The organism is Enterobacter sp. 198, from assembly GCF_009025585.1.
GTDB classification, from domain to species: domain Bacteria; phylum Pseudomonadota; class Gammaproteobacteria; order Enterobacterales; family Enterobacteriaceae; genus Enterobacter; species Enterobacter ludwigii.
On the sequence record NZ_WCIM01000022.1, the window covers coordinates 1 to 57,671 of the forward strand.

Here is a 57,671-nt window from a genome sequence, read left to right on the forward strand (position 1 = left end):
GGCTTCGTGAAGTGCGCGGACGGCAGCGGCGCGACGGCCGCCAGCTGACCATGTTTTTTACGCAGCTCGTCGATAGGACCGAAGTCCAGCGCACGCAGCGGACAGGACTCCACGCAGATCGGCTTTTTGCCGTCTGCCACACGAGTGTGGCAGCCGTCGCACTTGGTCATATGCCCTTTGGCGGCGTTGTACTGCGGGGCACCGTACGGACAGGCCATGTGGCAGTAGCGACAGCCGATGCAGACATCTTCATCCACCACCACAAACCCGTCGTCACGCTTGTGCATCGCCCCGCTCGGGCAGACCTTGGTGCAGGCCGGGTCTTCGCAGTGGTTGCAGGCAATCGACAGGTAGTAGGCAAACACGTTCTGATGCCAGACACCGTTGTCTTCCTGCCAGTCACCGCCTGCGTATTCGTAAATACGGCGGAAGCTGACGTCCGGGGTTAAATCTTTGTAATCCTTGCAGGCGAGCTCGCAGGTTTTGCACCCGGTGCAGCGGCTGGAATCAATAAAAAATCCATACTGGGTTGTCATCGGTTACTCCTTACACCTTTTCAACCTGAACAAGGTTCGTGTGGGACGGGTTGCCCTTCGCCAGTGGCGACGGACGCTGCGTGGTCAGTACGTTAATACTGCCTGCCTGGTCGATGCGATTCGCATCCGGGCTATACCAGGCCCCTTCCCCCAGCGCGACAACGCCAGGCATCATGCGCGGAGTCACCTTGGCTTCAATGTGTACCTCACCGCGACCGTTAAAGATGCGCACGCGGTCGCCATTGCTGATCCCACGGGCTTTGGCATCCATCGGGTTAATCCACATCTCCTGACGGCAGGCAGCTTTCAGTACGTCGACGTTGCCATAGGTAGAGTGAACACGCGCTTTGTAGTGGAAGCCGGTCAACTGCAGCGGGAATTTCGCGGTCAGCGGATCGTTGTAGTTTTCAAAGCCCGGCGTGTAGATCGGCAGCGGATCGATAACATCCCCTTCCGGCAACTCCCAGGTAGAGGCAATTTTTGCCAGCTCTTCTGAATAAATTTCAATTTTGCCCGATGGCGTGGTCAGCGGATTGGCCTGCGGATCGTCACGGAAAGCTTTGTACGCCACGTGGTGGCCTTCCGGATCACGCTGTTTGTACATCCCCTGCTCACGGAAGGTATCGAAATCCGGGAGGTCAGGGATCGCTTTGCGGGAGAGTTCATGCAGATGGCGCATCCACCCTTCCTGCGTGCGCCCCTCGGTAAATTGCTGCTCAACGCCAAGACGTTTCGCCAGCTCAGAGGTCATCTCATAGATGGTTTTGCACTCAAAGCGAGGTTTAATGGCCTGATCGGTAAAGATGACGTAGGACATGTTGCCGCAGGAGGCATCCAGCGCGAAATCCATCTGCTCAGAGGCCGTGCAGTCCGGGAGAATAATATCGGCATATTTTGCTGAAGAAGTCATGTGGCAGTCGATCACCACAATCATCTCGCACTTCTTGTCATCCTGCAGGATTTCATGGGTGCGGTTAATTTCAGAGTGCTGGTTGATGAGACAGTTTCCGGCGTAGTTCCAGATCATCTTGATCGGGACATCCAGTTTGTCCTTACCCCGCACGCCGTCACGCAGCGCAGTCATTTCCGGGCCGCGTTCAATGGCATCAGTCCACATAAACATGGAGATACTGGTCTGAACCGGGTTTTCCAGCGTCGGCATACGTTCAAACGGCACTTCATAGGAGCCTTCACGCGCACCGGTGTTACCGCCATGAATGCCCACGTTACCCGTCAGAATGGCGAGCATCGAAATGGCACGGGTGGCAATTTCACCGTTCGCATGACGCTGTGGACCCCAGCCCTGACTAATATAGGCCGGTTTAGCCGAGCCAATCTCGCGTGCCAGTTGAACAATACGGTCTACCGGAATTCCCGTGATGGTGGACGCCCATTCCGGCGTTTTGGCAATACCGTCGCTGCCCTGACCGAGAATATAGGCCTTATAGTGGCCATTAGCCGGCGCGCTGGCTGGCAATGTTTTCTCGTCATAACCGACGCAGTATTTATCGAGGAACGGCTGATCGACCAGATTTTCAGTGATCATCACCCATGCCAGCGCGGAGACCAGCGCAGCATCGGTGCCTGGACGAATCGGGATCCACTCATCTTCACGCCCTGCACCGGTGTCGGTATAGCGCGGGTCGATAATAATCATGCGGGCATTCGATTTGGCGCGCGCCTGTTCGAGGTAGTACGTTACCCCGCCACCGCTCATGCGCGTTTCACCCGGGTTGTTGCCGAACAGCACCACCAGCTTACTGTTTTCGATATCAGACGGGCTGTTACCGTCTGCCCAGCCACCGTAGGTGTAGTTCAGACCGGCGGCAATCTGCGCCGAAGAGTAGTCGCCATAATGGTTCAGATAACCGCCGCAGCAGTTCATCAGACGGGCCACCAGCGTTTTCCCCGGTGGCCAGGAGCGGGTCAGCGTGCCGCCGAGCGTCCCGGTGCCATAGTTCAGATAGATGGATTCGTTGCCGTAGTCTTTGATCAGACGCTGCATGTTCGTCGCGATGATGTCGTAGGCTTCATCCCAGCTAATGCGCTCGAACTTCCCTTCTCCACGCTTGCCAACGCGTTTCATCGGGTACTTCAGGCGGTCCGGGTTATAAACGCGACGACGCATTGAACGGCCGCGCAGGCAGGCGCGGACCTGATGTAACCCCTCGTAGTTATCGTCCCCGGTATTATCGGTTTCGACATATTTAATCTCACCATCCACCACATGCATACGCAGTGGACAACGGCTACCGCAGTTTACGGTACAGGCACTCCACACCACTTTTTCCGGGGTGGTCGGGGACAGTGCATCCGCCGCCGACGCCAGACGAGAAAAAGGGAGCGTAAAGGCGCTGCTGGCAACGGCCAGACCACCAATTGCCGTGGTTTTCATCAACCCACGGCGAGTGACCTCGGCAGCCATTAACGCTTCAGGCGCTTTGATTTTCATAGAGACTCACTTTGGTTGCTCACAAAGAAAAGAGAGGCGGCATATGCCGCTATATAGTTTTATATATAACGAATAACTTCGTTATTGGTTTTTTATGCTGACTTTCATTCGGAGGAGTATTACTACTTTGGAGGGAGGGGTTATTGCGTCGTATCAATTCTAAGGTATAAAAAAAGCGCCCTGAGGCGCTTTTTTGTTTCACGTCAAATCATTAACCGATGTACTGCTGGCCTTTCATGTACGGACGCAGCACTTCAGGGATCTCAATACGACCGTCCGCCTGCTGATAGTTTTCCAGCACGGCAACCAGTGTACGACCGACAGCCAGACCAGAACCGTTCAGGGTATGCACCAGACGGGTTTTCTTGTCAGACTTGCTGCGGCAACGTGCCTGCATACGACGCGCCTGGAAATCCCAGACGTTAGAGCAGGAGGAGATTTCACGGTAGGTATTCTGCGCAGGAACCCAGACTTCCAGGTCGAAGGTTTTGCAGGCACCAAAGCCCATATCACCGGTGCACAACGCCATACGACGGTACGGCAGACCCAGCAGCTCCAGCACTTTCTCAGCGTGGCCGGTCATCTCTTCCAGCGCGTCCATCGACTCTTCCGGGCGGACAATCTGCACCATCTCTACTTTGTCGAACTGGTGCATACGGATCAGACCACGCGTGTCACGGCCGTAAGAACCCGCTTCAGAACGGAAGCACGGAGAGTGTGCTGTCAGTTTGATTGGCAGATCGTCTTCGTCGATGATCTCATCACGCACGAGGTTAGTCAGCGGCACTTCCGCAGTTGGGATCAGCGCGTAGTTGCTGCTGTCAGCTTCCTCATCCAGCGGACGGGTGTGGAACAGATCGCCGGCAAATTTTGGCAGCTGGCCAGTACCGTACAGCGTATCGTGGTTAACCAGATACGGGACGTAGGTTTCACTGTAGCCATGCTGCTCGGTGTGCAGATCCAGCATAAACTGCGCGAGAGCGCGATGCAGATGAGCAATCTGGCCTTTCATCACAACGAAGCGAGAACCGGTCAGCTTAACTGCGGCCGCAAAGTCCAGGCCGGCATGCATTTCGCCCAGGGTCACATGATCGCGAACCTCGAAGTCGAACTCGCGAGGCGTGCCCCAGCGTTTCACTTCAACGTTGTCGTTTTCATCTTTACCGACAGGTACGCTATCGTCAGGAATGTTCGGGATCGCCAGCGCGATATCACGGATCTCGGCCTGAAGCACGTCCAGCTCCGCTTTCGCCTGATCCAGCTCTTCACCCAGTTTGTTCACTTCCAGGCGTAATGGCTCAATGTCTTCCCCGCGCGCTTTCGCCTGGCCGATGGATTTCGATCGAGAATTACGCTCTGCCTGCAGATTTTCAGTTTGTACCTGCAGAACTTTACGACGCTCTTCAAGAGCGCGCAGCTTATCTACATCCAGCTTAAAGCCCCGGCGTGCCAGTTTTTCAGCGACTGCGTCTGGCTCATTACGCAGCAGATTGGGATCGAGCATGCTTATCCTGTGCTTATCGAATTAAAATAGGAAAATGTGACCACAGCCTGCGGCCACAGGGATACATTGCCAACATTACCGCAACGATCGCACTAACGGTAGCGTTTTATAGGGCTATTTTGATCCTGTCCGGCGAGCCAGGCGAGCTTTTCGCCAATCTTGCCTTCAAGACCTCTGTTTGTGGGGTGATAATAGCGGGTTTGTGCCATCTCCTGCGGGAAATATTCCTCCCCGGCGGCGTAGGCATTGGGTTCGTCGTGGGCGTAGCGGTACTCCTGCCCATACCCCATCTCTTTCATCAGTTTGGTCGGCGCATTGCGCAAATGAACCGGCACGTCATAATCCGGGCGTTCACGAGCGTCGGACATGGCCGCTTTAAAGGCGGTATAGACAGCGTTACTTTTCGGTGCGCAGGCCAGATAAACAATCGCCTGAGCGATAGCACGCTCGCCTTCAGCAGGCCCGACGCGGGTAAAGCAGTCCCAGGCCGAAATAGCCACCTGCATGGCGCGCGGATCGGCATTCCCGACATCTTCAGAGGCAATCGCCAGGCAGCGACGGGCCACATACAGCGGATCGCCACCGGCGGTGATAATGCGGGCATACCAGTAAAGCGCCGCATCGGGCGCGCTGCCGCGCACGGACTTATGCAGTGCCGAAATCAGATCGTAAAACCGATCGCCTTTATTGTCGAAACGCGCGCTGCGCTCCCCGGCGATCTCGGTGAGCAACGCCGGTTTCAGTACCCGCTTGCCGGACGCATCCACTTCGGCCATATCGGCCATCATTTCCAGCGTATTGAGTGCCCGGCGGGCGTCGCCGTTAACCAGTTCAGCGATCGCCCGGCGCGTGTCGTCAGGCAGAACGATATCCTGCCCGCCGTAGCCGCGCGCGTTATCGTTCATCGCCTGCGTGAGAACCTGTTCAATATCCTCCACGGTCAGGGATTTGAGCAGGTAAACACGTGCACGGGAAAGCAGCGCGGAATTGAGTTCAAACGACGGATTTTCGGTGGTGGCACCGATGAAGAAAATGGTGCCGTCTTCAATGTGCGGCAGGAAAGCATCCTGCTGGCTTTTATTGAAACGGTGAACTTCGTCAACAAAGAGAATGGTACGTCGCCCGGCATTGCGGTTCTGCCGCGCACGTTCAATCGCCTCGCGGATCTCCTTCACGCCGGACGTGACCGCCGAGATGCGCTCGACATCCGCGTTAGCATAGCGGGCGATAACTTCCGCGAGCGTAGTTTTACCTGTACCGGGTGGGCCCCAGAGGATCATGGAGTGCAGATGCCCGGCCTCAATGGCACGCGGCAAGGGTTTCCCCGCAGCCAGCAGGTGTTGCTGGCCGATGTACTGCGCTAAATTTTCTGGCCGCATACGCGCGGCCAGAGGTTGAAACGCATTCTCAGAAAAATCGAGCGACAGATTGCTCACTCATGCCTCTTACTTGTTGCGCTGATCGTCCACCGTTACGCCCTGCGGCGGGGTAAAGGTGAATTTAGACGCGTCAACCGCGCCGTTTTGCTGGGTCTTGAGCTGGTAGCTGCTACGCTGGTCGTCCTGCTCAACTGCACCAAACTGATTGATGGTTCCGTTGGTGCTCACGTTGATGGTGAACTGTTTCAGGTTGCCATTGCTGCCTTTCGGCGTCAGAACAAACTCATCACCATTCTGTTTGATGTTGTACTGCTGCCAGTCGCTGGACTGGTTACGCGCAATCAGCATGAAAGGCGTATTGCTGGTCGCGTCTTTCAGCCAGGTCGCGGTAGCCTGCTCGACAAACGGGTTGTAGAACCACAGGGTCTTACCGTCAGAAACCAGGATGCTCTCATCCGGCTGAGTCATATGCCAGTTAAACAGATTCGGGCGTTTTACCCACAAATCCCCCTGACCTTCCTGCACCGCATTGCCACTGCCGTCAGTCACTTTTTGCGTAAAGCTGGCGTGGAAACTGCTCACTTTATCCAGTCGGCTTTTAAGGTCGCTGGCTGCATCAGCCCAGACGCTGCTGGCGACAAAACTGGTGAGTAATGCACAGGCGATTGCGATTTTTTTCATTGTTATTCCTTAAAATACGTCATCCCGATATGGGGCTCTGCCCTCTATTGTGTACCTGCCCGAAGGCAGGCGACAGAAGAAAATGCTTAATTTTGGCTGATTTACCCTTCTTTGCAATCACTGAAGGTTAATCAAACGGCGGCGGTGCCAGCACCTCACGGTTACCGTTGTGCCCCTGCTCGCTCACAATGCCCTGCGCTTCCATCTGCTCGATGATGCGCGCTGCGCGGTTGTAGCCGATGCGGAACTGACGCTGCACACCCGAGATAGAAGCTTTACGTTTTTCGGTGACGAAGTTAACCGCCTGGTCGAATAACGGATCCAGCTCCTCGCCGCCGTCCAGGCCACCACCGCCGCCTTCGCTTTCACTGTCGGAGGTAATGCCATCAACATATTGCGGACGACCGCGCGCTTTCCAGTCCTGCACCACGGCGTGAACTTCCTGGTCGCGAACAAATGCGCCGTGAACACGCACCGGAGAAGTAGAGTTCGGGCCAGAGTAAAGCATGTCCCCCATACCCAGCAGCGACTCCGCGCCACCCTGGTCGAGAATAGTACGCGAGTCAATTTTGCTCGATACGGTAAACGCGATACGGGTTGGAATGTTCGCTTTGATCAGACCCGTAATGACGTCCACAGACGGACGCTGCGTCGCCAGAACCAGGTGGATGCCGGCCGCACGCGCTTTTTGCGCCAGACGTGCAATCAGCTCTTCCACTTTTTTACCGACGGTCATCATCAGGTCAGCGAATTCATCCACCAGCACGACGATGTAAGGCAGTTTTTCCAGCACCGGATGTTGAGCATCCATGCTGTCGCCCGGTTTCCAGTAAGGGTCCGGAATCGGACGCCCCATCCGTGCCGCTTCGGCGATTTTCTCGTTATAACCGGCAAGGTTACGCACGCCCAGCGCAGACATCAGCTTGTAGCGACGCTCCATCTCATTAACGCTCCAGCGCAGGGCATTGGCCGCGTCTTTCATGTCGGTAACCACTTCTGTCAGCAGATGCGGGATACCTTCATAGACCGACAGTTCCAGCATTTTCGGGTCGATCATGATGAAACGGACATCTTCCGGCTGCGCTTTATAGAGCATGCTGAGGATCATGGCGTTCACACCGACGGATTTACCGGAGCCGGTGGTACCTGCCACCAGCAGGTGAGGCATTTTTGCCAGATCGGCCACCACCGGCTCGCCCGCAATATCTTTACCCAGAACCACGCTCAGCGGTGACGGGTTATCGCGGAACTTCGCGTTATCCAGGACTTCGCGCAGGTAAACGGTCTGACGTTTCTTATTCGGCAGTTCAAGACCGACGTAAGGTTTACCCGGAATAACCTCTACAACACGCACCGCCACGGTCGACAGAGAACGCGCCAGGTCACGGGAAAGGTTAGAAATACGCGCGGCTTTTACGCCTGGTGCCAGATTAAGTTCGAAGCGAGTGATCACCGGCCCTGGGGAGTAGTTGACCACATCAGCCTTGATACGGAAGTCCGCCAGACGCGCTTCCACCAGACGTGCCATCTGCTCAAGAGCAAAGGTATCGACCGGCTCGACTTCAGCCGGCGGTGGGGTTAACAGATCCAGCGACGGCAGAGGCGTGCTTGGACGCTGCAACGGACGGCTGTCGCCGTTACGCATCAGCAGCGGGTGAATGAGACTCTCCTGCGGCTGTGCCTGAGGCTGCTGGAACTGCGGCGGCTGTGGTGGCTGCTGCGGTTGCGCGTAAGCCTGCGGCGCCGGTTGTTGCGGCTGTGCATGCGCCTGCGGTGCCGGTTGTTGCGGCTGTGCATACGCTTGCGGCGCTGGCGCAGTCTGCGGACGCGTCGGTTCAGCGTCCGGCATCACGCTCGGCGTGAACAGCGGCTCGCTCGGGCCATCATCAACCAGATCTTTCATTGGCGAGAATTCAAAATCCGACAGCGAGAACGGATTCGCTCCGGCGGGCTGCTCACCGGCATAACGCTGCTGCTGCGTGGCCGCGAACTGGCGCGCTAATTCCGCCTCAGCCGCGTCATCTTCGTCTTGCGGATGATGCACTTCATGCTGGTATTCTTCGCCATAGCGCTGATGCTGCTGCGCGGCGAACTGGCGCGCCAGTTCATCCTGATGCATTTCATCAACGTCATCTTCATACTCATTCTCGCGCGCTTTTTCCTCAGCCATACGCTGAGAAGGGAGCTTGATACCGTAGGAGGCCAGCTCACGCCGCGTTGGCACGCGGACACGGTTTGGGCGAGGTAACTGTGGGCCAATGCCCTCTTTCACCTGTGGACGTGGCGCACCGCCTGTGGCGAGGCTAAAGACCGGGGCTGCCGCTGTAGCCTGCTTCACGCTTTCAGCAACAGGTGCAACGGCAGGCGTTGGATCAACCGGAGGAACCGAAACAGAAGGTGCTTTGGTTACAGGCTCCTGCACCGGTTCAAGCACAGGCTGATACCAGGCCGCCAGCTGTTCACGCTCGCGGGCACGCCGCTCTTCGACCTCTTCAAAATAGTACAATGGCGGACGAGACGGTTTCGCCTCTTCCACCACGTCAGGCTCAGGCTGAGGCGCTACGTATGGCTGTTCAGGTTCAACCGGCTCCGGCACGTACTCCTGATGAGGCTGTGCGGCAGGCTGCGCGTACTGCGGATATCCCTGAGGCTCATATGCCGGCTCCGGCTGATAAGGCTGCTGCCAGGCTTCCTGCTGGACAGGAATATAGCTCTCTGGCTCTGGCGCAATAACCGGCTCAGGCGTATGAACGCCAGGGGCGGTTTGCCACTCCACCTGAGGTTGCTGAATGGCGGATTCGGGTGGTGGAACCGGTGCTGAAGGCATCACCGCATCGGCTGGAGCGGCATACGCCTGTGAAGCCGTAGTGGCGGCGGCCGCTGCAGCGACCGGCTCGGTCACGGAGTGGCCATTTAACAGCGGGTCGTATTCATCAAACGCTCCCGGCGTGGCACGGTTGCCGGAGAAGAGCACATCGTTTGGATCGACAGCCGCACCGGCTGCACGATATTCAACCTGATCGTCTTCATCCATGCGTTTGCCGGAGAAGAGCGCCGCATCGGTTTTACGGCCTAGCGGGTTGGCAAATTTCTCAGCAACACGCTGACGACGCGCCAGCGCGCCGCGCATAATGCGGGCACGACGAGATTCGCGACGCTGAACGGGAGCATCGTCTTCCTCTTCGTACTCATCTTCATATTCATCTTCGTCAACCCACGTATCGTCGCGACGGGTACGGTTGCTGGCGAAGGTCAGGAGGGTGAGGATAAAGCTGCCGATCTTCTCAGCGATGCTCACCCACGACCAGCCGGTGAACAGCGTCAGTCCTGCCGCCCAGATGCAGAGCAACGCAAGCGTGCCACCGCTGCTGTGAAGCATGGGCTGTAGCGCAGAACTCAACAGGCTGCCGATCACCCCGCCAGAGGCGAAATACCAGATATCATCGGCGTTGATAGCCGCCAGCCCACACGAGGTGAGGATCAGCGCCAGTGCGCCAATCAGGCGCAGCGACACCGCGAAATAGTCGATATAGTCATCGTTTTGACGATGGCGCCAGGCAAACCAGCATCCGCCAATGATAATGACGGGAAGGGTGTAGGCCATCACCCCGAAAATGAAGAAGAGCGTATCTGCAAGCCAGGCGCCGGGAACACCGCCTAAGTTATGGATAGGCTCATGCCAGGCGGTTTGTGACCAGCTGGGATCTGAGGGGTTGAAACTGAGTAGGGCTGCCATCAGCCAGACGGCAAAAAGGGCAATAACAATCAGCAAAGCCTCGAGGAGACGACGTCCGCTGCTTAGCTTCGATAATGTGACTTCTTTGTCTTCAGTGTATTCCTGGCTCAAGAAAGGCTCTCCAGGTATCAGGCATATCCTGCCTGTTTGCTAAAACGGACAACAGCGCCGGGTATCCCCGGCACTGTTGCTGTATGGATTAACAGGAGTGTAATCAAACTACACTGATTTTGCACCTGTTCCGTGTTAGCGCGTCTTAATAACCAGACGATTGCTCTGTTTGACTTCTTCCATCACCACATAGGTACGGGTGTCATTCACGCCCGGCAGACGCAGCAGGGTTTCACCCAGCAGCTTACGGTAGGCGGACATATCAGGCACACGGGTTTTCAACAGGTAGTCGAAATCACCGGATACCAGATGACACTCTTGAATTTCTTCAAGTTTTTGTACAGCGGCGTTAAATTGCTCAAACACATCCGGCGCACCACGATTCAGAGTAATCTCAACAAATACCAGAAGTGAGGCATCCAGATAATGCGGGTTCAACAGAGCCGTATAGCCCTGAATGAAACCCTGTCTTTCCAGTCGGCGCACACGCTCAAGGCACGGCGTCGGGGAAAGTCCCACACGTTTTGAAAGCTCGACGTTGGAAATACGCCCATCCTTTTGCAATTCATTAAGAATGTTACGATCGATACGGTCGAGATCTTTGCCAGGGCGCTTCTTGCTATCTACCATTATTATTGTCTCTCTGTATTCCTTCCCTACTCCTGCCTGGACCCTGTGCACATCACTGTTCAGAGCCTGTACCCGTTAGTCATCACATCGCCTGGTTATGTATTAGACGCGATGCGGATTCGGGTTCTGTTGGTAAGAAGACCGTTGCCCGAAAGCAGTCACCGATATCACGTATGGCGTCTGTCCACGCCATGCGTAGATTTCACTGACCCGGTAAAAATGGCATTTACGTGCATGCCTATGCGGCATGCGGTTAACGCGGTTTTTTTTCTTCCTTCAATGTTTTCGCAAAAGCGCAGGGGATTGTCAAAGCAAAACATCGATTTTTAGTACAACATGCCGGATATTCATTACGGCAGGGTATTAATCCTCATTTTATTGCCGTACAAACGAGCGAATTTCGGCGCAAAGCGTGATGTTATAGCGCTTAATTCATCGTCGCTGGCTATTGCACATATCGATATCAAAATTGCTGCGCTCTTTTTTTACGACAACAAATTCCCTACAATCCAGCCAAATGTCTGCCAACAACAATGGGGATCTCATGGGCACGGCCAAACACAGTAAGCTGCTAATTCTTGGTTCTGGACCTGCGGGATATACCGCGGCGGTCTATGCTGCACGCGCTAACCTGCAACCGGTTCTGATTACCGGCATGGAAAAAGGCGGTCAGCTGACCACCACCACGGAAGTGGAAAACTGGCCAGGCGACCCGAACGACCTGACCGGGCCGCTGCTGATGGAGCGTATGCACGAGCATGCGACGAAATTCGAAACCGAAATTCTGTTCGATCATATCAATAAGGTTGACCTGCAGAACCGTCCGTTCCGTCTGACGGGCGACAGCGGCGAGTACACCTGTGATGCGCTGATCATCGCGACCGGCGCTTCTGCCCGTTACCTCGGTCTGCCGTCTGAAGAAGCATTCAAAGGCCGTGGCGTTTCCGCCTGCGCAACCTGCGATGGTTTCTTCTATCGCAACCAGAAAGTGGCGGTTATCGGTGGCGGCAACACTGCCGTGGAAGAAGCCCTTTATCTGGCGAACATCGCCTCTGAAGTGCACCTGATCCACCGTCGTGACACCTTCCGCGCAGAGAAGATCCTGATCAAACGTCTGATGGATAAAGTGGCGAGTGGCAATATCGTGCTGCACACCAACCGTACCCTGGAAGAAGTCACGGGCGATCAGATGGGCGTTGCCGGTCTGCGTATTCGTGATACCCAGAACACCGATAACGTCGAAACGCTGGAAGTGGCGGGTCTGTTTGTGGCGATCGGTCACAGCCCGAACACCGCGATTTTCGAGGGGCAACTGGAGCTGGAAAACGGCTACATCAAAGTGCAGTCCGGTATTCACGGCAACGCGACCCAGACCAGCATTCCTGGCGTATTCGCTGCTGGCGATGTGATGGACCATATATACCGTCAGGCGATCACCTCTGCTGGCACCGGCTGTATGGCCGCGCTGGACGCTGAACGCTACCTCGACGGGCTGGCGGAACAAGGTAAATAATCTTTACAAGTCAGTAACAAACGTAAATAAAGGCGGCGATAAGTCGCCTTTATTGTCTCTCCGTTGTAACATTGCGCTGCCCAACTTCTAATAACGTCACCTGCTAAGTACGCAATGGAAAAAACCCGTCAACAAGAGTTAACACGCTGGCTGAAACAGCAAAGCGTTCTTTCCCGCCGCTGGCTAACAATCTCCCGTTTTCTGGGGTTTGTCAGTGGTCTGTTGATTGTTGCCCAGGCATGGCTGCTGGCCCGCATTCTTAATCACATGATCATGGAGAACATTCCGCGCGAAGCGCTCCTGTTGCCCTTTATCGTCCTGATCCTGATTTTTGTTCTTCGTGCCTGGGTGGTCTGGCTGCGTGAGCGCGTGGGTTTTCACGCCGGACAGCATATCCGCTATGAGATCCGCCGTCAGGTGCTTGACCGCCTTCAGGAGGCCGGTCCGGCGTGGATCCAGGGTAAACCCGCGGGAAGCTGGGCGACGCTGATCCTTGAGCAGATTGACGATATGCATGACTACTATGCGCGCTATCTGCCACAGATGGCGCTAGCCGTCTTCGTTCCGTTGCTGATTGTCATCGCCATTTTCCCGGTCAACTGGATGGCAGCGCTGATCCTGCTGGGCACAGCCCCGCTGATCCCGCTGTTTATGGCGCTAGTGGGCATGGGCGCCGCGGACGCTAACCGACGTAACTTTCTGGCTCTGGGTCGCTTAAGCGGCCATTTCCTTGACCGTCTGCGCGGCATGGAAACGTTGCGCATTTTTGGCCGCGGTGAAGCGGAAACTGAAAATATCCGCCTCGCATCGCAGGATTTCCGTCAGCGCACCATGGAAGTGTTACGTCTGGCGTTCCTCTCCTCCGGCGTACTCGAATTCTTTACCTCGCTGTCGATTGCGCTCGTGGCGGTCTACTTTGGCTTCTCATATCTCGGCGCGCTGGATTTTGGCCACTACGGCACGGCGGTGACCCTTTCAGCCGGTTTCCTTGCGCTGATACTGGCCCCCGAATTTTTCCAGCCGCTTCGCGATCTGGGCACCTTCTATCATGCAAAAGCGCAGGCCGTGGGCGCGGCTGACAGCCTGAAGACGTTTATGGAAACGCCACTGGCGCATCCGGAACGCGGTGACGTGACGCTGAACACCAAAGAGCCGGTTACCCTTGAAGCGCGTGATTTCTCCATTCTGTCGCCTGAAGGCAACGTGCTGGCAGGCCCGCTTAACTTTACCCTTCCGGCCGGAAAACGTGTGGTGCTTGTAGGCATCAGTGGTTCAGGGAAAAGCTCTCTGCTCAATGTGCTATCGGGTTTTATGGCCTACACCGGATCGCTGCGGATCAACCAAACTGAACTGCGCGATCTCGATCCGCTTGCCTGGCGTAAACAGCTTAGCTGGGTGGGACAAAACCCTCAGCTTCCTGCCGCCACGCTGCGAGACAATGTGCTGCTGGCTCGCCCGGATGCGCGTGACGATGAACTGCAATCCGTGCTCGACCGCGCCTGGGTCAGCGAGTTTCTGCCGCAGCTTCCGCAGGGTGTCGATACCGTTGTCGGTGACCAGTCTGCCGGCCTGTCAGTCGGTCAGGCCCAGCGTGTGGCGGTTGCCCGCGCGCTGCTTAACCCATGCCAGCTCATGCTGCTCGACGAGCCAGCCGCGAGCCTTGACGCACACAGTGAGCAACGCGTCATGGATGCCCTGAATGCGGCCTCGCGGCAGCAAACCACCCTGATGGTCACCCATCAGCTGGAAGGTATTGCTGACTGGGATCAGATTTGGGTCATGGAAAATGGTCATATTGTTGAGCAAGGCGAGTACGCCTCTCTCGTTGCCGCGCAGGGCCCGTTTGCCACCCTGCTGGCAAACCGTCAGGAGGATATCTGATGCGTGCTCTGCTTCCCTATCTTGCGCTCTATAAACGCCATAAATGGATGCTGCTGCTGGGCATTGTGCTGGCGATTGTTACCCTGCTTGCCAGCATCGGTCTGCTTACGCTCTCCGGCTGGTTCTTATCCGCTTCGGCCGTCGCGGGGTTCGCGGGTTTATACAGCTTTAACTATATGCTTCCGGCGGCAGGCGTTCGCGGCACCGCAATCACGCGTACTGCTGGACGTTATTTTGAGCGTCTGGTCAGCCACGATGCCACTTTCCGCGTGCTACAGCACCTGCGCATTTACACCTTCAGCAAACTGCTACCCCTCTCCCCTGCCGGGCTGGTACGTTTTCGTCAGGGTGAGTTACTCAACCGTGTCGTAGCCGATGTCGACACGCTGGATCACCTTTACCTGCGCGTCATCTCACCCATCGTGGGGGCGTTTGTGGTGATTGTGGTGGTCACGCTGGGGTTGTCGGTTCTGGACGTTCCCGTTGCGCTCACGCTGGGTGGCATCATGCTGCTGACGCTGATTATCCTGCCACCGCTGTTTTATCGTGCAGGTAAATCTACTGGCGAGAACCTGACGCGACTGCGCGGCGACTACCGACAACAGCTGACATCCTGGCTGCAGGGACAGGCGGAACTGACCATTTTTGGTGCCAGCACGCGTTATCGCAGTCAAATGGAAAGCACTGAGCTGAACTGGCATGAAGCTCAGCGCCGCCAGTCGGAGCTGACGGCATTCTCCCAGGCGCTGATGATGTTGATCGGCGGCGTGGCGGTCATCGCCATGCTGTGGATGGCTTCAGGTGGTGTAGGTGGAAATACCCAGCCCGGCCCTCTGATTGCTCTCTTCGTTTTCTGCGCACTGGCCGCGTTTGAAGCGCTGGCCCCGGTGACGGGCGCCTTCCAGCATCTCGGGCAGGTCATCGCTTCTGCCCTGCGCATCACTCAGATTGCCGAGCAGGAGCCGGAGGTTACGTTCAGCGGCGCTCAGACCGCCGTGCCGACGCAGGTTGCGCTGACCCTGGATAACGTCACCTTTGCCTATGAAAAACAGGCGCAGAACGCGCTGGAAGGGATCACGCTGTCTGTTAAAGCAGGCCAGCGGATTGCGCTCCTCGGTCGTACCGGTTGCGGTAAATCCACCCTTCTTCAGCTACTGACCCGCGCCTGGGATCCGCAGCACGGTCAGATTCGGTTTAACGATACGCCGCTGACCGACTTCCGCGAACAGACGCTGCGCAAGACCGTGAGCGTGGTTCCGCAGCGCGTGCACCTCTTCAGCGCGACGCTGCGTGATAACCTGCTGCTCGCGGCACCTCAGGCCTCCGACGATGATCTGCGCGCCATGCTGGAGCAGGTTGGGCTGCAAAAACTGCTTGAGAACGACGGGCTGAACGGCTGGCTCGGGGAAGGCGGTCGTCAGCTCTCCGGCGGCGAGTTGCGCCGTCTGGCGATTGCACGCGCGTTGCTGCACGATGCGCCGCTGATGCTGCTTGATGAACCCACCGAAGGGCTGGACGCAACAACCGAGAGCCAAATCCTTGATTTACTGGCCCATGTTATGATCGGAAAAACCGTGCTGATGGTCACCCACCGCCTGCGCGGGCTGGCGAGTTTTGATCAGATAATTGTGATGGACAACGGACATATTATTGAGCAAGGTAGTCACACAGAACTGTTGGCGAAACAGGGTCGCTACTACCAGTTTAAACAGCGTCTGTAGACTATATTTGTACCGATCCTAACTCGCGTATTGGAGTTCTGCTGTCATGCGCCTGGTCCAGCTTTCTCGTCATAACATCGCGTTCCCTTCGCCGGAGGGAGCGCTGCGTGAACCTAACGGGCTGCTGGCCCTTGGCGGCGACCTTAGTCCTGCGCGGCTTTTGATGGCTTACCAGCGCGGCATTTTCCCGTGGTTTTCACCCGGCGACCCGATTTTATGGTGGTCGCCCGATCCCCGTGCCGTGCTGTGGCCGGCGCAGTTTCACCTGAGCCGCAGCATGAAGCGTTTCCATGCGAAATCACCCTACCGCGTCACCCTGAATCATGCCTTCGGTCAGGTCATTGAAGGCTGTGCCGAAGACCGTCATGAAGGAACCTGGATCACCCGCGATATCATTACCGCCTATCACCAGCTGCATGAGCTGGGTTTCGCGCACTCCATTGAAGTCTGGCAAGACGGTGAACTCGTCGGCGGGATGTATGGCGTTGCGCAGGGGACGCTGTTTTGCGGCGAATCGATGTTCTCCCGTGCCGTGAATGCCTCGAAAACCGCGCTGCTGATCTTCTGCCAGGAGTTTGCCCAGCGCGGTGGAAAACTGATGGATTGCCAGGTCCTCAATGAGCATACGGCCTCCCTCGGTGCGGTTGAAATCCCCCGCCGTTACTACATAGAACATCTGGACGTTTGCCGTCAGGAGAAGCTGCCGCGAGACTTCTGGGTACCAAGAACGCTCTTTATGCCCAATGCCTAAATGTTTTCCGCATATTTTTTGTGAGGGTGTTATAATTATGCCGCAGAGTAGGTTCTGCCTGTTGCCTCGCCGCCGTTTGGGTCCTCCGCTTCAGATAACGTCCTGACGTTTATCCTGTTGTATCCCCTTTACGAATGCGCTTTCCGTTCGGTTGTACCGTGACGCTTGGGCAATGCGCCGAAACTATTTTGCTGCGTTTTAAACGCGCAATTCTTTACTTAATTGATGAATTTCGGCATTATCTTGCCGGTTCAAAACTTGGTAGTGATACCCCAGAGGATTAGATGGCCAAAGAAGACAATATTGAAATGCAGGGTACCGTACTTGATACGTTGCCTAACACCATGTTTCGCGTAGAGCTGGAAAACGGTCACGTGGTAACTGCGCACATCTCCGGTAAAATGCGCAAAAACTATATCCGCATTTTAACGGGCGACAAAGTGACTGTTGAACTGACCCCGTACGACCTGAGCAAAGGCCGCATTGTCTTCCGTAGTCGCTAATTGTTTTCGCCTGTAATGGCAGATGAATATATAAAGGTCGGGTTAACCCCGGCCTTTTTTATTTAACGGCTTAATGCCGGGCAGGAAGATGTATTGTCATGCGGGGCTGCGCCGGCGTGATTAAATCCCCGGCCATGGAATGCGCCACCTCATGCAGCAATCCCGTCAGGTGCGGCAGCATATCCCGATCAAAATGGGACACCAGCAGCACGTGGTTTACTGCCCGGCAGTAGTCGCACTTTGTTTCGGTATCTTCCAGAAGCCACGCTTTTTGTCGCGGTGGTTCAGCGTCCTCCTCAAATTCCACTATCTGAAAATCACGCATTGATTCTGTGAGTCCGCTTTTGACTTCTTCCAGATACGCGCCTAAACAGCGGCACACGGGCTGCGTTTGCGGGTGGGCGTTGCAGTCCAGCAGAATTTCGGTGAGCAGCATGCAGCGCTCGGCCAGGGTCGGGAGATCGGGGTTGAGGGAGAGTTCGCTGTAGAGCTGGGAAAGAGACTGGTTTTCCATGATCATAATTTCCATATTAAAAGCTAACAATTACCACCAGAAACGCCAACTTCGGGTGGCAGACTGAACCGGTTTGGCGTACCGACCATATGGAAAATCGGCGCTTCAAAGAAGCCCCGGTTCAGCCCACCATATTTGAAGGTGCGGATTATACCGCAGCTAAAAAAAGAGTGAACGAAACCAGTGACATTGCTGTGAGCAATATCTTTCCCTATGTGTGTTATCAGGACGCCAATCCTGACACCTGATTTTGCAGGTGCGTCGCCATTCTAGGACTGTGAATTTATACAGCAATGAGTGAGATGAAAATATGGAAAGCGCCTCGCAAAGTTTCGGTGCGGGCAGGCATAAAAAAACCGGGCAGTTGCCCGGTTTTTAAGACTAATGCTGGAAATTAGTGAGCCGCTTCCGGCTTGTGCTTCTGCGCACTCTGGAAATCGTACGTCAGCTCATTCTTCTCCTGGTCCAGCGCGACCGTCACCTGACCGCCGTCCACCAGCAAGCCAAACAGCAGCTCGTTCGCCAGCGGTTTCTTCAGGTTGTCCTGAATCACACGCGCCATTGGACGGGCCCCCATCGCACGGTCGTAGCCTTTCTCAGCCAGCCAGTTGCGGGCCTCCTGGCTTACTTCCAGCGACACGCCTTTCTGATCCAGCTGAACCTGCAGTTCGACGATGAACTTATCCACTACCTGATGGATAACCTCGGTAGAGAGGTGATCGAACCAGATAATGTTGTCCAGACGGTTACGGAACTCCGGCGTAAAGATCTTCTTGATCTCTTCCATCGCATCGGTGCTGTTATCCTGATGGATAAGGCCGATAGATTTGCGCTCCGTTTCACGCACACCGGCGTTGGTGGTCATTACCAGCACTACGTTGCGGAAGTCCGCCTTGCGCCCGTTGTTATCGGTCAGCGTCCCGTTGTCCATCACCTGCAGCAGGATGTTGAACACGTCCGGGTGCGCTTTCTCGATTTCATCGAGCAGCAGTACCGCGTGCGGATGCTTGATCACCGCGTCGGTTAACAGACCGCCCTGGTCAAAGCCCACATAGCCCGGAGGCGCACCAATCAAACGGCTGACGGTGTGACGCTCCATGTACTCGGACATATCAAAACGCAGCAGCTCAATGCCCAGCGCTTTGGAGAGTTGAACCGTTACCTCGGTTTTCCCCACACCGGTCGGACCGGCGAACAGGAAGGAACCGACAGGCTTATGTTCATGCCCCAGTCCGGCACGGGCCATCTTGATGGCTTCGGTTAACGCCTCAATGGCTTTATCCTGCCCAAAGACCAGCATTTTCAGGCGATTGCCAAGGGTGCGCAGCGTGTCACGGTCGCTCTGAGAAACGCTCTTCTCAGGGATACGCGCGATACGGGCCACCACGGTCTCGATATCCGCCACGTTAACGGTTTTCTTACGCTTGCTGGCTGGCATCAGACGCGCACGCGCCCCTGCCTCATCAATCACGTCAATGGCCTTATCCGGCAGATGACGATCGTTGATGTATTTCACCGCCAGCTCCACCGCCGCACGCACCGCTTTGGCGGTATAACGCACATCGTGGTGCGCTTCGTACTTCGGTTTCAGACCGTTGATGATCTGCACGGTTTCTTCAACAGAGGGTTCAGTCACATCGATTTTCTGGAAGCGACGCGCCAGGGCACGATCTTTCTCAAAGATGTTGCTGAACTCCTGATACGTTGTGGAGCCAATCACGCGGATCTTACCGCTGGAGAGCAGCGGTTTGATCAGGTTAGCGGCATCCACCTGGCCACCCGAGGCCGCACCGGCACCGATGATGGTGTGGATCTCATCGATAAACAGAATGCTGTTGGTGTCCTGCTCGAGCTGTTTCAAAAGCGCCTTAAAGCGTTTTTCAAAATCGCCGCGGTATTTAGTGCCCGCCAGCAGCGAGCCAATATCCAGCGAGTAGATGGTGCAATCGGCAATCACTTCCGGTACGTCACCCTGCACAATACGCCAGGCGAGACCCTCGGCAATCGCGGTTTTACCGACGCCGGATTCACCCACCAGCAGCGGGTTGTTCTTGCGGCGACGGCACAATACCTGGATCGCGCGCTCCAGCTCTTTATCGCGACCAATCAGCGGGTCGATACCGCCAACGCGAGCAAGCTGGTTGAGATTGGTGGTGAAGTTTTCCATACGATCCTCCCCGCCTGCTTGCTCTTCATTATTATTGACCTGATTGCTGGAATCCGATGCCTGGTTCGGCTCGTCTTTACGCGTTCCGTGAGAGATAAAGTTAACCACGTCGAGTCGGCTGACTTCGTGTTTGCGCAGCAGGTAGGCAGCCTGTGACTCCTGCTCGCTGAAGATGGCGACCAGCACATTTGCGCCCGTCACTTCGCTACGTCCGGAAGACTGGACGTGGAATACCGCACGCTGCAACACGCGCTGGAAGCTGAGCGTCGGCTGCGTGTCGCGCTCTTCTTCACTGGCTGGCAGCACCGGTGTGGTTTGTTCGATGAAGGCTTCGAGTTCCTGACGTAGCGCCACCAGATCCACGGAGCAGGCTTCCAGCGCTTCGCGGGCAGATGGGTTGCTAAGCAGTGCGAGCAGTAAATGCTCGACGGTCATAAACTCATGTCGGTGCTCACGCGCTCTGGCGAAAGCCATATTTAAACTGAGTTCCAGTTCTTGATTGAGCATAGGCACCTCCCCCAAATTTTATGCCTTATCAGGCCTTTTCCAGCGTACACAGCAACGGATGCTCGTTCTCCCTCGCATAATCGTTCACCATCGCGACTTTGGTCTCCGCCACTTCGGCGGTAAAGATGCCGCAGATAGCTTTGCCACGATAATGAACGGTAAGCATCAGTTGCGTTGCACGTTCTACATCATAAGAAAAGAACTTTTGTAGCACGTCAATAACAAATTCCATCGGCGTGTAATCATCGTTCATTAACATAACTTTATACATAGATGGCGGTTTTAGCGCGTCACGCACTTTATCTTCCGCCAGCTGGTCAAAATCCAGCCAGTCGTTGGTCTTACCCATTTTGCATAACCACTTTGAATCTACCTCAGATGTTAGATAACAATCATCTATTACTGTCATCCGCGATGTCTGTCACAAACTGTTGCAATAGCGTTAACTGCTTCAAACTTTGGTTGATTATTGTCCCATCTCAAGCGCCAAACGCTTGACGACTTCTTTCGTTTCTCTAAATTGTACAAGCGTGAGATGGCGAGGTTTTGAACAGCCCCCACTCCACCACCGGTTCATTCCATCTTAACTTATAAGATTTACGAAGGATGTCGAAGCATGGAAATGGGTACTGTTAAGTGGTTCAACAACGCCAAAGGGTTTGGCTTCATCTGCCCCGAAGGCGGCGGCGAGGATATCTTCGCTCACTATTCCACCATTCAGATGGATGGTTACAGAACGCTCAAAGCCGGGCAGTCCGTCCGGTTCGATGTACACCAGGGACCCAAAGGCAATCATGCAAGCCTGATCGTACCCATTGAAGCAGAAACGGTCGCATAGCTCTCTGTTTTATTGTGTACATCCCGCCGTCAAAATGCCAGCCCGATCGGCTGGCATTTTTATTTTCAGCCTATTCGCGAGCCAACGCATCCACAGGATCCAGACGCGCCGCATTGCGGGCAGGCAGCCAGCCAAACAAAATGCCGGTAAAAGTCGAACACAAAAATGCGGTAAGAATGGCCACCGGCGAGAAACCAATCTCCCAGCCGGGTAAAAAAAGCTGCAGAGCAAACGCGATCATCATCGACAGCGCAATGCCCATCGCGCCGCCCACCAGACACACCAGCACCGCTTCAATCAAAAATTGCTGCAGCACATCGCTGGCTCTGGCACCGACTGCCATGCGGATGCCAATCTCCCGGGTACGTTCCGTGACCGATACCAGCATGATATTCATCACCCCGATACCGCCGACCACCAGCGAGATCACCGCCACCAGCGTCAGGAACAGCTGAAGAGTACGTGTGGTCTTTTCCGCCGTTTTCAAGAGACCGTCCATATTCCAGGTGAAGAAATCTTTCTTCCCGTGACGCAACGTCAGCAGCCGTTCCAGCTGTTGCTCGGCCTGCGCGCTGTCGTAGCCCTCCTTCACGCGAACGGTGATGGAGTTCAGCCAGGACTGCCCCATAATCCGCCCGGAGATGGTGGTATAGGGCAGCCAGACGCGCAGGATCTTGCTGCTGCCAAACATCGACTGTTTCTCTTCCGCCACGCCAATCACCGTCGCAGGCATGTTTCCGACCAGGATAACCTCGCCCACCACGTTGGTTTTATTGGGGAAGAGCTGCCGGCGCGAGTTGGCGTCAAGCACCACCACCTGCGCCCGGCCCGCTAACTGCTCGGCGTTGAAGGTGGCACCTTCGCTGAAGGTCATGCCATAGACGTTAAAGTAATCGCCGCTGACGCCGTTGGCGCTGGCAGCAACGTCAACATTGCCTACCCGCAGACGGAGGTTTTGTGAGACCGCCGGCGTGGCCGAATTCACCCACGGCTGCTTCTGGATAGCCGCCAGATCGTCATACTTCAGCGCCTGCTGATACTGCGGCTCGTCATCGCCAAAATCTTTGCCGGGATAGACATCAATGGTGTTGGTCCCGATGGCCCGAATATCCGCCAGCACCAGCTGTTTGGCCGCGTCGCCCACGACCACAATCGATACCACCGAGGCGATACCAATGATGATACCCAGCATGGTCAACAGGGTGCGCATTTTATTGGCGGCCATCGCCAGCCAGGCCATGGTCAGCGCCTCACGAAACCCGCTGGAAAATTGTCCCCAACCGGTTGACGCCGGCAGGACTTCTTTCGGCGCCGCCGCCCGGGCGTGACGCGCCGGCGGGTTGCTGACCAGCTCTCCGTCGCGGATCTCAATGATGCGCTCGGCCTGCGCAGCCACCTGCGGATCGTGGGTAACGATGATGATCGTATGCCCCTGATCACGAAGCTGGTGAAGGATCGCCATCACCTCTTCACCCGAATGGCTGTCGAGCGCCCCGGTCGGTTCATCTGCGAGGATCACCTGACCGCCGTTCATCAGCGCGCGTGCGATACTGACACGCTGCTGCTGGCCGCCGGAGAGCTGCGAGGGCTGGTACTCCACCCGTTCCGCCAGCCCCAGACGCGTCAGCAGCATCTGGGCGCGCTCAAGGCGTTTTTTCCGCTCGACGCCGGCATAGACCGCCGGCACTTCGACGTTCTGCGCCGCCGTCAGGTGAGAGAGCAGATGGTAACGCTGGAAGATAAAACCGAAATGTTCCCGCCGCAGTTTTGCCAGCGCGTCACCGTCCAGCGTGGAAACATCCATACCGGCCACCCGATAGGTGCCGCTGGTGGGTCTGTCCAGACAGCCGAGAATATTCATCAGCGTCGATTTACCGGAGCCGGACGCACCGACAATCGCCACCATCTCGCCCGCTTCGACGCGCAGGGTGATCCCCTTCAGCACCTCAACCGGGCCATCACCCGACGGATAGCTGCGACGAATGTCATTCAGCTCTAGCAACGCCGTCATTTAGCGGCTCCGGGCAGGCTTTCGCTGGTAACAACCTCCTCACCCTCTTCCAGCCCTTTGACCACCACCACGTCGGTGTCATTACGTGCACCAATGACCACTTCTCGCTCACGCGTTTCGCCGTTGCGCAGCACTTTCACTTTATAGCGGCTCTCGCCGGTGGATTCACCCAGCGCAGAGAGAGGAATGGTGAGCACATTTTTCACGCCGGTAAGCTGAATGTGCACCTGTGCGGTCATGTCCAGACGCAACACGCCCTGCGGGTTAGGCACCTCGAAGCGCGCATAGTAGAAGATGGCATCGTTCACTTTTTCCGGCGTCGGCAGAATGTCTTTTAGCGCGCCTTCATAGCGCGTCTGAGGATCGCCGAGGACGGTAAACCAGGCTTTCTGCCCCGGCTTCAGATGAATAACATCCGCCTCTGAGACCTGGGCTTTCACCAGCATGGTGCTCATGTCCGCCAGGGTCAGAATGTTGGGCGCCTGCTGCGCCGCAATCACCGTTTGCCCCTGCAGCGTGGTAATTTGAGTCACTTCCCCGGCCATGGGCGCCACAATCTGCGTATAGTCGAGGTTGGTTTTGGCCGTATCCAGCGAGGCCTGGTTGCGCTTGATCTGCGCATCGATAGTCCCGATCTGCGCCTGCTTAACCGCCAGCTCGGTGGCAGCCGTGTCTAAATCTTGTTTCGAGATGGCCTGCGTTTTGGCCAGCGCCTGCTGACGCGTTAACGTTACCTGGGCCAGGTTGCGCTCAGCCTGCGCCTGTGCACGCTGGGCACGCAGTTCCATGAGCGTGGCTTCCACCTCACGGATCTGGTTTTGCGCCTGCTCAGGATCGATAACGCCCAGCAGCTGGCCTTTTTTCACCTTGTCGCCAATCTCAACCGACAGCGTTTTCAACTGACCGCTTACCTGTGCACCCACGTCAACCTTGCGCAGGGCATCCAGTTTTCCCGTCGCCAGCACGTTTTGCTGCAGCTCGCCCGGACGGACAATCAGTGTTTGATACTGTGGTACAGGGGCATTCAGGATCTGCCATAGCCAGAACCCTCCCCCGATAACAATTACCGCCAGCAGCAGAAACCACGTTCTGCGTTTTCCCTTGAGGTTCATAAATATTCCAAATAAATGTTCTGGCAATTATAAACGTTGATTCTATCTAAACGACTCCTCAACGAAACCCCCGCGCACCGAAATCGCCTCAATTTGTTGATGAGTTATTGAAATTTCGCCTGCTGAAATAGAACCCTTCCTTCAGAAGCAGGATCTAACATGTCTTCCATCGTCGATACACTTATTTCTCATCAGCACCAGCCTAAATCCGGCTGGCAGCTCTTCAATAATCTGGCCTTCGGGAAGATCACTCCGGGGCTGGCATGGCAAAACCCCGCTTATCGACGTAAGTTCATGCTCCGTTCGCTGATGACACCGTTCAGCACCACGCGTCTGCTGTCAGAGCTGGCAAAGCAGCCGCGCCTGATGCAAATGTTGCAGGTGCAGCCGGGGCTACCGTGCCGCCTGCATCGCCCGTGGTTAACGGTGGACATGGATCGCCGACAGGCGCTGGAATCGCTGACCTGGCACTACCAGACCATGACGCGCCAGCTTCCGGCAACGCTGGTCAAGGGTTACCTTTCACCGCAGGGGGCAACCCTGCTGACGCTGACCGGAAAAGACGAACAGCAGTTTACTGTGCGCCTGTGCGCCGACGCCTTCATGGATAAAGAGGGTGAAGCCACCCTCGTCTTTTGTAACCATCAGAATACCGTGCTGGCGGAAATGACCTTCACGCTGTGCCCGTTTGAAGGAAAAACAACGCTGTTCATCGGCGGCCTGCAGGGGGCAAAAGCACACGTTCCACATGAACTGATCCAGGGGGCGACCAAAGCGTGTCACGGCCTGTTCCCGAAACGCCTGCTGGTTGAAACGGCAATGACGCTTGGCGCAGCTTTCCCGGTTGAGCATATTGTCGCGGTGAGTAACGCCACGCATATCTACCGCAGCTGGCGTTACCGCAAGAAAAAAGAGGGAAAACTGCTGGCCGATTATGACAGCTTCTGGCTCTCCCTCGGCGGGCAAAAACAGGATAACGGCCACTTCATGCTGCCGCTCGCCATGCCCCGTAAGCCGATGGACGAGATTGCGAGCAAAAAGCGCGCTGAGTACCGCCGCCGCTATGCGTTACTGGACAGCCTGACGCAACACGTCACGCAGGCGACCCGCGCTTAATCCGCTTTCCCGCGTGCCAGCCACAGCACGCGGGAGAACATCTTGCGCAGCAGCGTCGGCACGGACTCCACGCCACGTCTCCCCGCTTCCGTCGCCACCTCAATCGCTAAATCAGGTTTTGATGAGCGGTGGATGGCTTTGGCAATCACGCGCCGCATGTTCATTGGCACATCCACCGGCACCATCGCAATCCGGTGGAACACGTCGTCGAACCCCTGACGGTACATAAAGTGCTCCATGTCCATGGTCGGCAGCATGGTTAGGTGGTCGCGCTCTTCTTCGCGCTCATTATTCAGCAGGCCACGCACGGTCGCGGCATATTTTTTTCCCGCCTCGTCACCATCCACCAGCACATGCCATTCAATGCCCATCCGCCGGGCGAATTTGATCAGCGGCTTGATCCCCGACTGGGCAAATTCGATGACCTTGATACCTTCGGCATCAAAATGGTGGCCGCACTGACGCGCCAGTTCGTTGATAACCCAGGTTTCCGTTTCTCCCTCAACCAGCAGCCAGCAGCGGGCGAACAGCGACGACGCACGATTAAAGCGGATGTGGAACGAGATACGACGTCCCTCTTCCGCGTTCATCCCGCCCGGCCCGAGGCGATAGGCGGTGACGCGGGAAGACTCACGTACCAGACGGCAGACGTGCTCGACCGGGGTCAGGGACAATAACTCGCCGGAATTGGTGGTGGTCACGCGCTGCAGCGGCAGCAGATTCAACAGGTGCCACGCCACCGAGAGCATGATCGGGTGCAGGCGCGTTTCCGGGTCTTCCACCAGCAGCAGCGGGCGGGCGTCACGGTCGAGACGAACGGTGCCCTTGGCCTGCAGTAGCGTCGAAAACAGCCCCAGCAAAATCACCCGATGGGTACGGCCACCGGGCCTGTCAATCATCCGGTTTATGATATCGAGGTAGCGCCAGCTGCGTTGTTCATCGTGAGAGCGGCGGCGCATCAGACGATGGCGCGACTCCGACGTCCCCTGCTCGGAAAAATAGTGTTCCAGCAGTTGTACCATTGCTGACAACCCCTGGCGGATTTGACCATCGGTCAGATTTTGCGGACGCGCCACCAGCTCTCGCGCCAGGAAATCCAGCTCGCGGGCGGTCACTTCCACTTCCGGCATATTCGGTACGGTGCCGTTGCGGATCCGCCGCATAAAACGCGCATCACGCAGGCGCAACACCGGCATCAGGCGAATCAGGTGGCGAGCCAGGTCGTCGATGTCATCCAGCGGAATAGGGTTGGCTTTCTCATCGAGGAAATCACGCAGGGTTAATACGCCCTCGTTTTCTGCCATCTCACCTTCCAGCCGGTAGAAAATCCGGTGGAAACCGTCGTCGCACGGGACCCAGCAGGGTGATAACGGCCGGAAGCGACGCACGCGGTGACGCCCCGGCTCGGATTCGCGGAACGTCAGAATAATGTGCAGGTGTTTTTCGCGGCCATTCACATCGCCGGGAGGAAACCAGAAATCATCATGGGCAAAGTGATACAGATCGTCTTCGGGCGAAAGCAGCAGCGTCAGCGCATCCAGAAGGCTGGACTTACCCCACGCGTTCTCACCGATCAGGACGTTGTTCTGCTCAAGCTGCAGCGACAGGCGGTTAATACCGCGGAACCCAACAATTTCCACACGTTCGAGAAGCATAAATCCCCCGCGAGATGATCACTTTTTCCTTTAAGTTATCAGCAGTATAGCGGCAGGAACTTTGACACGACAGCACAACCTTCGTGCTGCAGAGAATTGGTCTATGCTCTATTTACCGTCGATTTGAACAAGGAATGACATCACGTTGCCATAAATCAAATTAACCGAATTAATTTTAGTGGCGAAGGGATGTTTTTGTTTTTAAAATAATGGCTCTTTGAGTCGTCATCCCTTTTTTGACGATATCCCGCACGCAGGAACGCGTGTGAAGTTTATTATTGAGGTGGTTATGTTTAGAAAATTAGCAGCAGAATGCTTTGGTACATTCTGGCTGGTGTTTGGTGGCTGCGGTAGCGCCGTTCTGGCAGCAGCATTTCCGGAATTAGGTATTGGTTTTGTCGGCGTTGCGCTGGCATTCGGTTTAACCGTATTAACCATGGCGTTTGCCGTGGGTCATATTTCCGGTGGTCATTTTAACCCGGCGGTGACATTAGGTTTATGGGCGGGCGGTCGTTTCCCTGCTAAAGAAGTCATTGGTTATATTGTGGCCCAGGTTGTTGGCGGGATTATTGCTGCAGCGGTTCTGTACGTTATTGCCAGCGGTAAAGCCGGCTTTGACGCCGCCGCAAGCGGCTTCGCCTCAAACGGTTTCGGCGAACACTCCCCTGGCGGTTACTCCATGCTCTCTGCCATCGTGATTGAAATTGTGCTGACCGCAGGCTTCCTGCTGGTGATCCACGGCGCAACCGACAAACACGCCCCGGCGGGCTTTGCACCTATTGCCATTGGTCTGGCGCTGACGCTTATCCACCTGATCTCTATTCCGGTCACCAATACCTCCGTAAACCCGGCGCGCAGTACTGCCGTCGCTATTTTCCAGGGCGGCTGGGCGCTTGAGCAGCTGTGGCTGTTCTGGGTAATGCCAATCATCGGCGGTATTCTGGGCGGCGTGCTGTATCGCACCCTGCTGGAAAAACGCGATTAATTGCGTGTGCAGTCGGGTAGCACTTACGCTTACCCGACCTGCATGACAACACTCAGGCCGGGTCAGGCGTTGCTGCCACCCGGCTTTTTTGTTGCTCCTTTACCTGACAACGTTTATTGGGTAGTGTCTCTGGCGCTTAACAGATATTCACAAGGACCCGTTGTTCATGTTTTCAGGACTCCTCATCATTCTGCTGCCTCTGATTGTGGGCTACCTTATCCCGCTGCATCGCGAATCCGCGTTACGGCTTATCAACCGTTTTCTGAGCTGGATTGTCTACGTCATTCTTTTCTTTATGGGGATAAGCCTGGCGTTTCTGGATAATCTGGCCACCAATCTGCTGGCGATCCTGCATTATTCTGTCGTCACCTGCGCCGTTATTTTGCTGTGCAATATTGCCGCACTTTTCTGGCTTGAACGCACTATTCCGTGGAAAAATCACCACCATCAGGAAAAACTGCCGTCACGAATTGCAATGGCGCTAGAATCTTTAAAATTATGCGGCGTCGTGGTGCTGGGTTTTGTTCTTGGGCTTAGCGGATGGAATTTTTTACAGCACGCGACGGAAGCCAGTGAATATACCCTCATTTTCCTGCTGTTCCTTATCGGTATTCAGCTGCGAAATAATGGCATGACGTTGAAACAGATTGTCCTTAATCGCCGTGGAATGATCGTCGCGGTTATCGTCGTCATTAGCTCACTGGTGGCGGGCGTGATTAACGCTTTTATTCTCGGCCTGCCGTTAAAAACCGGTCTGGCAATGGCCTCCGGATTTGGCTGGTATTCCCTTTCCGGTATTCTGCTGACCGAATCGTTCGGTCCGGTCATCGGGAGCGCCGCCTTCTTTAACGACCTGGCGCGAGAATTAATTGCCATTATGCTGATCCCGGGCCTGGTGCGCCGCAGTCGCTCGACCGCACTGGGTCTGTGTGGCGCCACGTCGATGGACTTTACCCTGCCGGTTCTGCAGCGTTCAGGTGGGCTGGAGATGGTGCCTGCCGCCATCGTACACGGCTTTATTTTGAGCCTGCTGGTTCCCGTTCTGATGGCGTTTTTCTCCGCCTGATACTCCTCTGGCGGTAGACTTTCTGCCGCCAAAATTGCGCTAAATCAATCTCCCTCTATTTTGTAGAAGAAAGCCCTTTTCACCGTTCAGTCACAGGCATAACCTCAAACATGTATATCAAATATAACTTTAACAGGTGTGATTATGTTTTGTGTGCAATGTGAACAAACCATCCGTACCCCGGCAGGCAATGGCTGCTCTTATGCGCAAGGTATGTGCGGCAAAACCGCAGAAACATCAGACCTGCAGGATCTGCTGATTGCCGCCCTGCAAGGCCTTTCCGCATGGGCATTCAAGGCCCGCGAATATGGCATTATTGACCACTATGTAGACAGTTTCGCCCCCCGCGCCTTTTTCTCCACGCTGACTAACGTTAACTTTGATTCCCCGCGCATCGTCGGTTATGCCCGCGAAGCGATTGCGCTGCGTGAAGCGCTGAAAGCGCAGTGCCTGAGCGCCGATGCCAACGCACGGGTAGAAAACCCAATGGCAGACCTGCAGCTGGTGAGCGACGACCTGGGCGAGCTGCAGCGTCAGGCAGCAGAATTCACCCCCAACAAAGACAAAGCGGCGATTGGCGAGAACATTCTCGGCCTGCGTCTGCTCTGCCTGTACGGCCTGAAAGGGGCCGCGGCCTATATGGAACACGCGCACGTTCTGGGCCAGTACGATAACACTATCTATGCTCAGTACCACAAAATCATGGCGTGGCTGGGTACCTGGCCTGCCGAGATGAATCCGCTGCTCGAATGTTCAATGGAAATCGGCCAGATGAACTTCAACGTGATGCGTATTCTGGATGCCGGTGAAACCCGCACCTACGGCCACCCGACGCCGACGCAGGTTAACGTTAAAGCGACCGAAGGCAAGTGCATCCTGATCTCCGGCCATGACCTGAAAGACCTCTATAACCTGCTGAAGCAGACCGAAGGCACGGGCGTTAACGTCTATACCCACGGCGAAATGCTGCCCGCACACGGCTACCCGGAACTGCGTAAATTTAAACACCTGGTCGGGAACTACGGCAGCGGCTGGCAGAACCAGCAGGTTGAGTTCGCCCGTTTCCCGGGCCCCATCGTGATGACCTCTAACTGCATCATCGACCCCACCGTTGGCGCGTATGACGACCGCATCTGGACCCGAAGCATCGTTGGCTGGCCGGGTGTGAGCCACCTGGAAGGGGATGATTTCGGCCCGGTCATTGCCCAGGCGCAGCAGATGGGTGGCTTCCCGTACAGCGAAATCGAACATCTGATCACCGTCGGCTTTGGTCGTGAAACCCTGCTCGGTGCCGCGGATTCACTGATTGACCTCGTGAGCCGTGAAAAACTGCGCCATATCTTCCTGATTGGCGGCTGTGACGGCGCGCGCGGTGAGCGTAACTACTTCACCGATTTCGCCACCAGCGTACCGGAAGATTGCCTGATCCTGACGCTGGCGTGCGGTAAATACCGTTTCAACAAGCTGGACTTCGGCAACATCGAAGGTTTGCCACGTCTGGTCGATGCGGGTCAGTGTAACGATGCCTACTCTGCCATCATTCTGGCCGTCACGCTGGCGGAAAAACTGGGCTGCGGCGTCAACGATCTGCCGCTGTCGCTGGTGCTCTCCTGGTTTGAACAGAAAGCGATTGTCATCCTGCTGACCCTGCTCTCTCTCGGCGTGACCAACATTGTGACTGGCCCAACCGCACCCGGCTTCCTCACACCGGATCTGCTGGCCGTGCTGAACGAGAAGTTTGGTCTGCGTTCCGTGACCACCGTAGAAGAAGATATGCAGCAGCTGCTGAGCGCGTAAGGAGTTATTCATGACCATGCCAACCTCACAATGTCCGTGGCGGATGCAGGTTCATCACATCCATCAGGAGACGCCGGATGTGTGGACGCTGTCCCTGCTGTGCCATGACTACTATCCGTACCGTGCAGGTCAGTATGCGCTGGTCAGTGTCCGCAACTCAGCGGACACGCTGCGCGCCTACACGATCTCCTCAACGCCGGGCGTGAGCGAGTACATCACGCTCACTATCCGCCGTATCGATGATGGCGCAGGCTCGCAGTGGCTGACCCGGGACGTGAAGCGCGGGGATTACCTCTGGCTGTCGGACGCACACGGGGATTTCACCTGTGACGATAAAGCGGAAGATAAATTCCTGCTGCTGGCCGCCGGGTGCGGCGTCACGCCGATCATGTCAATGCGTCGCTGGCTGGCGAAAAACCGTCCGCAGGCAGATGTTCAGGTGATCTTCAGCGTGCGCTCGCCGGAAGATGTGATCTTTGCCGAAGAGTGGCGTAACTATCCGGTGACGCTGGTGGCGGAACATAACGCAACCCACGGTTTTGTCGCCGGACGTCTGAGCCGTGAACTGCTGCAAAGCGTCCCGGATCTCGCGGAACGTACCGTGATGACCTGTGGGCCGGCGCCGTATATGGATATCGTTGAGCAGGACGTGAAAGCACTGGGCGTGACCCGCTTCTTCAAAGAGCAGTTCTTCACCCCGGTGGCGGAAGCGGCAACCAGCGGAATTACGTTCACCAGACTGCAGCCTGCTCAGACTTTCTTTGGCCGGGTCGGCACCACGCTACTGGACGCGCTGGAAAGCAACAACGTGCCGGTGGTGGCAGCATGCCGTGCTGGTGTATGTGGCTGCTGCAAGACCAAAGTGGTCTCCGGTGAGTACACCGTGACGAGCACCATGACGCTGACCGAGGCAGAAATCGCCGACGGATACGTGCTGGCGTGCTCGTGTCATCCACAGGGCGATCTTGTGCTGGCGTAGCGAATGACGGGGGTAAGCGCTAGCGTTTACCCCCGGTTAGTACGCCTACCGCCAGACCGGCGCTTTCCCCAACGCAAAACGCCCAGCGCCTAAACATGCTACCGCCAGCGCACCGATAAAGAAGTACACCAGGCTCTCAATCGCCCAGGCACCTACCGCGTCCAGCGCAAAGGTTTCCCCCGTCCCGACCATCAGCCACGCCACAATCATGGTAAACGCCAGCACCAGTGCCGCCGGGCGCGTAAAAAGCCCCACGATAATCAGGACAGGCGCCACCACTTCGCCAATGAGCACGCCGTAGGCGATAAACCCCGGTAAGCCTTTTTCCACCAGCATGCCGCTGATGAACCCCACGCCACCCAATAACTTGTGTAAACCGTGAAAAAGCATCAGCCCACCGACGGCAAGTCGTAACAAGAGTTTGCCGGCATCGTCGCACGATAGCTTTTCATTAACAGCAATTAACAATGATTTAACCATTTGAAATGATTCCTGTTTTCATCTGTGTGATGACCAGATTATGCCGAATCATTGCGGGTGAAAAGCACCTTTTAATAAGGGGGAAAGCGCGGCAATACAGTGACTTTCTTCTAAGCTTGTAAGCGATATCACTTAAAGGAGATGGACACCCATGAAACAAACCGTGGCTGCATACATAGCAAAAACCCTCGAGCAGGCAGGCGTAAAGCGCATCTGGGGCGTAACCGGCGACTCCCTGAACGGGCTGAGCGATAGCCTCAATAAGATGAAGACCATTGAATGGATGCCAACCCGTCATGAAGAGGTTGCCGCCTTCGCGGCTGGGGCGGAAGCGCAGGTGACGGGTGAACTGGCCGTCTGCGCCGGATCGTGCGGACCGGGCAACCTTCACTTGATCAACGGCCTGTTTGACTGCCACCGCAATCACGTACCGGTCCTGGCGATTGCCGCGCACATCCCTTCTTCCGAAATCGGCAGCGGCTATTTTCAGGAGACGCATCCTCAGGAGCTGTTCCGTGAATGCAGCCACTATTGCGAATTAGTTTCCTCACCAGAACAAATCCCTCAGGTTCTGGCCATTGCAATGCGCAAAGCCGTGCTTAACCGCGGTGTTTCGGTGGTCGTTATTCCCGGTGACGTGGCGCTGAAGGCCGCGCCTGAAGGTGCCAGTTCGCACTGGTATCACGCCCCACAGCCTGTCATCACGCCGGCTGAAGAAGAGCTCAAAAAGCTCGCGCAGCTGCTGCGTTACTCCAGCAATATCGCCCTGATGTGCGGCAGTGGCTGTGCAGGCGCGCATAAAGAGCTGGTGGAATTTGCCGGCAAGTTAAAATCCCCGATTGTTCACGCCCTGCGCGGCAAAGAGCACGTCGAATATGACAATCCGTATGACGTGGGCATGACCGGACTGATCGGTTTTTCCAGCGGTTTCCACACCATGATGAATGCCGACACGCTGATCCTGCTCGGCACCCAGTTCCCGTACCGCGCGTTTTACCCGACGGATGCCAAAATCATTCAGATTGATATTAACCCGGGCAGTATTGGTGCCCACAGTAAAGTCGATATGGCGCTGGTAGGGGACATCAAATCCACCCTCGCCGCCCTGCTGCCGCTGGTGGAAGAAAAAACCGACCGGAAGTTCCTCGACAAAGCCCTCAGTGATTACCGCGATGCACGCAAAGGACTGGACGATCTTGCCAAACCGAGCGACAAAGCCATTCATCCCCAGTATCTGGCGCAGCAAATTAGCCATTTCGCGGACGACGACGCCATTTTTACCTGCGACGTGGGCACCCCGACCGTCTGGGCGGCACGCTATCTGAAGATGAACGGCAAACGCCGTCTGCTGGGGTCGTTCAACCACGGTTCGATGGCCAACGCCATGCCGCAGGCGCTGGGGGCCAAGGCCACCGCACCAGAGCGTCAGGTGGTGGCGATGTGCGGCGACGGCGGGTTCAGCATGCTGATGGGCGATTTCCTGTCGGTTGTGCAGATGAAGCTCCCGCTGAAAATCGTGGTCTTTAACAACAGCGTGCTGGGCTTTGTGGCGATGGAGATGAAGGCAGGTGGCTATCTGACGGACGGCACCGAGCTGCACGACACCAACTTCGCGCGCATCGCTGAAGCCTGCGGCATCACGGGTATTCGCGTAGAGAAAGCCTCAGAAGTCGATGAAGCCCTGCAGCGCGCCTTCTCCATCGACGGTCCGGTACTGGTGGACGTGGTGGTGGCGAAAGAAGAACTGGCGATCCCACCGCAGATTAAACTCGAGCAGGCCAAAGGATTCAGCCTCTATATGCTGCGCGCCATCATCAGCGGACGCGGTGATGAGGTAATCGAACTGGCAAAAACCAACTGGCTCAGGTAAAACATTTCACATAACCTCTTAAATTAAAGGGATGTGAAATGATTGATTTACGCAGTGATACCGTTACCCGTCCGGGTCGCGCCATGCTCGAAGAGATGATGGCCGCCCCGGTCGGGGACGACGTCTACGGTGACGATCCAACGGTGAATGCGCTGCAGCGTTATGCCGCCGAGCTAAGCGGTAAAGAGGCCGCCCTGTTTCTGCCATCCGGCACCCAGGCCAACCTGGTGGCGTTGCTCAGCCACTGCGAACGCGGTGAAGAGTATATTGCCGGTCAGGGCGCGCACAATTACCTGTACGAAGCAGGCGGTGCGGCGGTACTGGGCAGCATTCAGCCTCAGCCGATAGATACCGCCCCGGACGGCACCCTGCCGCTCGACAAGGTCGCGGCGAAAATCAAAGTCGATGATGTGCATTTCGCCCGCACCAGGCTGCTCAGTCTGGAAAACACCCACAACGGCAAAGTGCTGCCGCGCGAGTACCTGAAAGCAGCGTGGGAATTCACCCGCGAGCGCAAACTCGGGCTGCACGTGGACGGCGCGCGCATCTTTAACGCCGTGGTGGAGTATGGCTGCGAGCTGAAAGACATCGCGCAGTATTGCGATTCGTTCACTATTTGCCTGTCTAAAGGGCTGGGGACGCCCGTTGGCTCGCTGCTGGTGGGCAATGCGGACTACATCAAACGCGCGGTCCGCTGGCGTAAGATGACCGGCGGCGGGATGCGCCAGGCCGGTATTCTGGCGGCAGCCGGACTGTACGCCCTGAAAAACAACGTGGCCCGCCTGAAAGACGACCATGAAAACGCCGCGTGGATGGCCGTACAGCTACGCGAGATTGGTGCAGACGTTATGCGCCACGATACCAACATGCTGTTCATTCGCGTGGGCGAAGAGCACGCTGCCGCGCTGGGTGAGTTTATGAAAGCCCGTGGCGTGTTGATCAACGCCTCGCCGGTGGTACGCCTGGTTATGCACTTAGACGTTAATCGTCAGCAGCTGGCAGACGTGGTGAAACACTGGCAGGCGTTTTTACAGCGCTAAGGAGCAGAGCGTGCCGCAACGTATTCTGGTACTCGGTGCCAGTGGGTATATCGGTCAGCATCTCACCACTGCGTTAAGTCAGCAGGGGCACCAGGTGCTGGCCGTGGCACGCAACACGGAGCGTCTGCAAAAGCTGCACCTGCCCGGGGTGACCTGTCACAACGTCGATCTCAACTGGCCCACGACGCTGCCGGCGTTACTGGAACGGGTCGACACGCTTTACTACCTTGTTCACAGCATGGGCGAAGGGGGCGATTTTATCGCCCACGAGCGTCAGGTGGCGATGAACGTTCGCGACGCGCTGTTGCGCACACCGGTGAAGCAGGTGATTTTTTTAAGCTCGCTGCAGGCGCCTGCTAACGAGCAGTCCGATCATCTTCGCGCCCGTCAGCTCACGGCTGAAACCCTGCGCGGCGCCAATATTCCCGTCACCGAACTGCGGGCGGGGATCATCGTCGGGGCCGGCTCCGCCGCGTTCGAAGTGATGCGCGACATGGTGTACAACCTGCCGGTGCTTACCCCGCCGCGCTGGGTGCGATCGCGCACCACGCCGATTGCGCTGGAAAATTTACGCCATTATCTGGTGGCCCTGCTGGACCATCCGGCTGAGCAACACCGTGTGCTTGAGGCTGCCGGCCCGGAAGTGCTGAGCTACCAGCAACAGTTCGAACATTTTATGCGTGTCAGCGGCCGCCGACGCTGGCTGATCCCCATTCCCTTCCCTACCCGCTGGATCTCGGTGTGGTTTTTAACCGTCATTACGTCCGTGCCGCCGACGACCGCAAAAGCGCTGATCCAGGGGCTCAAACACGATCTGCTGGCCGACGATCGCGCGTTGCGTGCGCTGATCCCCCAGACGCTGATCCGTTTCGATGACGCGGTACGCAATACGCTCAAGGTAGAGGAACAGCTGATGAACTCCAGCGACTGGGGCTACGACGCCCAGGCGTTTGCCCGCTGGCGGCCTGAGTACGGTTACTTTCCTAAACAGGCGGGCTGCACGGTGAACACCCCAGCCAGTCTGGCGGACCTGTGGGAGGTGGTGAATCAGATTGGCGGCAAAGAACGCTATTTCTTCGGCAATATCCTCTGGCAAACCCGTGGCGCACTGGATCTGCTGGTAGGACACAGGCTGGCGAAAGGCCGTCCTGCGCACCCGTATCTTGCGGTAGGCGATACGGTTGACAGCTGGAAGGTAATTATCGTCGAGCCCGAAAAACAGCTGGCGCTGCTGTTTGGCATGAAAGCGCCCGGTCTGGGACGGTTGTGCTTTACGCTAAAAGACAAAGGCGACCATCGTGAACTGGACGTTCGTGCCTGGTGGCACCCGCACGGTATGCCGGGGCTTTTCTACTGGTTGTTGATGATCCCCGCTCACCTGTTTATCTTTCGCGGAATGGCGAAACGTATCGCGCAGCTGGCAGAACAAAAGACGAAAATAACTCAATAAAACTCTTTTTCTTTCACCTTTCCCATTGCAACCCGCCGTAATTCACGAAAGAATGCGCACGAAATTCTTTTTCAACACAGTGGATTGATATGAAGGTACTGGTTACCGGGGCGACCAGCGGCTTAGGCCGAAATGCGGTCGAGTTTCTGCGCAACAAAGGCATCAGCGTCAGGGCCACCGGTCGCAACGAAGCGATGGGTAAACTGCTGCAAAAAATGGGCGCAGAGTTTGTCCATGCCGACCTGACGGAGCTGGTCTCCTCTCAGGCCAAGGTAATGCTGGCCGGTATCGATACGCTGTGGCACTGCTCCAGTTTTACCTCCCCGTGGGGCACCCAGGAAGCTTTTGACCTCGCCAACGTGCGTGCCACCCGTCGTCTGGGTGAATGGGCCGTGGCCTGGGGCGTGCGTAACTTTATTCATATCTCCTCCCCGTCTCTCTATTTCGACTATCACCATCACCGCGACGTGCAGGAAGATTTTCGCCCGGCGCGCTTTGCCTGTGAGTTTGCCCGCAGTAAAGCGGCCAGCGAAGAGGTGATCGATCTGCTGGCGCAGTCGAACCCGCACACCCGTTTTACCGTATTGCGTCCTCAGAGCCTGTTCGGCCCGCATGACAAAGTGTTTATCCCGCGTCTGGCGCAGATGATGCACCACTACGGCAGCGTGCTGCTGCCCCGCGGTGGCGATGCGATGGTGGATATGACGTACTACGAAAATGCGGTCCACGCCATGTGGCTGGCAAGCCAGCCGGACTGCGATACCCTGATTTCCGGTCGCGCGTACAATATCACCAACGGTGAGCCCTGCACGCTGCGCAGCATCGTGCAAAGGTTGATTGACGAGTTGCAAATCGACTGCCGTATTCGTTCCGTGCCCTACCCGATGCTGGATATGATTGCCCGCAGTATGGAGCGTCTTGGGAGTAAATCGGCGAAAGAGCCTGCGTTGACGCACTACGGTGTGTCAAAGCTCAACTTTGATTTTACGCTGGATATCACCCGCGCAGAAAACGAACTGGGGTATAAGCCGATTGTCTCCCTGGATGAGGGGATTGTGCGTACTGCCGCCTGGCTGCGTGACCACGGTAAATTGCATCGCTAATTGAGTGCGCTCATCTCAGAGAACAGAGACGAAAACGGCAACCCGAAGGTTGCCGTTTTGTTTTACAGCGCCGTCCAGGCGTCTGACCACGCCAGACCCGCGCCTGGCTCGTAGTACGCCGGAGCATTGTTACACCAGCCGCTGTACGGGAACGGTTTGCACTGGAACAGTTTACCGTGGTTATTCACGATATCGCCTGCCTTGTACTTGCTGTTCGCGCTCCACGCGGCGTAAGCACCTGAGGTACCGTCGTTTTCAGACGGCGTCGTGGCTTTCGCTTTAACGTTCAGCAGATAGGAAGTGGTGCTGCTCAGCTCGCCATCGCTCACGGTCAGGCTGACTTCATACTGTTGAGCCGTCGCAGACTCGGGCGCGGTAAAGGTCACCACCGCCTTGTCTTCACCGGTGACCGTCTGGCCATCCTGTGAACGCCAGGTGTAGGTCAGCGTGTTGCCGTCCTGGTCAGTGGATCCTTCTGCGCTCAGGGATACCTGCGCGCCCGCTTCCACCGCACCGATTGGGCCCGCAATCTGCGCGACCGGTGCGTGGTTCACCACGGTCGGTTCTGCCGGCGTTTCGTCCGGAATCGGTGGCGGGGTTTCATCTTCCGATGGCGTCGGTGCCGGAGTGACCGGATGCTCGTCCGGCGTCACGGCGGAACCGTCATCGTTGATAATGTTGACGTTATAGAACTTCTTCACGCAGTTCGTGTAGTCACCCTCTTTAAAGGCGCTGAACGGCGTCTGATAACCGACCAGTTGGCAGGAATACGTTTTACCGTCTGGCGTATCGGCACTCCATCCCCAGTCCTGCTCCCAGTAAATCTTCAGCGCACCGGCGCCGCCTTCATCGAACTGCTTCATGTTGGCACAGCCGAGCACTTCATTTGCCGGGACAGGCACTTTCAGGTACTTCGCAAACTCTTTGTAGTACTTGATACGGTTTTCAGACTGGGCAATCTCAGTCGGGCCGCCACACTCTACGCCACCGTTAATGATCTGGGTGGTCACGCCGAAGCCCGGAACCAGGCCGTTGGCTTTGTCATGATCGTTTGGCTGCCAGGTGCCGTCGATAACCTGCAGCATGCTCGGTTTCGGCGGCTGCGGGTAGGCGAAGAAGAAGATGGCGCTTGCCAGGTTCAGCCAGGTGTCAGCCACCAGCTCCGGCTTGTCGAGCAGCGTGCGGACAGTGCCGAACATCGCTTCAGAGAACGGACCGTAGTTGTAGTTATAAGACAGCTGTTTTGCCCCACGGCCAAAGTAACTCACGAAATCGCCGTCTTTGTCTTTGCCGCACGGCCAGGTTTGTCCCTGCCAGATATCAGGATTACATTCGCCGTTGTAACCGCCTTTCTGCCCTTCGGTCCAGCCCATTTCGCGAACGTGAACCAGCGCCTGACGCCATTCGGCTTCCGGACGCCAGCTTTCGTGACCGCCGGTTTCCTGTGCGAAGTGGGCAAACATGGTGACCAGCTCTTTACGGCAGATGGCGTCGCTGTCACGGCCGTCGTTGTAGGTCTTACACAGCGCCGGGAATTTGCCCACCGCTTTGAGGAAGTTACTGTAGGTGTAGGACTGTGCTCGCATCGGGAAAAGGTATTCCCAGTCGCTGGCCTTCACAATGCCTTCAACGCGTTTAACGTTATCCGGGTTCGCTGCACGGCCTGGCTCAATCAGCTCAACCTGGGCATTATCCAGCGTACGAATGGTGTCTTTAACCGACGCCATCAGTGGAAAGTTAGTCAGTTCCTGTTCTTTCTTCGCCAGATCGCTGGCTTTCAGGGTGAACGGCTCGCTGGTGGTTGCCTGCAGCGTCGCAGCCTGTGCCATGAAAGGCGCAATGCATGCACCCGCAACGAGCACGCTCAGTAAGGTCCTTTTGGTCATTTCAACTCATCCTATATATAGCAACAAGGGTTAATGCAATCACGGTTTATGTATTATTCCCTTAATAAATAAACCAAAGAGTGCGGTAATTTTTCATTTTCTGAAGCGCACCTCTGGGTACGCTTCAAAAAACAAAAAGCAGAATTAATAAGAGGAACGAGGTTTTATCTCCTGATATTTCGCCCAGACCTTGCGGGCATAATTCATGCGCTTTGAATAATTCTCTTTTTTCACTCCCGCGTTATAAGCACCGACGGCTTCCCAGTTATAGCCATATACGTTGATCATCGTCGACAGTATTGATGCGCCCACCATAATGGAGGTGCAGGGCTCGGTCACAAGCCGGTTCTCGTCAATGCCCTGGTGCTGCAGCTCGCTGAAATGCGTGCTGTTAATCTGCATTAATCCCACATCCCGCGAGCCATCCTGATTCCACCCCACGGCATTCGGATTCATACCGGATTCCACCTGCGCAATGGCATATAATAAATACGGATCGACATGATAATAATGCGCCGCTTTATCCCAGCAATTTGCTGCCGCACTCTGACTTAAAATAAGCAATAACAATAAAAAGCGTTTCATCTCATTACCTGTTTATTTACTGACGATCCTTCTCCTTGCGCACGCTGTCTTATTCCGGAAGGGGTTGACCACACCCGAAACGGGGTGTGGTCAACGATTGCAGGCGATATCAAACCCGCAACCTCAGGCTAAGAAGGTTATTTGCAGTCTGCTGACGCGCCTTCTTTCACCCATACATCGCTGTTACCTGGTTTATCACCACGGGTCCACCATTTCGCACGGTAGACATACCCCTGGTAGGTGGTCGTATCGCCACCGTTGTAAACCACATCGGAACGCCAGTTCATCTTCACCTGGCTGACCAGCTCCCATGCATCCGCGTCAAAGCCAGGTTTATTGCCCTGTGTCCAGTACTTCGCTTTCCACACCAGGTTGTCGGCGCTCACGGTGTCACCACTGTTGTAGATTTTGCTCGCACTCCAGGCCGGGTACTGGCTGGCATTGGCATCAACAGGTGCATCACAGCTGCCGGTGGCAGAGCCTTCATCAGAAGGTGGCGTGACCTCATCGGCAGGTGGTGTCACCTCGTCAGATGGCGGCGTGACCTCATCGGCTGGTGGTGTCACCTCGTCAGATGGCGGCGTGACCTCATCGGCTGCTTTTGGCGTGACAATAACCTGCACGTTCGATTGAACGCTGGTTTTACCGTCGCTGACCACCACGCTCAGGGTGTAGGTGGAATCGGAAGCAACAGCCGGTGCGGTGATATTCACGTTCGCGGTGTCAGTTCCGGTTGCGTTCATGTCCGCCGGCACGCTCCAGGCATAGGTCAGCGCGTCACCATCCGGATCGGCTGCCTGCGCATGCAGGGCATAGGTTTCACCCGCCTGCAGCGTGATGCTTTCCATCGGGTTGACCACCGGTGCCTGGTTCGCTTTAGGTGCTTTGTTCACGACCTGAACATCAATGGCGTTCGTCAGGCCTTTCGCATCTTTCACCGTCAGGCGGAAGGAGAGCGTCTGGTTCTGAGTCACTGCCGCCGCGCCGAAGGAGGCTTTGGCTTTCGTGCTGTTGGTAAGGGTCACGGCTGGACCGGAAATCTGGGTCCACTTATAGGTAATGGCGTCGCCGTCCGGATCGCCAGACGCAGAGCCATCAAGGGTGACGGTAACAGGCCCGGTCACGGTCTGATCGGCAGCCGCAGCGATCGGCGCATGGTTGGTGACAACGGGATCAACCGGCGTTGAACCGCCGCCCAACAGGCTTTCGTTCATCGCATTGAGGATGTCGCCATTGTCCGAGTCGATGGACCAGGAGAACAGACCGCCCAGGTTTTTCGCCAGCACATACTTACCTTTTGCCGTGGTAGAACGCGCGTCTTCATAGGTAATCAGGTCGCCGGTGGCTTTATTGAACAGATACGGCGCTTCTGCCGCGGCATCGTATTTGTATTCCCAGCCTGGCTTGCCTTTGTACTCGTTCGCAATCTGACGGTAGTCAACCACGCCCGGTTCCCAGGTGCCTTTGACCGCGCCCGTTGCCGTACCGGTGAACGGATTGTCGCCGGTGTAGCCATGAACGCCGGTCCAGCCGCGACCGTACATGCCCGCCCCCACAACAATCTTGCCCGGCTGCACGCCCTGCTCCAGCAGCGCGTTCACGCCGTTTTCAGTGGTGTAGTTGGTGTCCGGTTTCCACTCCGCGCCGTGCAACGCCGCCTGGTGGCCGAGATCAGTGTTGCTCCAGCCGCCGTAGAAGTCGTAGCTCATCAGGAAGATGTGGTCGAGATACTGCTGCGCCGTGGTGTAATCCACGTCTTCAATTTTGTCTTTACCGGAACCAATGGCGGTGGTCAGTTCGTACGTACGGCCCGTTTCTGCTGACAGCTCGTTCAGCATCGCGCGCAGATCGTGCATCACCGCGGTATAGGTAGCTTTGTCCTGAGCAGGGTTGCCAAGATTTTCCGACACACCACCACCCCCTGGGAATTCCCAGTCAATATCGACCCCGTCGAAGAATTTCCAGGTTTTCAGGAACTCTTTCACGGAAGAGACGAAGCGCGCGCGGATCGCTGAATCATGCATCTGGAAGAACGGATCGGACATCGTCCAGCCGCCAATGGAAGGCAGCACTTTCAGATCCGGATGGGCTTTTTTCAGCGCCATCAACTGACCAAAGTTACCTTTGTAGGGGTCGTCCCAGTTGGTCACGCCGGCCTGCGGTTTTTGCAATGCCGCCCACGGATCGTGAATGGCCACGGTGTAATCCTGACGGCCCGCACAGGCGCGCTGCAGCGCGGCGAAGCTGTTGCCGTTCTCAACCGTTTTTAACCCGTCGTTGATGCCATCACCACCACAGATCGGAATGAAACCGTACAAAATGTGGTTCAGGTTCGCCGCAGGGATTTTATCCACCGGGAACTCACGCCCATAGACGCCCCACTCAGGGAAATAGGCACCCACCACTTTGTCCGTATGTTGAGAGAAAGTTTTGTTATTTTCCTTCAGGGTGGTGTTCAGCGGCAGCAGATGGCTCCCGTCCGTGTCCGCCACGATGATCAGTTTGCTGGCACTTTTAGAACACCCGCTGGCGTTACAGAGTTCAACCTGCTCCTGATAGCGTCCGCCCTTTTTCACTTTGAAGGTGGCTGATCCGGAGGCGCTTGCGGCGCCACTCCACACGGCCTGACCATCCAGAAGCACTTTCGCCGAGGTTGGCGCATCGCCGCTCCAGACGTTCCACTCAACTTTCACATCCGCGCCATCATGGACTTTCACAAGGCTGTTATAGTCTTGCGCTGCCTGGTCAACTTCAACAATCGCAAACTTATCATTGCCACTGCTGAGGGTTGGCGTACCTGGCGCCGCCGCGAAGGCAGAGCTGGACGCCGCTGCAACGAAAAGCGCCAGATATTTAGGCTTCATAAATTTCATTTTTATTTCCTGATAAATTTATTTGTAAACGTTAATGACCCATGTCTTCCTTTAAAACATGGAATAGTTTTTTACAGACTTTGAATTTCAACTTAAGCAATAATCGTTAACCGCTATTTCTGTGGCGCGCTGTATTCCTCCATTAAAAGATACAAGCTCGAATTCTGTGAAGCTTATGTCTTTAACAATACGCTGAATAAATATTGTATTCCTTTCATTCCCCAATCGAAAAAATCACTAAAAAAACTTGACCGGTGTATTCAGAATGTGGAACAGGCAACCTGATAAACAAAAACCGTCATGCCGGCAAAAGCTAAATAAGGACCGAAAGAAATAATGCGGTTATTTTTATTCGCATGTGTTGTCGCGAAATATCCGACAATACCGATTAACGCGGCAATCAATTCCAGGGTGGGCAGTGCCTGCCAGCCGCACCAGGCGCCTAACGCCGCCAGAAGTTTAAAATCGCCATAGCCTAATCCTTCTCGTCCGGTAAGCAGACGAAATGCCCAGTAGAGAGACCAGAGCGAAAGGTAGCCAGCCACCGCCCCCACCAGCGCATCCTTAAGCGGCAGCGTGTGGTCAACGAGGTGTAACAACAGTCCTGCCCACAGCAACGGCTGGGTCAGACAGTCAGGGAGCAACTGATGCTGCCAGTCAATCATCGCCAGCGGCAGCAGAAACGCGGCCAGCAACCACAGTGAGAACAACGCCGGTTCGCCCGGAATGCACAAGGCGGTGAGGCAAAAAAAGAGCGCGGTGACGAGTTCGAGCATCAATAAGCGCAGCGGGATGGCCGTGCCGCACTGCCTGCAGCGCCCGCGCAATACTAGCCAGCTGACCAGCGGGATATTCTCCCAGGCCGCAAGATCATGCTGGCACACCGGGCAGTGAGAGGCCGGAAACAGCAAGTTGCCCGCGCCTTCCTCCTCCATCACCATGCCCGGCACGCGCTCGGCGACAACCCCCAGAAAACTGCCCACCATGCTGCCCAGGATCGCACTCATCACCGGGAACCCCACCGGGTAGATTTCCCGCATCAGCGCAACGGTGTTCATGCGGTTTTGCGCCAGGTGAGCTGCACTTCTGCTTTCACATCACTGAGGTGATCGACCGGTGTAAGGTTCATTTTTTGCAGCCTGACGCCGGAGGTCTGGTTGATTTCCCGCAGCCAGTTTTTTAATTCATACACGTTTACGCGGTTCACCACGAACGATAAGGTTTGCCCGTCCTGACGCACCTCCGTCAGGGAAAGGTTAATTTCATGAGCGCTGTTCTCCACCACCGTGCGCGGGTTATCCGTTTTAATGATCATCACCGGAAGGTGGTGTTTATCTATTTCTCTGCGCATCCAGTTCAGCGTCTCTTTTTGTCGGGTCAGCGTTGATTTGCTATTTTGAATCATATTATCCAGTGGCATCATGCCCGCGTAATAAACAGCCGCGGCCAGGAGGGCAACGGCACCGGTTTTTAAAATATATTTCTCCCGGATGCTGAATTGTTGATAACGCGACGTAAGCTTCGTGATTCGCTCTTTCATTTATATTTCCCTGCGATCATGGCGGTATAAGGTGCAGTGGTAGAAACAGGCTGTAGGGTGAAATCAAAATGCTCCCCTGTTTTCTCCACAAACGACTGCAGCGCGGCCTGGCTTTGAGCACTGACGCTCAGGGTCAGCGCATTTTGTTGCGCATCGTACTCAAGCAGGGAGATCTCAAGTGCGGGTACGGCCTGCCTGGCTTGCTCAAGATCATCCAGCTGCAGGAATATCCCTTTGTGCTGCTTTTTCATGTTTTGACCAAAGTGGTATTTGATATTGGTCTGCTGGCGCATGCTGGGAAAATGGTGCTGATAAACCTGAACGATCTCCTGCTGAACCTGATTTTCCTGCTGTACCAGCATCCAGGCCATCGCGATCCGCGGACCCAGCAACAGCCCGAGAGACAGCAGGCCCGCCGCCGCCATCGCGATTTTTATTCCTTTAGACGCGCTGCCTTTCCCTGCCTTCGGGCTGAATTCACCGTGCAGGAGGGTGACCCGACAGGATTGCCACTGAGGCTGGATCAGCACCAGCGGATGCTGCCACGGTTGCAGAAGATCCACCCCAACACCGGCTGGCGGTTCGCCGTAACAGCACACGTCACCGTCTGGTTTTTTTTGCATCAGCAGCGGCAGCAGGCTGGCCTCCATTTCGCTGGCGACATGGGGCGACAGGCGCAGCCAGTAGCGGTCATCCAGGGCAACCAGCGTGCTTCCTCCTGCCGTCACCGGCAGCAGCCAGGCATCCGGCAGCACCTGAATCACCTTCAAACCGGCCTCCTGGCAACGGGCTAACCACCCGCGCAGAAGATCGGTATCAATCGCCACCGCGTCAACGTCGGCCCCCTTTTTGTGAAGCACCGTCCAGTGAAGGTTGTCCACCTCGCCAATGAGCGTCTCCTCCGCCAGCCACGAGAACGCCGCCGTCTGAGAGGCAACTTTTTTCGGCAACGTAAAATGGCGGAAGATCATGTTGCCCGCGGGCAACAGTAAACAGACCCGGGCCGCGAGAGGATGGTCTGCCAGCGCGTCAAGGCGCTCCACAACGTCAACCTGCTGGCTGCCGGAAGCACACCACATTATTTTCCCGCCCTCACGGCTGTCGGGACGAACAAAAAGTACCTGTTTCATAGCCATCTGCTTTTCTTATTCAATCATTCGGTAACGACGTTGCCACGTCACGATCTCACCGGCTTCGTTATTGACCTGAAGCTGGCTTACCACGCGAAGCGTTAGCGCATCGGTGTTGCCGGTATAGTTAACGCGGAAGTACCGGCTTTGGGTGGAGAGTTGTCCGGCCACCTGCGGAAGGTCGTCTTTCACCTGCGGGAAGGCCTGCTCCAGCGCGTTGCTGAAGGTTTCCATATTTTCCCAGCCGGTTTCAGGTCGCGATTCAATCAGGCGAACGGCATCGTCTTGCGTTATTTTTCCGGGGAACATGGCGGCCAGTAAGGCGGCCTGTTCCGGTTTCAGGGTGTTCACATCCACCTTGCTGGCGGTATCCGGTAAGGCACACAGCAGCGTGCTCACCTTCCGGTATGCCGTTGCCGGAAATGCCGGCAGCAGCGTGATCTCAGCGATCGTGCGCATCATCTGGTTTGCGGGCTGCCGGGGGGGCACCACGCCCGCCCAGGCATCGCTCTCCGCCCCCTCGCTGGCCGTGGTGGTGTCGCCATCCAGATAGTCCACCAGCTGCGAGTAAACCTCGTGCGCCGTGGGCTGGCTGAGACCACTCCCGGTCAGGAGTTGCTCAACAATCTGCTCTTTTCGCGGTTTTTCCGGCACCGCGGGCGCATTTTGCCCCTGCGCGATGTCATCGGCCGCCAGCAGGTTATTCACGTTGAAGCAGTCCTGGGCGTCTTCCACCTGACTGACCACCGTGTAATCGTCACCCCGGGTCTCCAGCGGCTGATGCCAGTCACCCTGCAGGGTAAGGGCTTTACTCTCACCGCTGGCGTCGCTCTGCAGACGATCTTTGACCACCTTCTCCTGAGCCTGCATGGCCCAGCGCAGCTGCTGCTGACTCACCTGGTAATGGGTTTTCTGCAGATTGCGGCAGAACTGCTGGCTGATTCTGGCAGCCAGCGCCGACATCATGACCAGCAGGATCAGTACCACCAGCAGCGCGACGCCTTTCTGTTTACGTAAAGCCTTCATGATGTCGCTTCCGCTGCAGGTGGCGCGGCAGGTGCGTCTGCGGGCGCTGGCGCGGCGGCCTCGGGGATATCGCCCGGCGTTGTAAACACCCAGCGCCAGGTTTCCCCGTTTTCCATCGTCAGCGTCAGCTCGACGCCATCCGGCAGATGTGCCGGGTCGTTCCAGCTTTTTTGCCAGCCCTGACGGTAAAAACGCCACTGCAGGGATTTCACCTCGCCGACAATCGGCACCGCATCGGGTCTGGCATCCGCCGGGCTGTCAATCACCGGCCAGACATCCCGGTACAGTCGCCCCTCTTCCAGCCGCCAGCGCACGCGCTCCAGCTGTACGGTTCCGCTCACGCCGTTCAGCGTGGTCAGCTCAAGGCCGTCATCCCCCTGACGAAATGTATCCGGCTCGTTGCGCGGCGCACGCGCCTGAAGCTGATAGAAATCGCGCTCCATCAGGCTCCAGGCACGCTGCAGCTGATTGAGCTTTGCCGCGCTGGCCTCCGTCGTCGAACTGGTGCGCATCGCCCCGTCGAGGATTTGCCAGGCCAGGGTGCTGATCACCGCAAAAATGGTCAGCGCAATCATGATCTCCAGCAGGGTAAATCCCCGCTGGCGTCGGATTTTCTTCACGGTTCCTCTCCCGGCGCGATGACCTGCAGTGAAATAACCGGCTGGCTTTCATCGCCTTCGGCATAGACGCGGATGGCATTCGCCCAGCCGTTAGCCGCGGTTTTTACGCGCTGCTTTCGCCAGGCCCAGCTGCGCCCGCCCATGACCTCTGCCCCCTGCGCTTCAGCGTCAGGAAAATCACGTCTGTTGAGCTGCGCCTCCGCCAGTTGATTTTCGGCGACCCAGCTGGCCTGCAATGTATCGGCCAGCCCGTGGGTGAAACGCACGTTCAGGGAGACCGAGTTCATCAGCGCCAGTGCGGCGGTGGAGAAGATGACCAGCGCGACCATCACCTCCAGCAGCGTCATCCCCTTTTGCTTTCTCTTGCCGTTAGCCATCGTTTTCTACCGTTACAGGGGCCGCGCCTTGCGACACCACGCGGAAATGGTGCGCGTTGTCGCGGCTTTGCAGCGCCAGCGTAAAGCGGCTGATTTCACCGTCCGGCAGAAATAACACCTGCGGTTCGGATGTCACCGTGGCGGCGAGACGCTGCGGCGTGAGCGAGACGTGCATCTCCGGCGGGAAATCACCCCGGGTCGTTATCCGCCCCGCGGATAACGACACCCAGTGACGTTCACCGTTTTTATCCTCGAGCGTCACCAGCCGGTATTTATCCGCGGTCATAACCAACCCCACGATATTTCCGTCCATCACCGCCCGGTCTGAACCATAATCAACGAGGGCTTTTAATTGCTGACCAAATATATCCGCACCGCTGCGTGAGGGTATTGTTGAAACCACCATCATGGCGCAGCTGGCAAATATCACCAGCGCCAGAATAATTTCCAGCAACGTAAAGCCGCGTTGACGTTTCATTATTTCTCTTTCTTATCCAGAGACCAGTTTGTAATATCATCGGCGGTATTGGCTTCGCCATCCGGACCTGCGGAGAAAACGTCTACGGCACCGTGTTCACCCGGGCTGACCAGAATATAATCCCCGCCCCACGGGTCCTGCGGCAGGCGGCGGATATAACCGTCCGCACGGTAGCCGTTGGGAATGGGCGCAATCTCTGGCTTCGTGACCAGCGCCTGCAAGCCCTGCTCGGTGGTGGGATAGCGGTGATTATCCAGCTTATACATATCCAGCGAGCCTTCGAGCGCGACGATATCGCTGGTCGCTTTTTGGGTATCCGCTTTTTCTTTATTACCCATTAAATTGGGTACCACCATACTCGCGAGTACGCCGAGAATAACAATAACCACCATTAATTCGAGCAAGGTGAAGCCCGCCTGGCGAGCCAGGTGTTTACGTTTTATAGCCATGATTTAACCTACCATATTATTAAGTTGCAGAAGCGGTTGTAATATTGACAGGACGATGAATAAAACAATCGTCGCCATAGATACCACCAGTGCCGGTTCAAATACCGACAACGTTAACGTAATACGATGCTGTAATGCCGATTCCTGGTTTTCCGCCGCGCGGTCCATTAAATGGCCTAATTCCCCACTCTCTTCCCCGGAGGCAATCATATACAGCATGGTCGGCGGGAATAATTTCGCCTGCTCCAGAGCCGCATAAAGCGATGCACCCTGGCGCACGGTATCCGCCGCCTGCTCCAGCACCTGCCGGGCATACCGGTTTTCGATCCCGTCCATCGCGATATACATCCCCTCCAGCAGCGGCACGCTACTGGCCTGCAAAATGCTCAGGGTACGGATATAGCGGGCGCTGTTGATGGCGCAGACCAGCTTTTTGACGGGCGAACCGTTCACCAGCCAGCCGTGCCAGCGAAAACGATTTTTAGCGTTTCGAAGCCAGGCCTTAAAACCCATCATCCCGCCTGCCAGGCTGCCGACGATATAGAGGCCGTAAACCTGCAGGAAATCACTCACCGCGATCAGCGTGCGGGTGGTGATCGGCAGCTGCTGTTTCATATGGGTGAACTGCTCAATCACCTGGGGCACAACCGCCACCAGCAGAATGCCGATCACCGCGATGGCCACCACGGTCAGGGTGATCGGGTAGACCATCGCCTGCGTGAGCTTGCTTTTCATCTTCTGACGCTGCTCGTTGTACTCGGCCAGCTTTTCCAGCACGTCGCCCAGATGGCCGGTCTTTTCACCGGCCATTACCAGCGTGCAGTAGAGCTTGTCGAAGCTGCGCGGAAACTGGCTGAAAGCGTCAAACAGCGTATGCCCTTCCACCACCTTCTCGCGGATGTCCACTACCATCGCCGCGAGCTTTTTGTCCTCCGTCTGTTTCGCGATTGCCTTCAGCGCGCTCTCTAGCGGCAGCGCAGCGTTGACGAGCGTCGACAACTGACGGGTAAACATCGACAGCACCGGCGTGGAGAGTTTTGCCCCGGCGTTCGCATTACCGGCAGCCGCAACCTCACGGGTTTCGTTGATACTGACGGGCATCAGCTTTTGCTCGCGCAACATCTGGCGAACCTGCTTTTGCCCCTCAGCCTGCAACGTGCCACGCCGGGTTTTGCCCGCGGTATCCCTCGCCGTCCAGGCGTAGAAGGCCATTAGGCATCTCCTCCGCGCTCGGCGGTGACGCGCATCACCTCTTCCAGCGAAGTGACGCCGCCGATCACCTTCAGCAGCCCGTTCTCACGCAGGCTGTAGGCCTGCTTAAAAAGTTCGGTTTCGATGGCCATTTCGTCTTTATCTTCATGAATGGCGCGGCGCAGGGTGCTGTCGACCACCAGAAACTCATGAATACCGGCGCGCCCCTGATAGCCGCTCTGGCGGCAGTGTTCGCACCCCACCGCGCGATAGATCGCGTGTGGCGGCTGGTCCATAAAGCTGAACAGCGCCTTTTCATTGTCATCCAGCGGACTGGTGGTACGGCAGTGCGGACACAGCCGACGCACCAGACGCTGGGCAATGACCCCCAGTAACGATGAACCGATTAAAAATGACTCCAGCCCCATATCCCGCAGGCGGGTTATCGCCCCGGCGGCGCTGTTGGTGTGCAGCGTAGACATGACCAGGTGACCGGTGAGCGACGCCTGCACCGCAATTTGTGCCGTCTCGGCGTCACGGATTTCGCCGATCATCACCACGTCCGGGTCCTGGCGCAGAATCGCGCGCAGCCCGCGGGCAAAGGTCATGTCCACGCGCGGGTTAACCTGCGTCTGCCCCACCCCTTCCAGCTCGTATTCAATGGGATCTTCTACGGTCAGGATGTTGCGCTCATGGCCGTTCAGCGCCGACAGAATCGCGTACAGGGTGGTACTTTTACCGGAACCCGTTGGCCCGGTGACCAGGATAATGCCGTGCGGGCGGTCAATCAGCCCTTGTAACTTCTCCCGTTCTTCATCAATCAGCCCAAGCTTGTTGATATCAGGCTTGAGATTGCTTTTATCGAGCAGACGCATGACCACGCGTTCACCATACTGGGACGGAATGGTCGATACGCGCACGTCGACCGCCTTACGGCCAATGCGCAGGGAAATACGGCCATCCTGCGGCAGACGTTTCTCCGCGATATCCAGCCGGGACATCACCTTGATACGCGAAACCAGCAGCGGCGCGAGCTTACGCGCGGGCTGCAACACCGGACGCAGCACGCCGTCGACGCGAAAGCGAATGCTCAGCGTACGCTCGAAGGTTTCAATATGAATATCCGACGCGCCCTCTTTTACCGCCTCGCCGAGAATGGCGTTGATCAGGCGGATCACCGGCGAGTTTTCATCGTTATCGAGCAGATCTTCGTTGTCCGGGATCTCCTCGGTTAACGCCATCAGATCGATATCGGCGTCCATATCGTCCACCAGTTGCTGGGACACCCCGCTGCTCTGCTGCCAGATCCTGGCCAGCATTTCATCGAAGGCTTCCGCCGTCAGGGTGACCGGGACAAACGCGCGTCCCAGCACCCGGCGCACTTCCAGCAGCGCGAGTGCCGGGGTGTCATCACGGATATAGACCGCATCGTGAAAAAATAAAACGCCGTTATCTTTTGCGTAGCCGCTGCTACACAGGGTTTTGCTCAGTTCGTCCACGTGATACCTCCGCCTTATTCTTTAAACGGATTGCGGGACGCGCTGGTTTTCACCGTTGCAGCACTCGCAGCAGGGAACGCGGGTAACACGGCGTTATCCGCCGGTTCAATGATCCCGAGCTTTTTCTCCTCAACGCGCTGCTGCTGACGGGCGCGGATCTGGTCATATTTCTCTTTCGACGCCGCGCTGTAGTTGTCGTCGTCACGCAGCACGGTGGTATGAATAAAGACCATCAGGTTGCGTTTGGACGCGTCCTGCGAGGTGTAGCGGAAAAGCTGCCCGACCAGCGGAATATCACCCAGCAGCGGCACTTTGGACACCGACTGCTTAGTGACATTCTCCATCAGGCCACCGAGCACCACCGTTTGCCCGCTGTGCACCATCACTTCGTTATTGATGGTTCGGGTATTAAAGGTTGGGCCAAGGCTGGCGTCTTCCGTTGCGCTGTTGTCGACGCTTGAGACTTCCTGCTCAATCTTCAGGTGGATCATGTCGCCGTCGTTGATTTGCGGCACAATTTTCAGTTTGGTCCCCACCGTCTTGCGCTCTACGGAGTTAAAGACATTATCACCACTGGTGGTCTGCGAACCGGAAAGCACCGGCACGTCCTGACCGACATTAAATGACGCCTCTTTGTTATCCAGCGTGACCACGCTTGGCGTGGAAAGAATGTCGTTTTTGCCGTCAGTTGAGAGCGCGGTCATCAGCGCACCGAAATCACCGTTAAAGAAGCCGGTCGCCAGGCCAGTAAAGCTGGCGCCCTTGATGGTGCCATTTTTTATCTGACTAATGGGCAGGCCGGTGGAGCCGAACTGGACGCCGCCGTGCTTGCCGGTCCACTGCACGCCGAGATCCAGACCGTTGCCGTCCTGCACTTCAGCAATGATGGCTTCCACCAGCACCTGCGGACGGCGGATGTCGAGCTTGTCGATCACCTTCTCAAGGGAGTTCATCACGTTAGGCTGCGCGGTGATCACCAGCGAGTTGGTTGACTCGTCGGCGGTAATATTCAGATCGGTTGCCGCGGTGGCCGTTTTCGCCTTCGCGGTGCCGGCTTTGTCTTTCAGCTGTTCGCCAATACCGGTGAGCACCGGAACCACTTTGGTGGCGCTGGCGTACTTGAGATAGAAGACGCGGGTATTCCCCTCGTTGTTCTGCTCGCGATCTAACTCATGGATCAGGCTGCGGGTACGCGTGCGCGCATCTTCCGAACCGCTGATCACCAGGCTGTTGGTTTCGTCATCCGCCACCACTTTGGTGGCCAACTGCGGCGCGTTCTGCCCTTTCTGCTCTTCATTGTTGAGATTATTCAACATGTCGGAGAGCGCTTTGGCGGAAGCAAAGCGCAGGGGGACGATTTCGCGACGCTGTACACCGTCTTTATCCACGCGCTGGACCAGATCCACCAGCCGGTTCACCACGGACGCTTTACCGGTTAACAGCAGCACGTTGGAAGGCTCGAAGTGCACCACGTTGCCGATGCCGGTAGAATCGTTCAGTTGACGCAACAGCGGCGCGAGTTCACGCACCGGCACGTTTTCCATGCGCACGACACGGGTAATAATCTCATCGCCTTTGCCCGGGTTTGTGCTGTCTGCCAGCGGCGCACCGGCGGTACGGGCCACGCTTGAGCGCACCACTTTAACCATGCCGTTATCCATCGGGATCACCGAGAGACCGTAGAGATCCAGCACGCTCAGGAAGAACTGGTAATACTCATCCTCCGTCAGCACGTTGTAGGTTCTGACAGATACGGAGCCCTGAACCGACGGGTCGACGAGAATGGTTTTGTTAAGGTTGCGGCCTACCGTATCGATAAACTCGCGGATATCGGTATTTTTAAAACTCGCGCTAAAGTTGGCTGCGAGCAGCGAACCCGAATATAACGACAATGCGGTCAGCGCCACGCACGCCCATGGAAATTTCTTCATGTCTGTACACTTATTAATTGTTAAGAACATTGACCCGAATATTTTCAAGGTGAGCGTGACGTCTGACGACAACCTCCGCTTCTTTCATTTTTGACCATTCAGCAATAATATTTTTTGCCTTTACTTCATCGGTCATATCGACAGCATTCACTTCGACTGCCACATCCCCTTTTTTCAGTCCTGAATGGCTATAAAAGGAAGAGGCATTCCGGGGATTAATGGCATAGCCTTCCAGTTGGCCTTTTTCGACAACCGGTTTTAATACCAGATAATCATTCAGATGCAGCGTGTCTGCGCCTGCATCTTTTGTCGATTTGGTTACCGGGCCGCTATCAACGCCGCCCTTGAAATAATCCGGTTTCTTTAAGGCCAGCGTCTGCGTGATGCCTTCATAATTCACGACGACACTGTCTTTGTTAATTTCCTGAATAAAGGCATCGTTAAAACCGGTCAGCGGCTCCCCTTCGCGGTAGCTCTTCTGGCCCGCGGGCGTTTTAATAACGGCGAAGGAAAGCCAGGGGTCATCACTGCGCACAATGCCTTCTATTTCCGCCGCCAGCGGGGCTTTTAGCGCAGCCGGCCCAGTGTCCTGACGTGTTGCCGCCGTGAAAAGCGTGAATGTTTTCTCTTCGCGGCGGTTTTTCAGCGGCTGCGCATCAGAGTTAGCCAACCTATTCGTAACCTTTTTATAATCTTTAAACGTGAAATACCCTTGCTGGCCGCTAAAAATTAACAGCGCCAACATCATGCAAGGGGTTATCCACCGTGACAGAAATGAGAACCTCATTTTTCATCTGGCCTTTAACAAAGCGAAAATAAGCAGCATCACGCTGCGACAAAACGTGTGAAGAGAGTAATGAGACGCGGTGAATACGACCATCGACTTCGCCACCAACTTTAATAAAGAAAATTATTGACCGTCTAAAACCGAGGTGTTAGGACATTTCTGCCGGATATTTTTACCCAGTTGAAAAATTGATCGCCCCGTCTCCTTACCGTAATTTCACGACCTGTTGCTATTCCTAATCAGAGACGGTAAGTCGTTATGTATCAGAGCCACTTTACTTTTAAAACCCCGCCCTTCAGGAAGGTCACCCGCTTATCCGGGGATTTTCTGGTGCCTTATCATCAGGACGTCTTTAACCTGCTGAAAGAGAAAACCCAACAGGCGGGAATATGCGGGCTCTTTAGCGACGATACTTCGCTGTTGGGCCAGTTCAGCGATGCGCTGAAAAACAGCGACAACCGCGTTCTTGCCATCAACGCGTTTCCAAAACTGAGCGCCAGTAGCCTGCTGTACAAGCTCAGCCCGGACACGAAAGCAATCGCCAGCCGTATTCAGGCGGTCGATACCGTGCTGCAGCAGTGGCAGGCCGGGAAAACACAGGCCACCGTGCTGGTCATTTCCCATACTGAAGCCATGAAAGAGACCTGCCGGACGGTGCTGGGTATGTTGCTCACCCGTGCGCAGGAGCTGGAGTTTCATTTATCGGTGGTGCTGACGGGCGCGGAAAATCAGGCGGCGCGGCTACAGCAATCTGATCTGCGCGAATATGTGCATACCCACCACACCTTGCGCCCCCTGACCTGCCGTGAATATCTCAGCTACGTGCAGGCGCAGTGCGAAGAGCACGGGGGCGAAAGTTCGCCGTTATCCCCGGCGCGCGTGCGTAAGATGCACGCAATGACAAAAGGGAAAATCAGTGAACTGAATGCGCTGGCGCACCTGTCGATGCTCGCGGCCTGGACCGAACGCGCAAGCCAGGTCAGTCCGCGACATTTACGCCTGGCGGTCGCAGAGGTGCTGCCCGCGAAAAAACAGGGTAAGCGTCTGGCAACGGTTTCACTGTTTGCCTCTGTGCTGTTCGCGGCTTGCGGCTGGTATTTCACCGCCTCAATGACTGCTCGCCTCCCGGTTTCTCTGCCGGTCCCGATAAGCTGGAAACACCCGGCCGCCCCCGTTCAGGCCCCCGTCGTGCCGGTTATCGACAAGGAAATAGTCAATCAGCCGGACGCGATGCATCAGCTTTATCTGATGTGGGGGTATGACGCCTCGGCGGACGATGCGCTGTGTCAAAACGCGGTGAAGGTAAACCTGATGTGTAAGCAGGGAAATGCCTCTCCGGATGCGCTGGCAGGCGAAGGTTATCCGTGGGTGAGCGAGCTCAAAACCGGCAATCATCTTAACTATGCGGTGGTCGCCCGCGTCGGAGAAACCTCGATGGACCTGCTGATGAATAACCGGACCTGGCAGGTCAGTCGCAGCTGGTTTAACCGGCATGCAACCGGAAACTATACACAACTGCACCGCCTGACGCCGGAAGGTAAAGACGCCATCAGCGCAACCAGTGACGGCAAAGAGATGACCTGGCTTGATCAGCAGCTGAGCCAGGCCCTTTCTCAGCCTGAAACCCACGCTCAGCGCTGGACTGCGGAGATGATGAAACGCACCCGCGCGTTCCAGCAAAAAATGCATCTGCATGTGGACGGTATTCCCGGCGAAGAGACATTGATGCAGTTAATGCGGGAAACCAACACCACGCCAAGCGTATTGATCCAGGCTTCGCATGCGATACCGGATGCGAAAATGCAGGAGAAGCATTCCTGATGTCTACTATCAGCCTTGCGGCTCAGCGCAGTTACACCACCGGGGAAGCGGTCTGGTTTTCATATCGTCTTCCCGGACTGAGACACGTTTTTGCCCACACCGTTTTAGGACTCCTGGGTCTGTGCGCCATGCTGATGGCCGGGTTGTACGCGCATGTGTATTGGGATCTGCGCCACCCTGCCCCCGCCCCCATCAACGCGAGCAGCGCCAGACCGGAAACACAGCTTTCAGATATGCATTATGTGTATGTGAGCAAACCCTTCCCGCATCCGCACCCTAAACCTGCGCCGGTGCATGAGGATATGCCTGCCCTGCAGGATCTGCCGATTAACGGCGATGATACCGACTGGCAGCAGGCGCCTGAAGGAGCGGCTCAGCACGATACCGCGCGGGATACGTTACCCGGTACCGGGGCACACACCGACGCTTCTGCACGGGCTGGCAGCGACAGTTCCTCATTAACAGAATTGTTTAAGCAGGCGTTAAAAGAACAAGAGCAGGATTATTCGCAAGGCAAAATTCCCGCGCCGCCGGTTGACGAAACGCAGGATATTTCCCGGTCCCCTTTACGTCATAAAGGAGACCGGCTGGAGTAATTAATATTTTTCAGGCAAGGATGTCAGGTTAAGGAGTCGCCCCTTTTCCACCACAATATACTGACCCTTTTTCAGGTCAGAGAGAATTTTAATAATGGTACTGCGTGCCAGGTTGGTGTATTCCTGAATATAGTCATATATATTGATATCACGCTGATGCTGAACAATCAGTTCATTAATCTCGTATAAAAATTCGCGCACTACCGAATAGGCGCTGCGGGCAACCAGCACATCGTCACGCTTACTCAGCATACAAATATACCAGGAGAGCACTTTCGTCAGTTCCGGCCACAGATTGTTTTCAGTCATTAGCTGGGCGAAGTCCTCTTTTTTTATCGAGCGCACGACGGTATTTGACCGAATGAGGCCATACATGTGCGTGGCGCTGTAAAACATAGAACAAAGCCCAAATATACACGGCCCCTGAACGGTGAACATGCACAGTTCATCAGATTCGCGGCGGAACTCAACGTCGCCACTGACGATAATATGAATATACTGTGAATCACTGGTAGATAATTTCTGCCACTTTTTTAACGTCTTCTCTTCAAATCCTGACGTTGCAGAAATAATTGCATTGACTTCGTTTTGCGGACGTAATTTTTTACCGTAGATGCTTAACATTATTATACCCAATTTAAGATGTGAAATATAAAACTCAGGATTAAGACGTAAGGCCTCAACCCAGGAATATTTTCCTGATGAAACACTCAAGGAGAAAATAAAAGTAGAAATTGTTTACGTTAATTTGCTGCTTTACTTAGCAAGCTATGTGTCCATCTTAAATCCGGATA

Annotated in this window: 47 protein-coding genes; 17 read left to right on the forward strand and 30 right to left on the reverse strand. The window is 56.0% G+C overall.

The genetic code is table 11. The annotated features are described in order from the left end of the window. From F8561_RS12855 to lrp, 7 genes are all read right to left on the reverse strand, one after another. The coding region (locus tag F8561_RS12855) for a DMSO/selenate family reductase complex B subunit (RefSeq protein ID WP_151887524.1) at positions 1-536 on the reverse strand (536 nt) is incomplete at its 3' end. A 10-nt stretch (positions 537-546) separates the two neighbouring features. After that, positions 547-2,988 carry a dimethylsulfoxide reductase subunit A gene (gene dmsA / locus F8561_RS12860; protein WP_063925198.1) on the reverse strand — a complete coding sequence of 814 codons (2,442 nt, stop codon included), beginning with the start codon at positions 2,986-2,988 and terminating at the stop codon, positions 547-549. Positions 2,989-3,199: 211 nt separating this feature from the next. Beyond that, positions 3,200-4,492 carry a serine--tRNA ligase gene (serS, locus tag F8561_RS12865; protein ID WP_008499983.1) on the reverse strand — a complete coding sequence of 431 codons (1,293 nt, stop codon included), beginning with the start codon at positions 4,490-4,492 and terminating at the stop codon, positions 3,200-3,202. A 92-nt stretch (positions 4,493-4,584) separates the two neighbouring features. Next, positions 4,585-5,928, reverse strand: coding sequence for a replication-associated recombination protein RarA (gene rarA, locus F8561_RS12870; protein WP_014169370.1), 1,344 nt, complete (start codon positions 5,926-5,928; stop codon positions 4,585-4,587). Positions 5,929-5,937: 9 nt separating this feature from the next. Further along, positions 5,938-6,552: an outer membrane lipoprotein chaperone LolA gene (lolA, locus tag F8561_RS12875; protein WP_014169368.1), complete on the reverse strand. Its 615-nt coding sequence runs from the start codon at positions 6,550-6,552 to the stop codon at positions 5,938-5,940. Between the two features lie 127 nt (positions 6,553-6,679). Beyond that, a complete protein-coding gene (ftsK, locus tag F8561_RS12880) occupies positions 6,680-10,399 on the reverse strand; it encodes a DNA translocase FtsK (RefSeq protein WP_151887550.1) in 3,720 nt (1,239 codons plus the stop codon). 135 nt (positions 10,400-10,534) lie between these two features. Then, the gene (gene lrp / locus F8561_RS12885) at positions 10,535-11,029 is read right to left on the reverse strand and encodes a leucine-responsive transcriptional regulator Lrp (RefSeq protein WP_000228469.1); all 495 of its coding nucleotides are present in this window, start codon (positions 11,027-11,029) and stop codon (positions 10,535-10,537) included. A gap of 544 nt (positions 11,030-11,573) precedes the next feature. Between lrp and trxB the strand changes: the two genes are divergently transcribed. From trxB to infA, 5 genes are all read left to right on the forward strand, one after another. Then, positions 11,574-12,542: a thioredoxin-disulfide reductase gene (gene trxB / locus F8561_RS12895; protein ID WP_025204565.1), complete on the forward strand. Its 969-nt coding sequence runs from the start codon at positions 11,574-11,576 to the stop codon at positions 12,540-12,542. Positions 12,543-12,656: 114 nt separating this feature from the next. After that, a complete protein-coding gene (gene cydD, locus F8561_RS12900; protein WP_151887551.1) occupies positions 12,657-14,423 on the forward strand; it encodes a heme ABC transporter permease/ATP-binding protein CydD in 1,767 nt (588 codons plus the stop codon). Continuing rightward, entirely contained in the window at positions 14,423-16,144 is a 1,722-nt protein-coding gene (gene cydC / locus F8561_RS12905; protein WP_151887552.1) for a heme ABC transporter ATP-binding protein/permease CydC, read from the forward strand. The genes cydD and cydC overlap by 1 nt, the downstream gene beginning before the upstream one ends. Before the next feature lie 46 nt (positions 16,145-16,190). After that, positions 16,191-16,895 (forward strand): leucyl/phenylalanyl-tRNA--protein transferase, encoded by a 705-nt coding sequence (aat, locus tag F8561_RS12910; protein WP_025204567.1) that lies wholly within the window; start codon positions 16,191-16,193, stop codon positions 16,893-16,895. Positions 16,896-17,179: 284 nt separating this feature from the next. Next, positions 17,180-17,398, forward strand: a complete 219-nt coding sequence (gene infA / locus F8561_RS12915) for a translation initiation factor IF-1 (RefSeq protein ID WP_002211347.1) — start codon at positions 17,180-17,182, stop codon at positions 17,396-17,398. Positions 17,399-17,468: 70 nt separating this feature from the next. Here the strand turns inward: infA and F8561_RS12920 are convergent, their stop codons facing one another. From F8561_RS12920 to clpS, 3 genes are all read right to left on the reverse strand, one after another. Next, positions 17,469-17,918 carry a hypothetical protein gene (locus F8561_RS12920; protein ID WP_078775025.1) on the reverse strand — a complete coding sequence of 150 codons (450 nt, stop codon included), beginning with the start codon at positions 17,916-17,918 and terminating at the stop codon, positions 17,469-17,471. A 388-nt stretch (positions 17,919-18,306) separates the two neighbouring features. Beyond that, a complete protein-coding gene (gene clpA, locus F8561_RS12925) occupies positions 18,307-20,586 on the reverse strand; it encodes an ATP-dependent Clp protease ATP-binding subunit ClpA (RefSeq protein ID WP_020884836.1) in 2,280 nt (759 codons plus the stop codon). A 28-nt stretch (positions 20,587-20,614) separates the two neighbouring features. After that, a complete protein-coding gene (gene clpS / locus F8561_RS12930) occupies positions 20,615-20,935 on the reverse strand; it encodes an ATP-dependent Clp protease adapter ClpS (RefSeq protein ID WP_006174393.1) in 321 nt (106 codons plus the stop codon). 267 nt (positions 20,936-21,202) lie between these two features. On the opposite strand from clpS, the gene cspD reads away from it, so the two are divergent. Then, positions 21,203-21,424, forward strand: a complete 222-nt coding sequence (cspD, locus tag F8561_RS12935) for a cold shock-like protein CspD (protein ID WP_008499993.1) — start codon at positions 21,203-21,205, stop codon at positions 21,422-21,424. 70 nt (positions 21,425-21,494) lie between these two features. Here the strand turns inward: cspD and macB are convergent, their stop codons facing one another. Together macB and macA are read right to left on the reverse strand one after the other, a co-directional pair. Further along, entirely contained in the window at positions 21,495-23,435 is a 1,941-nt protein-coding gene (macB, locus tag F8561_RS12940; RefSeq protein WP_151887553.1) for a macrolide ABC transporter ATP-binding protein/permease MacB, read from the reverse strand. Further along, positions 23,432-24,547, reverse strand: coding sequence for a macrolide transporter subunit MacA (macA, locus tag F8561_RS12945; protein WP_020884838.1), 1,116 nt, complete (start codon positions 24,545-24,547; stop codon positions 23,432-23,434). The genes macB and macA overlap by 4 nt, the downstream gene beginning before the upstream one ends. A 159-nt stretch (positions 24,548-24,706) precedes the next feature. On the opposite strand from macA, the gene F8561_RS12950 reads away from it, so the two are divergent. Next, on the forward strand, positions 24,707-25,663 hold the full coding sequence (locus F8561_RS12950) for a VirK/YbjX family protein (protein ID WP_020884839.1): 957 nt from the start codon (positions 24,707-24,709) through the stop codon (positions 25,661-25,663). Here the strand turns inward: F8561_RS12950 and F8561_RS12955 are convergent. Next, the gene (locus tag F8561_RS12955; RefSeq protein ID WP_134178987.1) at positions 25,660-27,318 is read right to left on the reverse strand and encodes an ATP-dependent endonuclease; all 1,659 of its coding nucleotides are present in this window, start codon (positions 27,316-27,318) and stop codon (positions 25,660-25,662) included. The genes F8561_RS12950 and F8561_RS12955 overlap by 4 nt on opposite strands. Before the next feature lie 289 nt (positions 27,319-27,607). Here F8561_RS12955 and aqpZ point away from each other — a divergent pair, with 289 nt between their 5' ends. The 4 genes from aqpZ to hcr all read left to right on the forward strand — a co-directional run bounded on the left by aqpZ (position 27,608) and on the right by hcr (position 32,145). Continuing rightward, on the forward strand, positions 27,608-28,303 hold the full coding sequence (gene aqpZ / locus F8561_RS12960) for an aquaporin Z (protein WP_025204573.1): 696 nt from the start codon (positions 27,608-27,610) through the stop codon (positions 28,301-28,303). Positions 28,304-28,469: 166 nt separating this feature from the next. Further along, entirely contained in the window at positions 28,470-29,369 is a 900-nt protein-coding gene (locus F8561_RS12965; RefSeq protein ID WP_020884841.1) for a lysine exporter LysO family protein, read from the forward strand. 144 nt (positions 29,370-29,513) lie between these two features. Continuing rightward, positions 29,514-31,166 carry a hydroxylamine reductase gene (gene hcp / locus F8561_RS12970; protein ID WP_151887554.1) on the forward strand — a complete coding sequence of 551 codons (1,653 nt, stop codon included), beginning with the start codon at positions 29,514-29,516 and terminating at the stop codon, positions 31,164-31,166. Positions 31,167-31,176: 10 nt separating this feature from the next. Then, positions 31,177-32,145, forward strand: coding sequence for an NADH oxidoreductase (gene hcr / locus F8561_RS12975; protein ID WP_047955294.1), 969 nt, complete (start codon positions 31,177-31,179; stop codon positions 32,143-32,145). 45 nt (positions 32,146-32,190) lie between these two features. On the opposite strand, the gene F8561_RS12980 is transcribed toward hcr, so the two are convergent. Further along, positions 32,191-32,625, reverse strand: a complete 435-nt coding sequence (locus F8561_RS12980) for a DoxX family protein (protein WP_032677784.1) — start codon at positions 32,623-32,625, stop codon at positions 32,191-32,193. 151 nt (positions 32,626-32,776) lie between these two features. Between F8561_RS12980 and poxB the strand changes: the two genes are divergently transcribed. The 4 genes from poxB (at position 32,777) to F8561_RS13000 (ending at position 38,088) form a co-directional block, all read left to right on the forward strand. Further along, entirely contained in the window at positions 32,777-34,495 is a 1,719-nt protein-coding gene (gene poxB, locus F8561_RS12985) for a ubiquinone-dependent pyruvate dehydrogenase (RefSeq protein WP_014169348.1), read from the forward strand. Positions 34,496-34,533: 38 nt separating this feature from the next. Beyond that, positions 34,534-35,535 carry a low-specificity L-threonine aldolase gene (ltaE, locus tag F8561_RS12990; RefSeq protein WP_151887555.1) on the forward strand — a complete coding sequence of 334 codons (1,002 nt, stop codon included), beginning with the start codon at positions 34,534-34,536 and terminating at the stop codon, positions 35,533-35,535. A 10-nt stretch (positions 35,536-35,545) separates the two neighbouring features. Continuing rightward, a complete protein-coding gene (locus F8561_RS12995) occupies positions 35,546-36,985 on the forward strand; it encodes an SDR family oxidoreductase (RefSeq protein ID WP_151887556.1) in 1,440 nt (479 codons plus the stop codon). 89 nt (positions 36,986-37,074) lie between these two features. Further along, the gene (locus F8561_RS13000) at positions 37,075-38,088 is read left to right on the forward strand and encodes an NAD-dependent epimerase/dehydratase family protein (RefSeq protein WP_020884845.1); all 1,014 of its coding nucleotides are present in this window, start codon (positions 37,075-37,077) and stop codon (positions 38,086-38,088) included. Positions 38,089-38,150: 62 nt separating this feature from the next. On the opposite strand, the gene F8561_RS13005 is transcribed toward F8561_RS13000, so the two are convergent. The 15 genes from F8561_RS13005 to gspC all read right to left on the reverse strand — a co-directional run bounded on the left by F8561_RS13005 (position 38,151) and on the right by gspC (position 54,418). Then, the gene (locus F8561_RS13005; RefSeq protein ID WP_151887557.1) at positions 38,151-39,974 is read right to left on the reverse strand and encodes a chitinase; all 1,824 of its coding nucleotides are present in this window, start codon (positions 39,972-39,974) and stop codon (positions 38,151-38,153) included. Between the two features lie 144 nt (positions 39,975-40,118). Next, positions 40,119-40,559, reverse strand: coding sequence for a type III secretion system invasion protein IagB (gene iagB / locus F8561_RS13010; RefSeq protein WP_044867092.1), 441 nt, complete (start codon positions 40,557-40,559; stop codon positions 40,119-40,121). Positions 40,560-40,696: 137 nt separating this feature from the next. Further along, positions 40,697-43,432 carry a glycosyl hydrolase family 18 protein gene (locus tag F8561_RS13015; protein WP_032681347.1) on the reverse strand — a complete coding sequence of 912 codons (2,736 nt, stop codon included), beginning with the start codon at positions 43,430-43,432 and terminating at the stop codon, positions 40,697-40,699. Between the two features lie 260 nt (positions 43,433-43,692). Then, positions 43,693-44,490 carry a prepilin peptidase gene (locus F8561_RS13020; RefSeq protein ID WP_151887558.1) on the reverse strand — a complete coding sequence of 266 codons (798 nt, stop codon included), beginning with the start codon at positions 44,488-44,490 and terminating at the stop codon, positions 43,693-43,695. Further along, on the reverse strand, positions 44,487-44,972 hold the full coding sequence (gene gspM / locus F8561_RS13025; protein ID WP_151887559.1) for a type II secretion system protein GspM: 486 nt from the start codon (positions 44,970-44,972) through the stop codon (positions 44,487-44,489). Before gspM ends, F8561_RS13020 begins: the two co-directional genes overlap by 4 nt. Beyond that, positions 44,969-46,102: a type II secretion system protein GspL gene (gene gspL / locus F8561_RS13030; RefSeq protein ID WP_151887560.1), complete on the reverse strand. Its 1,134-nt coding sequence runs from the start codon at positions 46,100-46,102 to the stop codon at positions 44,969-44,971. The genes gspM and gspL overlap by 4 nt, the downstream gene beginning before the upstream one ends. A 15-nt stretch (positions 46,103-46,117) precedes the next feature. After that, positions 46,118-47,128, reverse strand: coding sequence for a type II secretion system minor pseudopilin GspK (gene gspK, locus F8561_RS13035; RefSeq protein WP_078774806.1), 1,011 nt, complete (start codon positions 47,126-47,128; stop codon positions 46,118-46,120). Continuing rightward, positions 47,125-47,748, reverse strand: a complete 624-nt coding sequence (gene gspJ, locus F8561_RS13040; RefSeq protein ID WP_151887561.1) for a type II secretion system minor pseudopilin GspJ — start codon at positions 47,746-47,748, stop codon at positions 47,125-47,127. Before gspJ ends, gspK begins: the two co-directional genes overlap by 4 nt. After that, a complete protein-coding gene (gspI, locus tag F8561_RS13045; RefSeq protein WP_014169336.1) occupies positions 47,745-48,125 on the reverse strand; it encodes a type II secretion system minor pseudopilin GspI in 381 nt (126 codons plus the stop codon). Before gspI ends, gspJ begins: the two co-directional genes overlap by 4 nt. After that, on the reverse strand, positions 48,118-48,603 hold the full coding sequence (gene gspH, locus F8561_RS13050; RefSeq protein WP_014169335.1) for a type II secretion system minor pseudopilin GspH: 486 nt from the start codon (positions 48,601-48,603) through the stop codon (positions 48,118-48,120). The genes gspI and gspH overlap by 8 nt, the downstream gene beginning before the upstream one ends. After that, positions 48,603-49,052, reverse strand: a complete 450-nt coding sequence (gspG, locus tag F8561_RS13055) for a type II secretion system major pseudopilin GspG (RefSeq protein WP_014169334.1) — start codon at positions 49,050-49,052, stop codon at positions 48,603-48,605. The genes gspH and gspG overlap by 1 nt, the downstream gene beginning before the upstream one ends. 3 nt (positions 49,053-49,055) lie before the next feature. Next, positions 49,056-50,264 carry a type II secretion system inner membrane protein GspF gene (gene gspF / locus F8561_RS13060; RefSeq protein ID WP_014169333.1) on the reverse strand — a complete coding sequence of 403 codons (1,209 nt, stop codon included), beginning with the start codon at positions 50,262-50,264 and terminating at the stop codon, positions 49,056-49,058. Continuing rightward, positions 50,264-51,742, reverse strand: a complete 1,479-nt coding sequence (gene gspE, locus F8561_RS13065) for a type II secretion system ATPase GspE (protein ID WP_047355707.1) — start codon at positions 51,740-51,742, stop codon at positions 50,264-50,266. Before gspE ends, gspF begins: the two co-directional genes overlap by 1 nt. 14 nt (positions 51,743-51,756) lie before the next feature. After that, positions 51,757-53,673: a type II secretion system secretin GspD gene (gspD, locus tag F8561_RS13070; protein ID WP_151887562.1), complete on the reverse strand. Its 1,917-nt coding sequence runs from the start codon at positions 53,671-53,673 to the stop codon at positions 51,757-51,759. Between the two features lie 13 nt (positions 53,674-53,686). Next, positions 53,687-54,418 (reverse strand): type II secretion system protein GspC, encoded by a 732-nt coding sequence (gspC, locus tag F8561_RS13075; protein WP_032670654.1) that lies wholly within the window; start codon positions 54,416-54,418, stop codon positions 53,687-53,689. A gap of 300 nt (positions 54,419-54,718) precedes the next feature. Between gspC and F8561_RS13080 the strand changes: the two genes are divergently transcribed. Both F8561_RS13080 and F8561_RS13085 read left to right on the forward strand, forming a co-directional pair. Further along, positions 54,719-56,281: an ExeA family protein gene (locus tag F8561_RS13080; RefSeq protein ID WP_151887563.1), complete on the forward strand. Its 1,563-nt coding sequence runs from the start codon at positions 54,719-54,721 to the stop codon at positions 56,279-56,281. After that, positions 56,281-56,877, forward strand: coding sequence for a hypothetical protein (locus F8561_RS13085; protein ID WP_047955284.1), 597 nt, complete (start codon positions 56,281-56,283; stop codon positions 56,875-56,877). The genes F8561_RS13080 and F8561_RS13085 overlap by 1 nt, the downstream gene beginning before the upstream one ends. On the opposite strand, the gene F8561_RS13090 is transcribed toward F8561_RS13085, so the two are convergent. Continuing rightward, the gene (locus F8561_RS13090; RefSeq protein ID WP_044859041.1) at positions 56,878-57,501 is read right to left on the reverse strand and encodes a helix-turn-helix domain-containing protein; all 624 of its coding nucleotides are present in this window, start codon (positions 57,499-57,501) and stop codon (positions 56,878-56,880) included. Between the last annotated feature and the right edge of the window lie 170 nt (positions 57,502-57,671).

Coding starts and splice junctions, on each gene's coding strand:
- dmsA (WP_063925198.1), bottom strand. CDS start 2,988: ATGAAAATCAAAGCGCCTGAAGCGTTAATGGCTGCCGAGGTCACTCGC.
- serS (WP_008499983.1), bottom strand. CDS start 4,492: ATGCTCGATCCCAATCTGCTGCGTAATGAGCCAGACGCAGTCGCTGAA.
- lolA (WP_014169368.1), bottom strand. CDS start 6,552: ATGAAAAAAATCGCAATCGCCTGTGCATTACTCACCAGTTTTGTCGCC.
- lrp (WP_000228469.1), bottom strand. CDS start 11,029: ATGGTAGATAGCAAGAAGCGCCCTGGCAAAGATCTCGACCGTATCGAT.
- trxB (WP_025204565.1), top strand. CDS start 11,574: ATGGGCACGGCCAAACACAGTAAGCTGCTAATTCTTGGTTCTGGACCT.
- cydD (WP_151887551.1), top strand. CDS start 12,657: ATGGAAAAAACCCGTCAACAAGAGTTAACACGCTGGCTGAAACAGCAA.
- cydC (WP_151887552.1), top strand. CDS start 14,423: ATGCGTGCTCTGCTTCCCTATCTTGCGCTCTATAAACGCCATAAATGG.
- aat (WP_025204567.1), top strand. CDS start 16,191: ATGCGCCTGGTCCAGCTTTCTCGTCATAACATCGCGTTCCCTTCGCCG.
- infA (WP_002211347.1), top strand. CDS start 17,180: ATGGCCAAAGAAGACAATATTGAAATGCAGGGTACCGTACTTGATACG.
- F8561_RS12920 (WP_078775025.1), bottom strand. CDS start 17,918: ATGATCATGGAAAACCAGTCTCTTTCCCAGCTCTACAGCGAACTCTCC.
- clpA (WP_020884836.1), bottom strand. CDS start 20,586: ATGCTCAATCAAGAACTGGAACTCAGTTTAAATATGGCTTTCGCCAGA.
- clpS (WP_006174393.1), bottom strand. CDS start 20,935: ATGGGTAAGACCAACGACTGGCTGGATTTTGACCAGCTGGCGGAAGAT.
- cspD (WP_008499993.1), top strand. CDS start 21,203: ATGGAAATGGGTACTGTTAAGTGGTTCAACAACGCCAAAGGGTTTGGC.
- macB (WP_151887553.1), bottom strand. CDS start 23,435: ATGACGGCGTTGCTAGAGCTGAATGACATTCGTCGCAGCTATCCGTCG.
- macA (WP_020884838.1), bottom strand. CDS start 24,547: ATGAACCTCAAGGGAAAACGCAGAACGTGGTTTCTGCTGCTGGCGGTA.
- F8561_RS12950 (WP_020884839.1), top strand. CDS start 24,707: ATGTCTTCCATCGTCGATACACTTATTTCTCATCAGCACCAGCCTAAA.
- F8561_RS12955 (WP_134178987.1), bottom strand. CDS start 27,318: ATGCTTCTCGAACGTGTGGAAATTGTTGGGTTCCGCGGTATTAACCGC.
- aqpZ (WP_025204573.1), top strand. CDS start 27,608: ATGTTTAGAAAATTAGCAGCAGAATGCTTTGGTACATTCTGGCTGGTG.
- F8561_RS12965 (WP_020884841.1), top strand. CDS start 28,470: ATGTTTTCAGGACTCCTCATCATTCTGCTGCCTCTGATTGTGGGCTAC.
- hcp (WP_151887554.1), top strand. CDS start 29,514: ATGTTTTGTGTGCAATGTGAACAAACCATCCGTACCCCGGCAGGCAAT.
- hcr (WP_047955294.1), top strand. CDS start 31,177: ATGACCATGCCAACCTCACAATGTCCGTGGCGGATGCAGGTTCATCAC.
- F8561_RS12980 (WP_032677784.1), bottom strand. CDS start 32,625: ATGGTTAAATCATTGTTAATTGCTGTTAATGAAAAGCTATCGTGCGAC.
- poxB (WP_014169348.1), top strand. CDS start 32,777: ATGAAACAAACCGTGGCTGCATACATAGCAAAAACCCTCGAGCAGGCA.
- ltaE (WP_151887555.1), top strand. CDS start 34,534: ATGATTGATTTACGCAGTGATACCGTTACCCGTCCGGGTCGCGCCATG.
- F8561_RS13000 (WP_020884845.1), top strand. CDS start 37,075: ATGAAGGTACTGGTTACCGGGGCGACCAGCGGCTTAGGCCGAAATGCG.
- F8561_RS13005 (WP_151887557.1), bottom strand. CDS start 39,974: ATGACCAAAAGGACCTTACTGAGCGTGCTCGTTGCGGGTGCATGCATT.
- iagB (WP_044867092.1), bottom strand. CDS start 40,559: ATGAAACGCTTTTTATTGTTATTGCTTATTTTAAGTCAGAGTGCGGCA.
- F8561_RS13015 (WP_032681347.1), bottom strand. CDS start 43,432: ATGAAATTTATGAAGCCTAAATATCTGGCGCTTTTCGTTGCAGCGGCG.
- F8561_RS13020 (WP_151887558.1), bottom strand. CDS start 44,490: ATGAACACCGTTGCGCTGATGCGGGAAATCTACCCGGTGGGGTTCCCG.
- gspM (WP_151887559.1), bottom strand. CDS start 44,972: ATGAAAGAGCGAATCACGAAGCTTACGTCGCGTTATCAACAATTCAGC.
- gspL (WP_151887560.1), bottom strand. CDS start 46,102: ATGAAACAGGTACTTTTTGTTCGTCCCGACAGCCGTGAGGGCGGGAAA.
- gspK (WP_078774806.1), bottom strand. CDS start 47,128: ATGAAGGCTTTACGTAAACAGAAAGGCGTCGCGCTGCTGGTGGTACTG.
- gspI (WP_014169336.1), bottom strand. CDS start 48,125: ATGGCTAACGGCAAGAGAAAGCAAAAGGGGATGACGCTGCTGGAGGTG.
- gspH (WP_014169335.1), bottom strand. CDS start 48,603: ATGAAACGTCAACGCGGCTTTACGTTGCTGGAAATTATTCTGGCGCTG.
- gspG (WP_014169334.1), bottom strand. CDS start 49,052: ATGGCTATAAAACGTAAACACCTGGCTCGCCAGGCGGGCTTCACCTTG.
- gspF (WP_014169333.1), bottom strand. CDS start 50,264: ATGGCCTTCTACGCCTGGACGGCGAGGGATACCGCGGGCAAAACCCGG.
- gspD (WP_151887562.1), bottom strand. CDS start 53,673: ATGAAGAAATTTCCATGGGCGTGCGTGGCGCTGACCGCATTGTCGTTA.
- gspC (WP_032670654.1), bottom strand. CDS start 54,418: ATGTTGGCGCTGTTAATTTTTAGCGGCCAGCAAGGGTATTTCACGTTT.
- F8561_RS13080 (WP_151887563.1), top strand. CDS start 54,719: ATGTATCAGAGCCACTTTACTTTTAAAACCCCGCCCTTCAGGAAGGTC.
- F8561_RS13085 (WP_047955284.1), top strand. CDS start 56,281: ATGTCTACTATCAGCCTTGCGGCTCAGCGCAGTTACACCACCGGGGAA.
- F8561_RS13090 (WP_044859041.1), bottom strand. CDS start 57,501: ATGTTAAGCATCTACGGTAAAAAATTACGTCCGCAAAACGAAGTCAAT.